The sequence below is a fragment of the Mycetocola sp. Y444 genome, assembly GCF_059445295.1.
Genome location: NZ_JCAIUB010000003.1, coordinates 617,635 through 674,810 on the forward strand (window position 1 = coordinate 617,635; position 57,176 = coordinate 674,810).

General features: G+C 65.2%; 50 protein-coding genes, 1 tRNA gene and 1 pseudogene (2 of these 52 only partly in view). 31 read left to right on the top strand and 21 right to left on the bottom strand.

The window, feature by feature from the left end; translation table 11 throughout:
- Both AC1C2M_RS14455 and AC1C2M_RS14460 read right to left on the bottom strand, forming a co-directional pair.
- Positions 1 to 1,188: the 5' portion of a PKD domain-containing protein gene (locus AC1C2M_RS14455; protein ID WP_495437267.1), read on the bottom strand. Its footprint begins 972 nt before the window's first position; the window shows 1,188 of its 2,160 coding nt (coding positions 1-1,188); it begins with the start codon at positions 1,186 to 1,188; its stop codon lies beyond the left edge, outside the window.
- Positions 1,189 to 1,200: 12 nt separating this feature from the next.
- Positions 1,201 to 2,490 carry a beta/gamma crystallin family protein gene (locus tag AC1C2M_RS14460; RefSeq protein ID WP_495437268.1) on the bottom strand — a complete coding sequence of 430 codons (1,290 nt, stop codon included), beginning with the start codon at positions 2,488 to 2,490 and terminating at the stop codon, positions 1,201 to 1,203.
- A 329-nt stretch (positions 2,491 to 2,819) separates the two neighbouring features.
- On the opposite strand from AC1C2M_RS14460, the gene AC1C2M_RS14465 reads away from it, so the two are divergent.
- Together AC1C2M_RS14465 and AC1C2M_RS14470 are read left to right on the top strand one after the other, a co-directional pair.
- Positions 2,820 to 3,551 carry a helix-turn-helix domain-containing protein gene (locus tag AC1C2M_RS14465; RefSeq protein ID WP_495437269.1) on the top strand — a complete coding sequence of 244 codons (732 nt, stop codon included), beginning with the start codon at positions 2,820 to 2,822 and terminating at the stop codon, positions 3,549 to 3,551.
- A gap of 106 nt (positions 3,552 to 3,657) precedes the next feature.
- Positions 3,658 to 3,855 (top strand): annotated as a pseudogene (locus AC1C2M_RS14470) (AIPR family protein); the annotation flags it as partial.
- Between the two features lie 725 nt (positions 3,856 to 4,580).
- Here AC1C2M_RS14470 and AC1C2M_RS14475 read toward each other — a convergent pair.
- Positions 4,581 to 4,651, bottom strand: a tRNA-Gly gene (locus tag AC1C2M_RS14475).
- A 58-nt stretch (positions 4,652 to 4,709) separates the two neighbouring features.
- On the opposite strand from AC1C2M_RS14475, the gene dcd reads away from it, so the two are divergent.
- Positions 4,710 to 5,315 (top strand): dCTP deaminase, encoded by a 606-nt coding sequence (dcd, locus tag AC1C2M_RS14480; RefSeq protein ID WP_483406146.1) that lies wholly within the window; start codon positions 4,710 to 4,712, stop codon positions 5,313 to 5,315.
- 18 nt (positions 5,316 to 5,333) lie between these two features.
- Complete coding sequence (locus AC1C2M_RS14485; RefSeq protein ID WP_495437270.1) at positions 5,334 to 5,852, top strand: hypothetical protein; 519 nt, start codon at positions 5,334 to 5,336, stop codon at positions 5,850 to 5,852.
- Between the two features lie 90 nt (positions 5,853 to 5,942).
- Here the strand turns inward: AC1C2M_RS14485 and AC1C2M_RS14490 are convergent, their stop codons facing one another.
- Positions 5,943 to 6,740 (bottom strand): isocitrate lyase/PEP mutase family protein, encoded by a 798-nt coding sequence (locus tag AC1C2M_RS14490; protein ID WP_495437272.1) that lies wholly within the window; start codon positions 6,738 to 6,740, stop codon positions 5,943 to 5,945.
- A 237-nt stretch (positions 6,741 to 6,977) separates the two neighbouring features.
- Between AC1C2M_RS14490 and AC1C2M_RS14495 the strand changes: the two genes are divergently transcribed.
- Entirely contained in the window at positions 6,978 to 8,717 is a 1,740-nt protein-coding gene (locus AC1C2M_RS14495) for a MinD/ParA family ATP-binding protein (RefSeq protein ID WP_495437273.1), read from the top strand.
- On the opposite strand, the gene AC1C2M_RS14500 is transcribed toward AC1C2M_RS14495, so the two are convergent.
- Positions 8,714 to 9,247 carry a GNAT family N-acetyltransferase gene (locus tag AC1C2M_RS14500; protein WP_495437275.1) on the bottom strand — a complete coding sequence of 178 codons (534 nt, stop codon included), beginning with the start codon at positions 9,245 to 9,247 and terminating at the stop codon, positions 8,714 to 8,716. The genes AC1C2M_RS14495 and AC1C2M_RS14500 overlap by 4 nt on opposite strands.
- A 128-nt stretch (positions 9,248 to 9,375) precedes the next feature.
- Here AC1C2M_RS14500 and AC1C2M_RS14505 point away from each other — a divergent pair, with 128 nt between their 5' ends.
- Positions 9,376 to 10,209 (top strand): oxidoreductase, encoded by an 834-nt coding sequence (locus AC1C2M_RS14505; RefSeq protein ID WP_495437276.1) that lies wholly within the window; start codon positions 9,376 to 9,378, stop codon positions 10,207 to 10,209.
- A 13-nt stretch (positions 10,210 to 10,222) separates the two neighbouring features.
- Here the strand turns inward: AC1C2M_RS14505 and AC1C2M_RS14510 are convergent, their stop codons facing one another.
- The 4 genes from AC1C2M_RS14510 to AC1C2M_RS14525 form a co-directional block, all read right to left on the bottom strand.
- Positions 10,223 to 11,092, bottom strand: coding sequence for a sugar phosphate isomerase/epimerase family protein (locus AC1C2M_RS14510; protein ID WP_495437278.1), 870 nt, complete (start codon positions 11,090 to 11,092; stop codon positions 10,223 to 10,225).
- 165 nt (positions 11,093 to 11,257) lie between these two features.
- Complete coding sequence (locus AC1C2M_RS14515; RefSeq protein ID WP_495437279.1) at positions 11,258 to 12,205, bottom strand: ribokinase; 948 nt, start codon at positions 12,203 to 12,205, stop codon at positions 11,258 to 11,260.
- 45 nt (positions 12,206 to 12,250) lie between these two features.
- Complete coding sequence (locus AC1C2M_RS14520; RefSeq protein WP_495437281.1) at positions 12,251 to 13,588, bottom strand: MFS transporter; 1,338 nt, start codon at positions 13,586 to 13,588, stop codon at positions 12,251 to 12,253.
- Positions 13,589 to 13,593: 5 nt separating this feature from the next.
- Positions 13,594 to 14,655: a LacI family DNA-binding transcriptional regulator gene (locus AC1C2M_RS14525; protein WP_495437283.1), complete on the bottom strand. Its 1,062-nt coding sequence runs from the start codon at positions 14,653 to 14,655 to the stop codon at positions 13,594 to 13,596.
- A 123-nt stretch (positions 14,656 to 14,778) separates the two neighbouring features.
- Here AC1C2M_RS14525 and AC1C2M_RS14530 point away from each other — a divergent pair, with 123 nt between their 5' ends.
- The 4 genes from AC1C2M_RS14530 (at position 14,779) to AC1C2M_RS14545 (ending at position 21,058) form a co-directional block, all read left to right on the top strand.
- Positions 14,779 to 15,951, top strand: a complete 1,173-nt coding sequence (locus AC1C2M_RS14530) for a carbohydrate ABC transporter permease (RefSeq protein ID WP_495437285.1) — start codon at positions 14,779 to 14,781, stop codon at positions 15,949 to 15,951.
- Between the two features lie 5 nt (positions 15,952 to 15,956).
- Positions 15,957 to 16,841, top strand: coding sequence for a carbohydrate ABC transporter permease (locus AC1C2M_RS14535; protein ID WP_495437286.1), 885 nt, complete (start codon positions 15,957 to 15,959; stop codon positions 16,839 to 16,841).
- A gap of 110 nt (positions 16,842 to 16,951) precedes the next feature.
- Complete coding sequence (locus AC1C2M_RS14540) at positions 16,952 to 18,322, top strand: type 2 periplasmic-binding domain-containing protein (protein WP_495433559.1); 1,371 nt, start codon at positions 16,952 to 16,954, stop codon at positions 18,320 to 18,322.
- 90 nt (positions 18,323 to 18,412) lie between these two features.
- Positions 18,413 to 21,058 (top strand): glycoside hydrolase family 2 protein, encoded by a 2,646-nt coding sequence (locus AC1C2M_RS14545; RefSeq protein ID WP_495437288.1) that lies wholly within the window; start codon positions 18,413 to 18,415, stop codon positions 21,056 to 21,058.
- Between the two features lie 100 nt (positions 21,059 to 21,158).
- Here AC1C2M_RS14545 and AC1C2M_RS14550 read toward each other — a convergent pair whose 3' ends face one another.
- Together AC1C2M_RS14550 and AC1C2M_RS14555 are read right to left on the bottom strand one after the other, a co-directional pair.
- Positions 21,159 to 21,851, bottom strand: a complete 693-nt coding sequence (locus AC1C2M_RS14550) for a LuxR C-terminal-related transcriptional regulator (RefSeq protein ID WP_495437290.1) — start codon at positions 21,849 to 21,851, stop codon at positions 21,159 to 21,161.
- A complete protein-coding gene (locus tag AC1C2M_RS14555) occupies positions 21,838 to 23,055 on the bottom strand; it encodes an ATP-binding protein (protein ID WP_495437292.1) in 1,218 nt (405 codons plus the stop codon). Before AC1C2M_RS14555 ends, AC1C2M_RS14550 begins: the two co-directional genes overlap by 14 nt.
- Before the next feature lie 114 nt (positions 23,056 to 23,169).
- On the opposite strand from AC1C2M_RS14555, the gene AC1C2M_RS14560 reads away from it, so the two are divergent.
- The 8 genes from AC1C2M_RS14560 to AC1C2M_RS14595 all read left to right on the top strand — a co-directional run bounded on the left by AC1C2M_RS14560 (position 23,170) and on the right by AC1C2M_RS14595 (position 31,945).
- On the top strand, positions 23,170 to 24,705 hold the full coding sequence (locus AC1C2M_RS14560; protein WP_495437294.1) for a PspC domain-containing protein: 1,536 nt from the start codon (positions 23,170 to 23,172) through the stop codon (positions 24,703 to 24,705).
- A complete protein-coding gene (locus AC1C2M_RS14565; protein ID WP_495437295.1) occupies positions 24,702 to 25,046 on the top strand; it encodes a hypothetical protein in 345 nt (114 codons plus the stop codon). The genes AC1C2M_RS14560 and AC1C2M_RS14565 overlap by 4 nt, the downstream gene beginning before the upstream one ends.
- 323 nt (positions 25,047 to 25,369) lie before the next feature.
- The gene (dnaK, locus tag AC1C2M_RS14570) at positions 25,370 to 27,235 is read left to right on the top strand and encodes a molecular chaperone DnaK (protein ID WP_495437297.1); all 1,866 of its coding nucleotides are present in this window, start codon (positions 25,370 to 25,372) and stop codon (positions 27,233 to 27,235) included.
- Positions 27,236 to 27,237: 2 nt separating this feature from the next.
- Positions 27,238 to 27,891, top strand: coding sequence for a nucleotide exchange factor GrpE (locus tag AC1C2M_RS14575; RefSeq protein WP_483406126.1), 654 nt, complete (start codon positions 27,238 to 27,240; stop codon positions 27,889 to 27,891).
- A 5-nt stretch (positions 27,892 to 27,896) separates the two neighbouring features.
- Entirely contained in the window at positions 27,897 to 28,886 is a 990-nt protein-coding gene (locus AC1C2M_RS14580) for a DnaJ C-terminal domain-containing protein (RefSeq protein WP_483406125.1), read from the top strand.
- Between the two features lie 3 nt (positions 28,887 to 28,889).
- Positions 28,890 to 29,303: a heat shock protein transcriptional repressor HspR gene (locus tag AC1C2M_RS14585; RefSeq protein ID WP_483406124.1), complete on the top strand. Its 414-nt coding sequence runs from the start codon at positions 28,890 to 28,892 to the stop codon at positions 29,301 to 29,303.
- Between the two features lie 39 nt (positions 29,304 to 29,342).
- A complete protein-coding gene (locus tag AC1C2M_RS14590) occupies positions 29,343 to 30,737 on the top strand; it encodes a DUF2062 domain-containing protein (RefSeq protein WP_495437299.1) in 1,395 nt (464 codons plus the stop codon).
- Positions 30,738 to 30,823: 86 nt separating this feature from the next.
- A complete protein-coding gene (locus AC1C2M_RS14595; RefSeq protein WP_495437301.1) occupies positions 30,824 to 31,945 on the top strand; it encodes a class I SAM-dependent methyltransferase in 1,122 nt (373 codons plus the stop codon).
- 21 nt (positions 31,946 to 31,966) lie between these two features.
- On the opposite strand, the gene lhgO is transcribed toward AC1C2M_RS14595, so the two are convergent.
- Entirely contained in the window at positions 31,967 to 33,166 is a 1,200-nt protein-coding gene (gene lhgO, locus AC1C2M_RS14600) for an L-2-hydroxyglutarate oxidase (protein ID WP_495437302.1), read from the bottom strand.
- Between the two features lie 111 nt (positions 33,167 to 33,277).
- Between lhgO and AC1C2M_RS14605 the strand changes: the two genes are divergently transcribed.
- Positions 33,278 to 34,282, top strand: coding sequence for a DUF817 domain-containing protein (locus tag AC1C2M_RS14605; RefSeq protein WP_495437303.1), 1,005 nt, complete (start codon positions 33,278 to 33,280; stop codon positions 34,280 to 34,282).
- Here the strand turns inward: AC1C2M_RS14605 and fgd are convergent.
- The gene (fgd, locus tag AC1C2M_RS14610; protein ID WP_483406119.1) at positions 34,185 to 35,189 is read right to left on the bottom strand and encodes a glucose-6-phosphate dehydrogenase (coenzyme-F420); all 1,005 of its coding nucleotides are present in this window, start codon (positions 35,187 to 35,189) and stop codon (positions 34,185 to 34,187) included. The genes AC1C2M_RS14605 and fgd overlap by 98 nt on opposite strands.
- A gap of 165 nt (positions 35,190 to 35,354) precedes the next feature.
- Here fgd and clpS point away from each other — a divergent pair, with 165 nt between their 5' ends.
- From clpS to AC1C2M_RS14635, 5 genes are all read left to right on the top strand, one after another.
- The gene (gene clpS / locus AC1C2M_RS14615) at positions 35,355 to 35,639 is read left to right on the top strand and encodes an ATP-dependent Clp protease adapter ClpS (RefSeq protein WP_483406118.1); all 285 of its coding nucleotides are present in this window, start codon (positions 35,355 to 35,357) and stop codon (positions 35,637 to 35,639) included.
- Positions 35,636 to 36,163, top strand: coding sequence for a DUF2017 family protein (locus tag AC1C2M_RS14620; RefSeq protein ID WP_483406117.1), 528 nt, complete (start codon positions 35,636 to 35,638; stop codon positions 36,161 to 36,163). The genes clpS and AC1C2M_RS14620 overlap by 4 nt, the downstream gene beginning before the upstream one ends.
- A 98-nt stretch (positions 36,164 to 36,261) precedes the next feature.
- Positions 36,262 to 37,446, top strand: coding sequence for a glycosyltransferase (locus AC1C2M_RS14625; RefSeq protein WP_495437305.1), 1,185 nt, complete (start codon positions 36,262 to 36,264; stop codon positions 37,444 to 37,446).
- 166 nt (positions 37,447 to 37,612) lie between these two features.
- Positions 37,613 to 38,998, top strand: a complete 1,386-nt coding sequence (locus AC1C2M_RS14630; RefSeq protein ID WP_495437306.1) for an LLM class flavin-dependent oxidoreductase — start codon at positions 37,613 to 37,615, stop codon at positions 38,996 to 38,998.
- Positions 38,999 to 39,302: 304 nt separating this feature from the next.
- On the top strand, positions 39,303 to 39,674 hold the full coding sequence (locus AC1C2M_RS14635; RefSeq protein WP_495437308.1) for a hypothetical protein: 372 nt from the start codon (positions 39,303 to 39,305) through the stop codon (positions 39,672 to 39,674).
- 98 nt (positions 39,675 to 39,772) lie between these two features.
- Here the strand turns inward: AC1C2M_RS14635 and solA are convergent, their stop codons facing one another.
- Positions 39,773 to 40,936, bottom strand: coding sequence for an N-methyl-L-tryptophan oxidase (solA, locus tag AC1C2M_RS14640; protein WP_495437309.1), 1,164 nt, complete (start codon positions 40,934 to 40,936; stop codon positions 39,773 to 39,775).
- Between the two features lie 141 nt (positions 40,937 to 41,077).
- On the opposite strand from solA, the gene AC1C2M_RS14645 reads away from it, so the two are divergent.
- Entirely contained in the window at positions 41,078 to 43,228 is a 2,151-nt protein-coding gene (locus AC1C2M_RS14645) for an ATP-dependent Clp protease ATP-binding subunit (RefSeq protein WP_495433571.1), read from the top strand.
- A 28-nt stretch (positions 43,229 to 43,256) separates the two neighbouring features.
- On the opposite strand, the gene AC1C2M_RS14650 is transcribed toward AC1C2M_RS14645, so the two are convergent.
- The 3 genes from AC1C2M_RS14650 to AC1C2M_RS14660 form a co-directional block, all read right to left on the bottom strand.
- Positions 43,257 to 44,165, bottom strand: a complete 909-nt coding sequence (locus tag AC1C2M_RS14650) for an arginase family protein (RefSeq protein ID WP_495437311.1) — start codon at positions 44,163 to 44,165, stop codon at positions 43,257 to 43,259.
- 62 nt (positions 44,166 to 44,227) lie between these two features.
- The gene (locus AC1C2M_RS14655; protein ID WP_495437313.1) at positions 44,228 to 45,565 is read right to left on the bottom strand and encodes an MFS transporter; all 1,338 of its coding nucleotides are present in this window, start codon (positions 45,563 to 45,565) and stop codon (positions 44,228 to 44,230) included.
- A gap of 10 nt (positions 45,566 to 45,575) precedes the next feature.
- Entirely contained in the window at positions 45,576 to 46,163 is a 588-nt protein-coding gene (locus tag AC1C2M_RS14660) for a winged helix-turn-helix domain-containing protein (RefSeq protein ID WP_483406108.1), read from the bottom strand.
- A 258-nt stretch (positions 46,164 to 46,421) separates the two neighbouring features.
- Here AC1C2M_RS14660 and AC1C2M_RS14665 point away from each other — a divergent pair, with 258 nt between their 5' ends.
- Positions 46,422 to 47,909, top strand: coding sequence for an amino acid permease (locus tag AC1C2M_RS14665; protein ID WP_495437563.1), 1,488 nt, complete (start codon positions 46,422 to 46,424; stop codon positions 47,907 to 47,909).
- A 51-nt stretch (positions 47,910 to 47,960) separates the two neighbouring features.
- Here AC1C2M_RS14665 and AC1C2M_RS14670 read toward each other — a convergent pair whose 3' ends face one another.
- Complete coding sequence (locus AC1C2M_RS14670; protein ID WP_495437315.1) at positions 47,961 to 48,551, bottom strand: nitroreductase family protein; 591 nt, start codon at positions 48,549 to 48,551, stop codon at positions 47,961 to 47,963.
- 210 nt (positions 48,552 to 48,761) lie between these two features.
- On the opposite strand from AC1C2M_RS14670, the gene AC1C2M_RS14675 reads away from it, so the two are divergent.
- The 3 genes from AC1C2M_RS14675 to AC1C2M_RS14685 are packed head-to-tail and all read left to right on the top strand — an operon-like array spanning position 48,762 to position 50,730.
- Positions 48,762 to 49,121 (top strand): GntR family transcriptional regulator, encoded by a 360-nt coding sequence (locus AC1C2M_RS14675; protein ID WP_495433741.1) that lies wholly within the window; start codon positions 48,762 to 48,764, stop codon positions 49,119 to 49,121.
- Positions 49,118 to 50,023, top strand: a complete 906-nt coding sequence (locus tag AC1C2M_RS14680; RefSeq protein ID WP_495437316.1) for an ABC transporter ATP-binding protein — start codon at positions 49,118 to 49,120, stop codon at positions 50,021 to 50,023. The genes AC1C2M_RS14675 and AC1C2M_RS14680 overlap by 4 nt, the downstream gene beginning before the upstream one ends.
- Positions 50,020 to 50,730, top strand: a complete 711-nt coding sequence (locus AC1C2M_RS14685; protein ID WP_495437318.1) for a hypothetical protein — start codon at positions 50,020 to 50,022, stop codon at positions 50,728 to 50,730. The genes AC1C2M_RS14680 and AC1C2M_RS14685 overlap by 4 nt, the downstream gene beginning before the upstream one ends.
- A 100-nt stretch (positions 50,731 to 50,830) precedes the next feature.
- Here the strand turns inward: AC1C2M_RS14685 and AC1C2M_RS14690 are convergent, their stop codons facing one another.
- The 3 genes from AC1C2M_RS14690 to acs form a co-directional block, all read right to left on the bottom strand.
- Positions 50,831 to 51,853: an LLM class F420-dependent oxidoreductase gene (locus AC1C2M_RS14690; protein ID WP_495437320.1), complete on the bottom strand. Its 1,023-nt coding sequence runs from the start codon at positions 51,851 to 51,853 to the stop codon at positions 50,831 to 50,833.
- 93 nt (positions 51,854 to 51,946) lie between these two features.
- The gene (locus AC1C2M_RS14695) at positions 51,947 to 53,884 is read right to left on the bottom strand and encodes an RICIN domain-containing protein (RefSeq protein WP_495437321.1); all 1,938 of its coding nucleotides are present in this window, start codon (positions 53,882 to 53,884) and stop codon (positions 51,947 to 51,949) included.
- 170 nt (positions 53,885 to 54,054) lie between these two features.
- A complete protein-coding gene (gene acs, locus AC1C2M_RS14700) occupies positions 54,055 to 56,109 on the bottom strand; it encodes an acetate--CoA ligase (protein WP_495437323.1) in 2,055 nt (684 codons plus the stop codon).
- A 90-nt stretch (positions 56,110 to 56,199) separates the two neighbouring features.
- Between acs and AC1C2M_RS14705 the strand changes: the two genes are divergently transcribed.
- The gene (locus AC1C2M_RS14705; RefSeq protein WP_495437325.1) at positions 56,200 to 56,580 is read left to right on the top strand and encodes a cupin domain-containing protein; all 381 of its coding nucleotides are present in this window, start codon (positions 56,200 to 56,202) and stop codon (positions 56,578 to 56,580) included.
- A 123-nt stretch (positions 56,581 to 56,703) separates the two neighbouring features.
- Positions 56,704 to 57,176, top strand: the beginning of a protein-coding gene (locus AC1C2M_RS14710; protein ID WP_495437326.1) for an NAD-dependent epimerase/dehydratase family protein. The gene runs 511 nt beyond the window's last position; only the first 473 of its 984 coding nucleotides appear in the window; it begins with the start codon at positions 56,704 to 56,706; its stop codon lies off the right edge, out of view.

The following is a 57,176-nucleotide window of genomic DNA, read 5'->3' on the forward strand; positions in this document are numbered from 1 at the left end:
CGCTACGGCCAGGAATGCGCCCGTCCGCGCGGAGACGATGGAAATCCAGTTGTACCCGGGCGTCAGCTCGCGCACCCGGACTGCGGTTCCACACGCGAAGAGTGGCTCGACGATTACCGGGCTGGGGTTCATCCCGCCGCTTGTACCCTCAACCTCCGCAGCATTGGAGGGCCCGCTCCACACGCCGCACAGCTCCTGACGCGCCACGATGGTGTCGAACGCCTGTAATGAGGGCAGTTGGATCAGCATCGAATCATCCGCAGCCTCGACCGTGCCGACTGTGACGCCATTGATGGAAATCTGCACCTGGGCGCCCGGGATGAGCCCGCTGAGGTTTGCTGCCCGAGAAGCGGTGCACGGCTTGCCGATAATGAAGGGCGGAGGAACTGCTGGGGCGTCGACAACCGTGTCCGTGTCGGCGGCACTCTCTTCCCTGCAGCCGGGGAATGACTGAGCGACCGATACTTCTTCTCCCTCAACCAACGGCTTGTCTAGTTGGAAGTAGAGGCTCGTTGAGTCAAACACAGCGGAGTTCGTGAGGCCGAGCGTCGGCCGGCTCAGAACCACGGTGGCCCCGGGGAGAACCCCTTCAACGGTGACTGTTCGACTGCACGACCATAGCGGTCGGCGGAGCTGCGGCGTTGGCAGTTCGCGGGGAAGGTGCTCGGCCGGCGGGGCTGTTATCTCGAACCCGGGGACACCGCACGCAGTTTGTGACACCGTGAGTTGTTCATGTGCGCTGAGTGCGGGGCTGAACGAGAACCGAGCATCGCCGCGTTCGGCAGAACCTGTGCCACGCACCGGTCCCGTTCCGACCTGAGCAGTGATGACCGCCCCTGGTACCGCACCGGTTATCCACACGACGCCGGCGCACGCGTACATCGGGTTCGTAAACGCGACGGCGCCGATGACAGCTGGACTTCGCTGGACCCAGATTCGTGGGTCCGCCGAGGGCGCGCTCGGCCCTGTCCCGTTATCTTGCGTCGCTGTAACGAGCTCGTCAACGGGCAACGTCACGCCCGCATCCAAGGGGAACGTCTGGCGTGGCCATGAGGCCACACCGCGAGCGACAACCTGCGTGCCAGCGTAAATGACGACGTTCGCGCCTGTCAGTTGCCCTTCAAGTTCGATCGAGGTGCTGCATTCAGACACCGGGCCGAGGACCGTCGGAGCCAAGAGCAAAGTCATTAGATCGTCCTCTCAGCGAACCGCCACAATACTGACGTCATCGCCAGTATTGCCGCGCAACTCGAAACGTCCGGGCAGGTAATAGGTAAAGCGATACGGTCCGGCCAGGTTGGGCAGGACGACGGCGTTTGCAATCAATCTGTTGACCGCTCCGATGGTGCCGGGTATCGCGTTCATGAGCCCCCGCGCTACACGATCGTGAATCATCCCACTTTCGACATGGCATCCGTATTGATCGACGTAACCTTGAATGTCTCCGTTCCGGTCCACGTAAAGATAGATCCAGTACCGAACCTCGGCGTAATAGTCCGCGAACGGCCATGGAGTGTGCACCGTGATCGGCACATTCACGTAAATGTAGGTTCGGTCGGGGCGATTCGGATGAACATCGGTACTGGACACGTTGCCGGTCGGCCACATGTCCCAGCTGAACCGTGCATCGCCTGCCGTGCTGACATCGCCCTGAGCGTTGACGATTTCTGCAATCTGGTCCTGCGGAACCAAGGCAGTGAGCGACAGTGGGCTCGTCTCGTTCGGCCATCGCCGGATGACGAGTGACGACGAGGTGATGTCGTTGAAATCGTTTCCAACGAACCACACATCCTGCTGTCGGCCAGGCACGACGGGAAAGTTGCGGTATCGGCCCCGATATCCGATGTGCTCGAACAGCACAACGCTTCCACCTGTTTCGCTCGTGTGAGCGCTGTACGACAACGATGAGATTCTGTCGTTCATACCGAAACTGCGGTAGTCAGGACGACGCCAATATCCCCAGCCGGGCGTCATATCGTCAAAGATCGAAGCTCCCGAGAAATTGGAGTCCACGTAGTACTTGCACCAGATGTCGTCAGTAGCCGAATCGGGCTCGCCCGCTCGCTCACCGTGAAAGAGCTCCATCGCCCGCTCGACCGCGGTCGATTCTGAGGCGCTTAGCGCCGACGCGGCGGTCACCGCGTTGATGGCCGCCTGCAGCAGGCCGGCGTTCTGAGTCGACCCATCAGATCGGAATCGCTTTTCAATGAAGCGGAGCCCGTCCACGGGGGATTTATCGACCAACTCTGGCAGGAATGACGCCAGTTCGTGCACCGCTGAAATTGCTGATCCGGCCCGGCCCTCCTGCCGATCATCGATGTCAAGCGGCGGCGGCAAATCTGAAGGCCTCTGAACCTCAACACACTCGATTGACGACACTCGATTCTCGGCGCTCCACTCCGGCCTCTGGCTCGCTCTCAGCGACCACAGTTTGAGTTGTTCCAGGGCCTCTGGGTCCAGCAGCATCTTTTCGTGTTCCAAGCGTTCCATTTCGACACCCCTCCTCTGAGGTGGTTCAGCGTTGTGCTGTATCGATCGAAGCGCTGCGTGGTTGCAGGAGTGGGTTTCCGATCGCGGCGGCAACGGTGGCGGGATGGTGCGCCGGTGCTCGTAGGCATTGTGTTTGGCTTCGTCCTGGGCGACAATCCGTTCACACCATCATTCGCACTGCCGGTTCTCGGCGACTAGTAAAAAAGCGACAGGATCGGGGGCCATGGCTGATGCGTACAATTCAGTCCGTCCGCCCCGGCCCAGTGTTGCGCCCGTTTATTCGAGCGTTCGCGCACCGCACCACCTCGGGCGCCCTGGAGTCCCAGGCCATGCCGGCATTCTTGGAAACGGTGATTCATTTCGATTTTGCGGACGTACTCGGCATCCGTTCATCCGACGGCGGCCTCGAAATGGCGCGGCCTCTGGCGCTCGTAGGGCCGCACACGCGGGCGGGAACCAGCTTGCGATTCGACGGCAACATTGATTCTTTTGCAGTCTTTTTGCAGCCCACCGCGCTCTGGTCTCTGTTTGGAGTTCCCACCAGCGCCGTTGTGGAGACGCACTATGACGCCGCAGACGTTTTGGGGGCGCCCATCGCGGAGCTGTGGAACGTGCTCGCGGATCGCCCCGGATTCGACGATCGGATTCGAGCGGTGGAGCGATTTCTGCTTACTCATGCGCGCTTCGAACGCCAGGACACACTGAGCACCGCGGCTGCGTCGATTGTGACTCGTCAAGGCGGCTGCATCAGCGTGAGTGAGTTGGCGGTGCGAATGCACGTCAGCGTGCGGCAGCTTGAGAGAGCATTTCTTCACGAGATGGGAATGTCTCCCAAATATTTCGCCCAGGTCTCACGGTTCCAGACCGCCCTCGACGCTCGGATACAGGCTCCGAAGAGGACCTGGCTCGACATTGCGATCGGCTCCGGTTACCACGACCAGATGCACCTCATCCACGACTTCAAGTCAATGGCGGGTTTTGCACCGGGGCTGACGGTGTCACGGCTCGGCGACTCACGTCCATCTGCCCTCGCAGACTCGCACAGCGACGATCGTCAGTAAACGGAGCTGGAGAACCGCGTCCAATACCTGTGACGTGTGAGGCAGAGTCCAATACCTGTGTCAGTTCTCATCTCAGATGAGACAAGGTTTGTAAGTAAATGGGGCGCAAACCGTAGGCACCATTGGTCAGGTGTTCAAAGAGGACCCCACTTCCGTCTCGGACGCGCGAGTCACGGTTCGGTTCATCTCGCTCGAGAACTGTCCTCCCGGGTTCGCGGCCGACGTAACGCGCGGCACGAATACCCAAAATCATGTGGAGCGGAGAGATTTCGTTTCGCTTGACCCGCAGCAGGAGCGACTTGCTAGTGCACTAACGCTGGACGGAATCAAGAGCGGATCCGAAATTCCTACCCCAGATTCCGGATTTACCGTTCTCGAGGCGACGGTCGCGCTTGCGTGCGCCGACCCCGATCCAGATTTCGCAGTGCAATCGAAACGGGAAGTCGGGCGGCCCTGGTCCGGGGCAGAAGCTCCCCAGCCGGGTAGCCAATATAGGCACCTGTTCAGCGAGAAGTTGTCAGAAACTGCACTCTGGCGATCGGTCCAGCGTCTCCGCCTCGTCGATGAAGCGATCGCGAAGAACCGAAAAGACCTCGACGGCAGGAGCAGACTCATTGGCGTCGATTGATCGCACACACTGTGTTCCAGGTGATGAGGCGCGGTGTGCTTACCGGGGATCAGGACCAACTCGATTTGATGCTCATTGAGTTGCCGGCTATCGCCAAGCGGGTCTACTCGGAAATGCTGAACGTGGTGGAACGCGAATTCGCGGACAACTATCTGGCTGGTCTTTTCAAGAATGCATCGCGGTGCCGTCAGATTGTCGTCAGCGTTCTTGGGGACTCAAGGTCGGTTGAGCCTGTAACGACCCTCGGTCGTAGCTGGCAGCGTCGCTGGTCTCCTTGTCTCAGTTGCAATGAGAACGCTACTTGCACTGAGCCGGACGGTGCTGGCCCTTGTCTCAGCAAGTATGCGAAAAGTCGCTACTAGTTTGAAAACTGACAACCTGCGATGTGTGAGACAGAAGAGAGCGGATGACGGGAATCGAACCCGCGCTATCAGCTTGGGAAGCTGAAGTTCTACCATTGAACTACATCCGCGTGACGCTGTACGGCGACGTTCGCAATCTTAGCAAGACGCGCCAGATAAACTGACCTCGTGCTTCTCTCCGACCGCGACATTAAGGCAGAGCTGGCATCCGGACGCATCGGTCTTGAACCGTCCCACTCCGAGATGATCCAGCCTTCGAGCATCGACGTGCGCCTCGACCGCTACTTCAGGCTGTTCGACAACCACAAGTACCCCTACATCGACCCGGCCGAAGACCAGCCAGAGCTCACCCACCTCATCGAAACGAAGCCAGATGAACCGTTCATCCTGCACCCGGGTGAATTCGTGCTCGGCGCAACGTTCGAACAGGTCTCGCTCGCCGATGACATCGCTGCCCGGCTCGAGGGCAAGAGCTCACTCGGCCGCCTCGGTCTGCTGACGCACTCGACAGCCGGCTTCATCGACCCGGGATTCTCCGGTCACGTCACTCTCGAGCTGTCCAACGTCGCGACCCTCCCGATCAAGCTCTGGCCAGGCATGAAGATCGGCCAGCTCTGCTTCTTCCGGCTGACCTCCCCAGCTGAGAACCCGTACGGCTCAGCTGCGTACAGTTCCCGCTATCAGGGTCAACGCGGCCCGACCGCATCCCGCTCGTTCAAGAACTTCCACCGCACCGACGTCGGCCTCATCGACGCCGGCAGCGCCGGCAGCTAGGCAAGAAAGGCCACCGCCATGAGTGACCCCATCGACCTTTCGTTCGCTGACGCACTCATATCGGATGCGGCCACCGAGAAATACCCGAATCGGATGTTCCGCTTCGGTCGGCTTGTCGGTCGCTGGAACGTGCACTCGCGCCGCATGGATGAGGCCACAGGGAACTGGCATGAGTCGGACTTCGTCTGGGTGGTCGGGTTTATTTTGGACGGGAAGGCCGTTCAGGATGTCGCGCTCACGCCAACAGAGGACGGCTTCGAAACCATCTCAACTGCGGTCCGGGTCTACGACCGCGACATGGGTGCCTGGCGCGTGAGCTACTTCGAGCCGGAGCGCGGCGAATACGCGCACCTCGTCGCCACCGCGCACAAGCGCGACGGCATCCGCCAGGACGGAACGCGGAACGACGGTCTGCTCATCCGCTGGAACTTCTCGAAGATCACCGAGCACTCCTACCGGTGGGAGAGTTTCGTCTCGGAAGACGAGGGAACCACGTGGGTGCTCAACGAGCACAATGAGGGCATGCGCGTCAGCTGACCGCCGCACGTGCCGCGAGAGCATCAGTTGCGGCCGAGAACACCAGTTGCGCCTGATGTTCTCGACCGGAACTGATGCGTTGGGTGCCCGCTACAGCTCGAACCGGAAGCTGAGGTCCTCGGGGTAGTCGCCGAGCGCCGTCAGCGTCGTCGCCGCACGCTGCAGCGCAGCGAGGGTGAGGCCGAGGGTCTGCGGGCCGAAGCTGACGCGGGAGATTCCCAGTTCGGCGAGCCTCTTGAGGGGGATGCCGCCGAGCCCACCGATCGTGGAGATGCGCCCGTTCACCTCGTCGAGCGCGCGCTTCACGCGATCCTCATCGCTCAGCCCGAGGAAGAAGATCACGTCGGCCCCCGCCTCGAGGTACGCGTTCGCCCGCGTGACCGCCTCCTGCCACTCGCCACCACCGGCGAGCGTGTCGACGCGGGCATTGATCACGAGCGGGATGCCCGTCGCGCCACCGGCGCCGCGGGCAGCGGCAACGCGGGCGACCGAGTCGTCGATACTGCGCTGCGGGCCGTTGGCCGCCTCGAGGGAGTCCTCGATGTTGATGCCGACAGCACCGGATTCTTCGATCAGGCGACGAACGTTGTCACCGACGCCGGCGGCATCCGGGGCGTAGCCCTTCTCGAAGTCGACCGAGAGCGGCAGATCGACGGCACCGGCGATGATGCGCGCCGCCTCGATCGCGGCATCGACGGTGGGTCCCTCGTTGTCGGGCACGCCCCGCGCGAAAGAGACCGAGTGTGAGGCGCTCGCGAGGGCACGCACTCCCGGGACCTCGGAAACGATCTTCGCCGTGATGGCATCCCACACGTTCGTCACGATGAGCGGATCACCGGGGGCGTGGAGGCGGTTCAGCAGTTGAGCTTTCTCGAGTTGAGTCGTCATCTCCCCAGTCTGGACAGGTCGGATGCCTCGGCGCCACCCGTTGCGCCACCCATTACTGCACCCATAACTGAACCGCGAACACTGATGCTGCGGCGATGCTGCAGCGCCGCTCAGCGGTGAGGGGGCGGCCCGGATTCGCCCCCCGAATGTGGGTCAGGCGATACTGGTAGTTGGAAACCGGCCGATCTGACGCCCGCACGGGTACTGATCAGCCGCTGATAGAGATGGTGACTTGACGTGTCGAACGAGCCGAACGAGTCCACTGAGCCGAATGAGCCGTGGATAACAGCCGTAGCCCGAGCCGACGGTACAGGCACGATCTCGGTCGACGGCGCACAGTCCGACATTCGCGCAAATGACGTCGCGGAGGTTCGAGCCGCGATCATTGCGCGTGTCACCGACGAGGCGAAGGCGCGCAACCAACGGGTCCTGGTGGCCATCACCGATCTCGACGGCGTTTACCTGCTGTCTGTTCACCCCGACGGCAACGTCGAGTCGGAAGGTCCTGTTGTTCCGGATGCCGCTGCCTCGGCGCGCGATGCGACAGCTGCTGGGTCCAGAAGCGAGTCCGCCCGCGCACAGGAGCCGGCACACGAGACCAGGCCGACCCGCCCATCGTCTCCAGCGGAAGGATCAGTCCGCGGGTCAGCACCGGCACGAGCCGTGCTGAACCCCGCCTTCGGCGAGGCAACCCCGGTGATTCCCCCGCCCCCCTTCGGCATCGATGACCTCATCGACTTCGCCGAGTCCGGATCCGAGCCGACGCCGCACAACGACAGAAGCTTCGAGCCAGCACCGACACGGAGGTCAACCTTCCGGTCCTATTCAGAGGAGAGCGACCTGTCGCACCACAATTCCGGATCCGCCGCGCCAGCCGAGGTCACTCCATTCACGACTGCACGGTCCGCTGCCGGAGAAACCACCGAGGAACCTGACTCGGCGGAGGCGGCAGAGCGTACGTTTGACCAGCTGTTGCCGTCATCGAGCAGACGGGAGAAGGCATCCACTTCGACATCCTCGCCATCGGACGGTGAACCGGGCGTCGCGCCCACCCTCGAGGACTTCCTCCAGTCACGGCCATCGGCGCCGGAGGGTCCGGCGAAACAGGGCTGGCAGGGAGCCGTCCGTCGCGTGACCGGCGGACTGATCTCGCCGCGCCCAGGCAAGGTCGAGCGAGCCCACCGCGATGCGATCCGGCGGGTCCAGCGAAGCCTCAAGGGGCCGCGGACCATCGTCGTGCTCAACCCGAAGGGTGGAGCGCACAAGACGACGGCAACCCTGTTGCTCGCCGCGACCTTCGGTACCCACCGCGGCGGATCAACGCTCGCCTGGGACAACAACGAAACCCGCGGCACCCTCGGCTGGCGGGCCCAGCCCTCGGTGCACTCCAACACCGCGGTCGACCTGCTTCGCGACCTCGGACGGTTCTCCGATGTCGAGTCGGCGCGCGTCGGGTACCTCGACAACTACGTGCGCGGGCAGGGCGATGCCCAGTTCGATGTGCTCGCTTCTGACGAGGATGCCGCCGCGTCATCCACCATCGATGCGGATGCCTTCCGCAGCCTTCACTCGACACTCAGCCGGTTCTATCGCGTACTCGTGATCGACACGGGCAACAACATGCGCGCATCCAACTGGGAAGCGGCCGTCGAAGCAGCCGACCAGCTCGTCGTCGTCACCACGGTGAACGAGGAAACCGCGGCGAGTGCTGCGTGGCTCATCGACGGGCTCAGGCAGAAGGGGCACCAGGACAAGGTCAGCCAGGCCGTGACGGTCCTCTCGTCACCAGGAGACACCGTGCAGCCCGAGCTGTCCCAGCGACTGCACAGCCACTTTTCGGCCCTCACCCGCGTGGTGCTCGAGGTGCCGTACGACCCCGGGTTCCAGGGCGGCGGTCCCCTCAACGTCGACGTGCTCTCTCCGCAGACTCGCGAAGCGTGGCTCCAGGTGACGGCGGCGGTCGCCGACGGACTCTAGGCGGGACTGGCCTCGCCCGGCACCAGGATCTTGACCATCTCGAGTTGGCGCTTACCCGGCTCGAGGTCGTACGGCACGGTCACGCCGGTGGCGCGGTAGCCCTTCTTCGCGTAGTACGCGTGCGCCCGGGCGTTGTCTTCGTGAACGTGCAGGGTGATCCGGTCGGATCGTTCCCTTGACCACTGCTCGACGCCCTCGAGGAGAGCGGAGGTGACGCCGGCCGCTTCACCCCGGAACTCCGGAGTGACGTAGACGCCGACGAGCATCGGCACCGTGCTGCCGTTCGGCGTGTATGTACCCATCGTGCCCACCCAGCGGCCGTCATCCGTGATCGCCACGAGCACGGTTCCACCGTTGCTTATGCCTCGCCTGCCTCGCATCCGCCACTCGGCTTCGCCCACGGCCTGTGCGTGCGCGAGCGTCTCGCCGAAAGCGATCGGAGTGTCCGCGAGCATTTCGAGCCGGAGCCTCCTGACCTCGCGCCAGTCAGCATCGGTGGTGGGGCGGATGGAGAACGTGGCGTCGCGCATCGACCAAATCTACCGGCACAACGAGGGCTCCCGCGGTCCAGTGCAAGCCCTTTCCGTGTCCCGGCGCTCACCACTAGTCTCGGAGCGCGTCGGCCTCTCCCGCCCGGCGCCCGTCGAAAGGAACTCAGATGTCCACCTGGCTCATCACCGGCTGCTCGACAGGCCTCGGTCGCGCGCTCGCGACCGCCGTGCTCGCCCACGGCAACAACGTCGTCGTCACGGCGCGCGACGCGTCGACGGTGCAGGACATCGCCGACACGTCTCCCGACTCCGCCCTCGCGCTCTCGCTGGACGTGACCGACCCGGCGCAGATCGAGTCAGCCGTTCGAGAGGCGGAGCGCCGGTTCGGCGCCGTCGACGTGCTCGTGAACAACGCGGGCTACGGGTATCGGTCCGCCGTGGAGGAAGCCACCCCCGAAGACGTCCAGCGGCTCTTCGACACCAACTTCTTCGGAGCCGTCGCCATGATCAAGGCGGTCCTGCCCGCGATGCGGGAACGCCGCTCCGGCGCCATCGTCAACATTTCCTCTATCGGCGTGCGCCTCACGCCCCCGGGGTCGGGGTACTACGCGGCGTCGAAGGCGGCCCTCGAGGGCATGTCCGGCTCCCTCCGCAAGGAGCTGGAACCGCTCGGAATCGCCGTCACCGTCGTCGAACCGGGCGGCTTCCGCACCGACTTCGCCGGGCGCTCGCTGGCACAGTCTGAGACCGCCATCCCGGACTACGCCGAGACCGCTGGCAAGCGGAGGAAGGAAAACGACACGGTGCACGGCACCCAGCCGGGCAACCCTGCGCTGGCCGCCGAGGCGATCATCACGGCGGTCGAATCGCCGAACGCACCCCTCCTCTTGCTGCTCGGCGCCGACGCCATGGACGGGTTCGAGACGCTGGCCTATCGGGAGCGGCAGGACGCTGACACCTGGCGCGACCTCAGCCTCAGTACCGGTTACCCGGAGGAATAGGCGGCTCTTTCGCCTAGTGCAGCGTGATGGACTCCACGGCACGCAGCTGGGTGCGGATGAAGCGGTTGGCGTGCGCGCCGAGGTCGTCTGAGTCGTCCCACAGGTTGCGCCAGATGCCGAGCATCCTGCTGAGGTCCTCGTTCACCACGGCCGACGAGAACGACTCGAACACGACGGGCCCGTCGTAGCCGATCCGCGCGAGGCCGCGGAAGAACGAGCCGAAGTCCACCGTGCCTGAACCCAGGTAGCCGCGGTGGCTCTCTCCGATGTGCGCGTAACCCAGCCGATCGCCGACGTCGAGGACCGGGGTGTACAGATCCGACTCCTCGATGTTCATGTGGTACGTGTCGAGGTGCACTGAGACGTTGGCGTGCCCCACCTCGTCGAGAAACGCGAGCGCCTGCCTGCCCGTGTTCATCACGTTGGTCTCGTAACGGTTGACGACTTCGAGTGACATACGGATGCCGAGGCCCTCGGCCCGTGACGCCAGCCGGGCGAGTGCGGCGGCGCTCGACGCGCGACCTCCCGGGGTCGCGGGCGTCATGTACTTCTTCATGGCGCTGTAGATCACGCCGCAGAGGTTGGTCCCACCCATCGCGTGCACGATGTCGAGGCACTCCTCGAGCATCCGTTCGCCTCGAGCCACGACATCGGGGTCGTCGCTCGTCAGGTCGGTTGCCTCGCTCAGGCCGAGCGACGCACTGACCGCGAGCTCGTTGTCCTGCAGAAGGCGAGCCGCAAGCATCCGATCGAAATGAAAAGGGTCCATGAGCGGGATTTCGATCAGGTCGAATCCCGCCTGTTTCGTCTTCTCGATCGCGAGGGTCAGCCCCGCGGCGTCGAATGAGCCTGAGAAGACGAGAGCGTGTGCGCCGATGAGCACGATCGTGTCCTTCCACCCCGGTGGCCGCGCCGGTGCGAAGCCCGTTCCGGCAGAGATTACTCCGCGGTGCGGGAGAGGGACAGGCCGTGCGGCCCAATCGTGACCCCGGTATCAGGCCCGACCCTGACCCCGAACCCGACCCAGGGCGCTCAACGCCCGCTGGACTCAGCGGGTACGAGCGAGGAGCGCGTCGACCTCGTCACGGTGGGGGAGGCTCGGGGAAGCGCCCTGTCGCGTCACGGTGAGCGCTCCAGCGGCGATCGCACGCCGGATCGCAGCGGTGAGTCCGAGGCCGTCGGCGAGTGAAGCACCGAGGTAACCGGCGAATGCATCACCGGCTGCCGTTGTGTCGACGGCGGTGACCCGGATGGAGTCGAACCGTTCGACGCTCGTCGCCGTGACCAGAACCGCTCCAGCGGCCGCCATGGTGATGAGTGCGCTGGTCGCGCCGCGGGAGGTGAACCAGCGACCGGCCTCGACCGCCGATGATTCGTCGGTCACCTCGATGCCGGTGAGGATGGCGGCCTCTGTCTCGTTCGGAGTGACGATGTCGACGAGTGGCCAGATCGCGTCGTCGAGGGCCGTGGCCGGCGCTGGGTCGAGAACGACGGTGAGGCCGGCGTCGTGCGCCTTCCTGATCGAGTACTGCGTGAGCGCCCACGGGATCTCGAGCTGGGTGAGCAGAACCCGGCAGCTCGACCCGATGGCCTCGAACGCGTCGTCGATGTGTGACTCGCTGAGTGACGAGTTCGCGAGCGGAACCACCACAATGTCGTTTTCACCCGATGAGTCAACCCGGATGTGCGCTACTCCTGTTGGCCCCGGAACCGAGCGGACGTGGTCGACGTGCACGCCGGCATCCGCCAGCCCGCTGCTCGCTACGTCGGAGAAGAGGTCGGTGCCCACGCAGCCGACCATGTGCGCGTTGCCGCCGGCGAGTCCGGCGGCGACGGCCTGGTTCGCACCCTTGCCGCCGAGCACGAGGGTGAACTCGTCGCCGATGATCGTCTCGCCTCGAGCCGGGAGCCTCGACGAGAAGGTCGTGAGATCGACGTTGATGCTTCCGACGATGAGCACGCCACCGGATGCCGATGCTGAGGTTCGGGAACTCATGGTGTCCTTCTGCTGGGGTGTATCGCTCATCCAGAGGCTTCGCTGCTACGCCAGCTGCTTCTGCTTCGCCTGCACCGGGATCAGCAGGAGAAGTCCGACGAGGATGACGAGGATGATGCCGAGGATTCCCCAGTACTGCTCTCCGCCAATGGTGATGAAGATGGCGAACGCTGTCGGAGCGAGGAACGACACGGCACGACCCGTCGTTGCGTACAGGCCGAATATCTCTCCCTCGCGGCCGGCCGGGATGAGGCGGGCCAGGAACGACCGTGAGGCCGACTGCGCCGGGCCGACGAACAGGCAGAGCGCGAGTCCGAAGATCCAGAACATGAGCGCACCACCGTCGTGGAGGAAGAAGACGGCAAGACCGGCGAGCACGAGCCCGATGAGGGATGCCATGATCACCGGTTTTGCGCCGAGCTTGTCGTCGAGCAGACCGACGGTAATCGTCGAGATACCCGCGACGACGTTCGCGGCGATGGCGAAGATGATGACCTCACCCGGCGAGAAACCGAACCAGCCACCGGCGAGCACACCACCGAATGTGAACACTCCAGCGAGCCCGTCACGGAAGACCGCGCTCGCGATCAGGAAGTACACGGTCTGCCTGCTCTCGTTCCAGAGCTTCTTGATGTCGCCGAAGAGCCGGGGATACGAGGCAAAGAATCCGACTTTGTCGCGCCGCGCGCCGACGCCCTTGTACTCGGGAACAAAGAAGAGCACCGGCAGTGCGAACAGACCGAACCAGATCGCGGAAATCAGAACGGTCACCCGGATGTCCATGCCGTCATCGCCCGTGATTCCGAAGATGCCGACCTCGGGCTGGATCAGGCCGAAGTACACGATGAGCAGCAACACGATTCCACCGATATAGCCGAGGCCCCAGCCAATGCCTGACACCCGTCCGATAGTCGTCGGCGTCGAGACCTGGGCGAGCATCGCGTTGTAGTTCACGCCAGCGAATTCGAAGAAGATATTGCCTGCGGCGACGAGCAGAAGTCCCAGCCACAGGAAGCTTGGGTCGGGCTCGACGAAGAACATGGCCGCGGTGATCCCGACGACGATGTACGTGTTGACGGCGAGCCAGAACTTGCGGCGGCCCGAACTGTCTGAGCGCTGTCCGGTGACCGGGGCGAGGATGGCGATCAACAGACCGGCGGCGCCGAGCGCCCAGCCGAGCTGTGCCGAGACGGCGGCTTCCTCGCCGAAGGCGTCGCTCGTGAGGTAGACGGTGAAGACAAACGTGGTGATCACGGCGTTGAACGACGCGGATCCCCAGTCCCACAAGCCCCACGCCAGTACCTGTTTGGTCGAGGCTTTCGTCGGAGTTTCGGAGAGGGGGGTTGCTGTTATCGCTGCACCATTGCCCGCGTTCGTCGTCATGCTGTTCAGGCTACTGGCACGGGGAGGCTCGCACCCGAATCCTGTCCTGCCGTGTCTTCGGCTCGTGCACCTGAGCTCTCGCGCACGACAAGACGATGCCCGATTTCGATGCTGCGCGGGTTCACCCGCTCCGAGGAGATGGCGTCGACGAGGGTGTCAACCGCTCGGTCGGCGATCGCCTGTTTGTCGGGTGCAACGGACGTCAGTGACGGAATCGAGTAGGTCGACTCCTGCACGTCGTCGATCGAGACGATGGCGACGTCCTCCGGCATCCGCAGGCCCGCGTCTGCGAGCGAGCGCATCGCGCCGAACGCGATGACGTCTGCAAAGCACACGAGGGCATCGAAACGGATGCCTGCGGCGAGCGCGCGGCCGACAGCGTCGTGGCCGGCTGCAGTGCCGAACCGATCCGTGTAGAGCAGCAGCTCGGGGTCGAGGCTGAGCCCCGCGGCCGACACGGCTTCCTGAAAGCCCTGCAGTCGCAACCGCGAACTCCGGTAGTCGTCGGATCGGTACGCTCCCACCGTCGCAATACGGCGTCGTCCCGAGGCGATGAGATGCGCGGTGATCTCCCGTGCAGCACCGACGTTGTCGATCGCGATGGTCGTATAGGACGACGTCGAGATCTGTTCGCCGATGAGTACGGTGGGCACGCTCGGGGGAGCGGAGTAGAGGTCTTCCCTGGTCAGGGACATCGGGCTGAAGATCAGCCCGTCGACGAGGTGCGAGCTGAAACTCTTCAGGGTGCGCAGTTCCCGCTCTTTCGTTCCCTGCGTGTGGGTTGCGATGACCGTGTATCCCCGCCGCTGGGCAGACCGTTCGACGAGTTCGGACAGTTCGGCGAAATACGGCTGGGAGAGCTCGGGCACGGCAAAGCCGAGCATCTTCGTGTTGCCCTGGCGGAGCCGCCTGGCGGAGATGTTCGGCTGGTAGTTGAGCTTGGTGATGGCGTCCTGGACGCGCTGCCTCGTGTCGGCCCTGACGTGCACGTAGTTATTGACGACGTTGGAGACCGTCCGGGGGGACACGCCTGCAAGCTTCGCGACGTCGTGAATGTTGGTTGCCATGTTCCCTCCTCGACCATCTTGGCCTACAAAGTGATGCAGCGGTGAACCGGTTTGTGCAACGTGGCAAAGGTACGCACGACGGCGTTTTGACAAAGTATCGCGGGAGTGAACACAATAGCTCCAGTGCAGTTTTTGCAACGTGGCAAACCGGAAGGCAAGGAATCGATGACGCTGACGCTCGATCAAGCGGCCCAAGCGACCAGGAAGCGCCCACCGCGACTACCCCGCAAACGGCGTTCTCAGGCCGGCCTGAAGTACGGCTTCGCTTTCGTCGCTCCCTTCGCGGTCCTGTACCTCATCTTTGTGCTGTACCCCGTTGTCCAGGCTGCCCAGATGAGCTTCTTCGATTGGGACCTGCTCGGTTCGGTCCGCGAGTTCATCGGCCTCGAAAACTATGAGCGGATGCTCTGGGGCGTCAATATTCAGTGGTCGATCACCAACCTGCTCTGGTGGCGCATCGGCGTGCTCGCCCTCGTTGCTGCACTGCTGGTCGGTCCGATCAAGCGCAGGCACATCAGTGTCTGGAGTGTCGCCGGCGTGCTCGGCCTGCTCGGGGTGTTCGTCGCCCTCGGCTTTGCGCCGGGCAAAGACGGTTACTGGTACGACCCGACATTCTGGATCGCCCTGCAGAACACCCTGCTGTTCACGGCCATCTCCACTCCGATCATCGCCCTGCTCGGACTCGTCATGGCGCTTGCCCTGCAGGGACAGCGACGCGGATCCCGCTGGTACCAGATGGCGTTCTTCCTCCCGTACATCCTCCCGGTCTCCGTCGTCACCCTCATCTGGACGTACTTCCTCTCACCGGGGCAGGGGCTGCTCGCGCAGATCCTCACCCCGCTCGGCATCGACCCGATTCCCTGGCTGAGCGATTCGAACACAGCGCTCACCGCCGTCATCATCACCACGATCTGGTGGACCGTCGGGTTCAACCTCGTCATGTTCGCTGCCGGACTCCAGGATGTCGACAAGTCGCTCTACGAGGCAGCATCACTTGACGGTGCCGGCCCGTGGCGCAAGTTTGTGAGCGTGACGCTTCCCGGCATCCGCCACGTCATCCTGCTCGTCATGGTCATGCAGGCGATTGCATCGTTCCAGGTCTTCGGCCAGGTGAACATCATGACCGGTGGTGGCCCAGGTACCTCGACCGAGGTGCTCATCCGGCACATCTACCAGACCGGTTTCCGCGACTTCGAGCTCGGCTACGCGTCGGCGATGTCGCTCTTCCTCTTCGCACTGATGCTGATCGTCTCCGTCGTCCAGATGCGCTTCCTCGGAAAGGACGACACCAAGTGAACGTCATGAGCCCTCCCTCGACCCGGAAGGCGAGCGCCGCTCAGCCCGGTCTCACCGCATCACGGCACACCGCGACGCGTGCGACCTGGTGGCACCTCGCCATGATCGTCGCCGCGCTGGTCTGGCTTCTTCCCATGCTGTGGATGCTGTCGCTCGCGCTCAGCGACAACGCGACGCTGAGCCAGGGAGTCACCGGGCTCATCCCGCGGGACTTCACGCTCGACAATGTCTTCGGCGTCTTTTCCGTCGGACTCACCAGCCGCTGGTTCCTCAACAGCGCCATCGTGGCCATCCTCACCACGGTCCTGACGGTGCTCCTCTGCGCAATGGCGGGCTATGCCTTCGCGCGGATCGAGTTCCCCGGCCGCACGTTCGTCTACGCCACTGTGCTCGCGGGTCTGATGATCCCCAAGGAGGCGATGTTCATCCCGCTCTTCACGATGGTCGCAGACGTGGAAATGCACAACACCTACGCTGCGCTCGTCCTGCCGCGGATCGCCGCTCCCCTCGGTGTCTTCCTGATGACGCAGTTCTTCTCGAAGATTCCGCTGGAGATGGAGGAAGCGGCGCGCGTCGACGGCGCAGGACCCTGGCGCACGTTCTTCTCGATCATGCTCCCGCTGGCTACCCCCGGCATGTTCGCGCTCGGAATCTTCACCTTCGTCCAGACCTGGAACGACTACCTGTGGCCGCTCGTGTCGGCGACAAAGAGCGAGATGTTCACGATCACCACTGGACTTGCGTCGCTGCAGGGCAACTTCGCCCAGGCCACCGAACTCGGCAGCCTGATGGCGCGCGGGCTCGTTGGCTCGCTGCCGCTGCTGATCATCTTCCTGCTCTTCCAGCGTCATCTCATCCGCGGAATCTCCATGACCTCAGGCGGCAAGTAGGGCATCCGCCCCGCAACCGCATCCCCCTGCATTTGTGCTGCAGGTCCACTCGTAACACCCGTAACAAGAACACCCGTAACAAGCACTCCACTAACAAGACAGGAACAGACATGAACGGAAAACGCATCCCAGCGGTTCTCGCGACGGTCGCGGCAGCATCGATGCTGCTCGCCGGCTGTGGCACTGGAACCGGAACCGGCACAGCCGCCGGAGACGATGACATGACGGCGAAGATCGAAGCGGTCACAGACGAGCAGCTCAAGGGCACCAGCATCACGATGTCGCGGATGTTCGGCGACTGCGAGGAAACCACCAAGGGCGTCACCGACCCCGCCATGGCGGCATCCGAGTGTGAAGCAATCCAGATCCTGACCAACAAGTTCAACGCCGAGAACGAGCACGGCATCTCCGTTGAACGCCTCGGCGGTGCTGACTGGAACTCGTACTACGACGCGTTCAACGCATCGATCGCCGGTGGGGAACCCGCGAACATCGCGAACCTGCACGATTACGCGCTGTCGGACTACGCGCGACGTGCCCAGCTGGTGTCGTTCGACCCCGCAGCACTCGACATCGACATGGATGACGCGACCGAGCAGGCCCAGAACTCGGTCACCTACGACGACAAGACCTTCGCGGTCCCGTTCGACTCGCACGCGATTCTCGCCCACGTGAACACCGATGTCCTCGGCGCTGCCGGCTACATGGACGCGGACGGCCGGCCCGTCATGCCGACCAACGCCGACGAGCTCATGGCCATGGGTCAGGCTGTCAAAGACAAGACCGGCAAGGCTCTGATGTCCGTTGGGTTCGCCAACGACGACATGGCATGGCGGATGTTCTACTCGTTCGTGCGCCAGCAGGGCTCTGACCTCATCGTCGACGGTGAGGCGAACGTCGATTCCGCCGAGGCGAAGGCCGCGATGGAGCTGCTCCAGGAACTCATCGACAACGGCTACATCCACACCACGGCCGACTACTCGGGCTCGATCGAGGAGTGGAAGAACGGCGAGTCCGCCATCCTCGTCAACGGTACGTGGGGCGTCAACGAGTACGCATCGACGGCTACCTTCGGCTACACGGTCACCGACTTCCCGACGATCATGGACGAAGCCGCCGTCTGGGCGTCCTCGCACATGTGGGTGCTGCCCGTGCAGAAGGACAACGACCCGGTGAAGTACCGTGCGTCGCTCGAGTTCGCCTCCTTCCTCTACGAGAACACGAGTGTCTGGGCCACAGCGACCGGGCACATCGCGCCTCGCGTCTCGGTCGTTGAATCCGCCGACTACCAGAACGCTCCCGAGCGGGCGAACTACACAGACACGGCGCTCGAGAACATCAGCTTCGTGCCGCAGGTCGAGAACTGGACGGCGATCAAGTCGCTGATCCACAAGCAGCTCGAAGAGGTCTGGTTCAACGGAAAAGACCTCGACTCAGCATTGACCGAGGCGCAGCAGCGCGTCGGCCAGGAACTGAAGTAGCAGGACTGATTCGCAACACAATCGTGGCCCGCTCCCGTTTTCGGGGCGGGCCACGGCTCTGATCCACTCATTATCAAGAAGGATGGGCACATGAGCCTGCACCCTCGCGAACGACTCTCCCTCGACGGCCGATGGGAGCTCGTACTCCTCGACGGCGACGACGCTGGCGGGCGGCTCGAGGCCGTGACCGTGCCCGGCGCGTGGACCGCTCAGCTGGCCGGACACGGGGACTCGCACGAGAGCGTCCGGTACCGGCGCACGTTCGACTGGACGCCAGGCACCGGGGCTGTGCACCTCGTGTTCAACGGAGTGAACCACTCCGCCGAGGTCAGGCTCAACGGAACCGTGGTCGGAACCCACGTCGGCGCCTGGGAAGCCTTCTCCTTCGACGTGAGCGACGTTGTGACCGCCGGGACGAACTCACTCGATGTGGTTGTTGCCTATCCGCCGCGCGCTGACACCGACACTGAGCCCGGCTACCTCGAGATCCCGCACGGCAAACAGTCCTGGTACGGCACCTCGGCGGGCATCTGGCAGTCGGTCTTCATCGAGTCGAGGCCGCTGCACCACATCGCCGAGATCGAGGTACGGGCGGATGCCCCGACGGGCACCATCGATGTTCGCGCCATTGCCTCGCTCCCCGGGGCGCGGGCCGAGGTGACGGTCAGCCGTGGCGACGAGGTCGTCGCTCGAGCCGACCTGGAAGAACAGGACGGCCAGTACAACGGGACTGTCACAGTGCCGGATGTGCAGCTGTGGGGCATCGACCAGCCCACGCTCTACACGGTGACGCTCAGGCTGGAGGCGACAGACGGCACAGCCGATGTCGTCTCGCGGAACACGGGTTTCCGCACGATCGAGGCACGCGACGGTGCGTTCTTCCTCAACGGCCACGAGCTCGAGGTACGTGCGGTTCTCGACCAGGACTACCACCCCTCTTCGGCACCGATCCCCGAGAGCACCGAGGAGTGGGAAGAGCTGCTGCACGAGACTCGTGCGCTCGGCTTCAACATGCTCCGCGTGCACATCAAGCGTCCCGATCCGCGTTACTACGAGATCGCCGACCGGATGGGAATGCTGGTCTGGACCGAACTTCCGAGCTGGATGGTCTGGACCCAAAGCGGCGCAGACGAGGGACTCGCGATGCTCGAGCGGTTCATCGCCGCAGACCAGCATCACCCGAGCATCGTGATGTGGACGATCATCAACGAGTCCTGGGGGCTCGACATGACGAGCGGACGCCAGCGGCGCTGGCTCGCCGACGCGTTCCACCGGATCAAGGCTGTTGCTCGCGGCTCGCTCGTCGTCGACAACTCCGCGTGCTTCCCCAACTTCCACATGGTTTCGGATGTCGATGATTATCACGTCTACCGTGGCATCCCCGAGTCGCGTCGGGAATGGGACGAGAAGATCGAGGAGTTCGCCGCCCGTCCCGACTGGACGTACTCCGCGTACGGCGACGCGGAACGCTCCGGAACCGAGCCCCTCATGCTCTCCGAGTTCGGAAACTGGGCGCTGCCGGTCGTGCGCGACCAGTACACCGACGGGGCGGAACCGTGGTGGTTCGGCCTCGGCGCCAACTGGGCCTACGGCGCTGCAGAAGGCACCCGCCTGATGGAACGATTCGGTGAACTCGGTCTCGACCGCGTCTTCGGCACGTGGGAGGGCCTCGTCGCCCAGCTGCACCACGCGCAACTCGTGGCGAACCGCTACCAGACCACATCCATCCGGATGCAGCCGAGCATCAGCGGATACGTGCTGACGCAGCTGAGCGATGTGCAGTGGGAGGCCAACGGGCTGTTCGACATGAACCGCACGCCGAAGGCGGGTACCGCGGCTTTTGCCCTCGCCAACGGCGACCGGGCAATCGCCCTCCGGCCGGACGCATACAGCGCCGTCACCGGTGACAGTCTGGCGCTGAGCATCACGACGGTGCCCGCTCGCACCGGATCGGCATCTTCTCCTGTTGCGGGTACCGTCCGGGTGTTGCTCGATGGCGTCGAGATCTCCACGATCCCGGACGACGCCGAGCGCTGGACGACCGCGCGCGTGTCAGTGCCCGTGCCGGGCGAGCCCGGCCAGTACGAGCTCGCCGCAGAACTTGTCGTGAACGGTGAGGTGGCTGCTCGCGACGCCGCCGACCTCGTGGTCGTCGCACCCGTCGGTGCGGATGCCGGGGGCGCGGTTGTTGCCGCAGACAGCGGCATCGCCGACTGGGCACGGTCCATCGGGCTTGGCTGCGATGCCGAGCTGAAACCGGATTCACTCCTGGTCACGACCGTTTTCGACGCCGCTGCCCGCGCACACGCCAGTGACGGCGGCCGCGTGCTCGTGCTGGTCGAAGAGCCGGGTGCCCTCGACGGGGCATTCGACCTGCTCACCGCCGGTCGGGTCGGCCCGCGCTCTGGTGACGGCGACTGGGTGCCGCGCAGCGAATGGCTTGACCGCTCGGGTCCGTTCGCAAACGTGCCTGGAAGTACTCTCCTCGGCATCGCATTCGAGGATCTGCTCGGCGAGCACGTGCTCACCGGCATTCCGAACGCCATCCGTTCCGCCAGGGTCTACTCGGGGATCTTCTCCGGCTGGTTGCGCGGAGCTGCGACGACGACAGCCACCGTGCGCTGGAGTGAGGGCAGCGTGACACTCACGACGCTGCGCTTGCGGCACGCGCAGCCCATATCGCCTGTCGCGGCGACCCTCGCGCGAGCGGTCGTCGATGCCGCGCGGCTCGGCTAGATCTGCCCACTCCGGGTAAACCGCCAGGCGGTGGATGCAGCACGATCGCATCCGCCGCCGGGGGACGGGGTGCACGTAGAGACGTTCGTACGTGCGGGGCTCAGAGCAGCTTGCGGGCAAGCGCCCATGCGGTGAGCTCGTGCCGCGACGACAGCTGCAACTTCCGCAGCACACTGGAGACGTGGGTTTCCACGGTCTTCACCGAGATGAAGAGGGATGCCGCTACCTCCTTATACGAGTAGCCCCTCGCGATCAGGCGCATCACCTCCTGCTCTCGCGCAGAGAGGCGATCGAGCTCATCCGAGGCCTCCGCGATTTCTCCCGCGACCGCGCCGAACGCGTCAAGGACGAACCCGGCGAGCCGGGGCGAGAACACGGCATCTCCGTCGCGAACGCGCCGCGCGGCATCCGACACGTCAGCACCCGATGCGCTCTTTGTGATGTAACCGCGGGCCCCCGCCCTGATGACCGTCACGACATCATCGGCGGCATCGGAGACGCTGAGCGCGAGGAACCGTGTGTTCGGGGCCTGCGGCGCTGCCCGCCGGATGACCTCGGCACCCCCACCCCCCGTACCGCCGGGGAGGTGAACGTCGAGCAGAACGACCTGCGGCTGGGTCGCGAGAACGAGGTCGATGGCGTCCTCGACCGTCGCCGCTTCGCCCAGGACCCGGATGCTGTCGGCGAGGTCGGCACGAAGACCGGAGCGGAAGATCGAATGGTCATCGACGATGACCACGGTGAGGTCCGGGCCGCTCGAGGCCTCGGGGTGGTTCGATTCAGCTGTCGGCATGGTCGGCTCCAGTGGTCAGGGGCAGAAGAAGGCGGACCTCGGTGCCCGTGCCGCCCGGTCCGGTTGTCAGCTCGGCTGTGCCGCCGATGCGTTGCATGCGACCGAGGATCGATTCGCGGATCCCCATCCTGTCGAAGGAGATCTCGTCGAGGTTCAGCCCCGGCCCGCGGTCGGTGATTGTGACCTCGATGGCGGTCGGCGACGACTCCAGGTAGACGGACACGGTGCCACCCGCGTGCCGTGCCGCGTTGAGCATCGCCTCGCGAGCGGCGCCGAGGAGCGCGTCAGGGACAGAGGTCTGGCTTTGGCCGACGGCGACGACCTCGATGAGGGCGGCATAATCCTGCTCGATCACCCCGGCGATTCGGCGGAGTTCATCGGCGAACTCGACCGAGGATCCGGGGGAGCCGGCGAACAGCCAGTCCCTCAGCTCACGCTCCTGCGCTCGCGCGAGCCGGGATGCTTCACTCGCCGGCCCGGCCTTCTGCTGGATGAGCGCAAGGGTCTGCAGCACGGAGTCGTGGAGGTGCGCCGCGATCTCCGCCCGGTCGGCCTCGCGCACGCGCGCTGCCCGCTCGTCGGCGAGGTCACGGGTGAGTCGGACCAGCCAGGGCGCGACCACGATCGCGACTCCGAACAGCACAGCGATCGCGGCGACGAACACGGTCCAGACGTTGGGCTCGTCGCCGGTGAGGAAGAACAGGAGGATTCCGACCGCGACGAGAATGAGCGCCCCGAGCGCCCGGACGAGCAGCGCCGATGACGAGGAGGACCGCTGGCGCCTGAGATCGTCGAACTGGCGCCAGGCCAGTCCGGCTCCGCCAAGCACGACGATGGCCGGGATGACAAAGGAGAGCGGAACATCGACGCCGAGTCGGGAGGCGACGAGAGCCGCGGCAGCGGCGAGCAGCGCGAGGCCGAGCAGCACCTCGGTGACCGGTGCCCGTCGTTCCGGCGGTGACGACGGGTCGTCTTCGTCGTGGGGTTTGGTGAGCGCGCGCTTCACCGGGTCGGCGGTCTCGATCGCGACCGGTGTCGTCGCCCACAACCAGGCGTAGAGGAGCATCCCCGCTCCGCCGCACAGGGCGAGTATCACCGCAGACGTCCGCACGAGGGGGAGGGGCAGACCGGTGTGCTCGGCAAAACCAGCGCACACCCCGCCAACGAGTCGGACGCGGGGGCGGGTCATCAGCGCTGCGTCCATGCTGCAATCCAAGCACCCCTGATCCTCACCGAGGGACCGAAATCCGAAATCTCAGGGTCCGATCCGGGGGATCCCTCATGGCAGCGGCGTGCCGGTGAGCGCCACACTCGGAGTATGAATGAAGCACCGTCAACACCAGACGCCCCACCGGCACCGGACAGCCACACGCCGCCTGTGCCACAGGTCACCTTCTTCGACTGGATCCGGGGAACGGGTATTGGTCGTTCAGACGACGCCTGGCTCGGCGGAGTCGCCGGTGGCATCGCCCGGCACACCGGCCTTGACCCGCTGATCGTGCGCGGCGTCATCCTCGTCGTCGCCCTGCTCGGTGGCCCCGCACTGTTCCTTTACGCGATCGCGTGGGCGTTGCTGCCCGACAGCTCTGGCCGCATATACGCCGAACGGGCCCTCAAGGGGATTTTCGACCCGGCCATGATTGCCATCATCATTCTTGTCACCCTTGCCTTTCTCCCCTTCATGCAGGGCATCTGGTGGCGGGGTGCCCCCGACGCGTGGAATATGCCCGGGTGGCTCGAGTCGACGCTCAGCACGGGCTGGACACTCGCCCTCATCGCCGGGCTCATCTGGCTCACCGTCGTCATCGCACGGCGGGTGCCGTCCGCACGAGCACAGGCCCCCGGCCAGCCCGAGCCCCGCTCGCACGCCGATTTCTGGACCAGCCCGGTGCAGGCAGCACCGAACCAGGCGCAGGCACCTCACGAGCGTCCGTCGACCGGCGTCGGCACTGATTCGACACCGGATGCCGGGGCGGGCGCGCAATACGGGTTCGGTCCTGCTCCCGCAGCCACCCCGGCCGGCGCTGAGCCCTGGTTCGCAACGGCTGAAGCAGCTCACTCCGCCCCAGACCAGGGAACCCGGGTGTACGGCGCGGTCTGGAACCCGCCGCAGCGGCCAGGCGCGGCCGAGCGGGATGCCGAGCGCAGGCGTCGCGCGGCCATTCACGCTGAGCAACGGCGTGAGCACGAGGAGCGCTACCGTTCCCGCCAGCCCGGAGCCGCCTTCGTCTCGATCTCGCTCGGTCTGGCGGTGCTCACTGGCGTTTTCGTCGCCATTGCCCTCGGGTACACCACGATGTCAGACACCGCGGTGGTGATCGGCACAGGATCCGCACTCGGAGTGCTGGCGCTCGCCACCGTCATTGCCGGCATCCGCGGTCGTGAGAGTGGCTGGCTCGGCTTCTTTGCCGTCGTCGCGGTTCTCGCACTGCTCTTCGTGGGAGTGTTCCCGCGCGGAACAGCGCTCTCCGTCTTCGGCAACACGACCTGGCAGGTGACCGATGCTCCGTCAGAATCCACGTCGGGATTCGCCATGGCGGCTGGATCGCCGACGCTTGATCTCTCGGCGCTGGATGATCGCGGTGCTCAGACCGGCGGGACCGTTGACCTGTGGCTTGCAGCGGGAACCGTCGACCTGATTCTCCCGCAGGACGTCCCCGTCATCCTCGAGGTCGCCGGCGGTGTCGCCGGTATCAGCGACGTCGATAACGGTGAGCGGCGGGAGAGGGGAGCGGCGCTGTACCGGCAGGTGCTTCGCTTCGGTAACACCTCGGAGGGTGACACCACGACGGTCCGGATCTGGATCGGTGCGGGAAGCGTCGACCTTGAGAACAACGCGAGGAGTGCACGATGAACGGCAACGGCAATCTCACAGCCGGGGCAGCCGGCTCGGCAACCGACCCGGCAACCAACCCGTCAACCGACCCGTCAACCGACGCCACCGGTGCCCTGTTCTCTGGACTCGAGGATCGCACGGGTGACCGGGCGGCATCCCGTGATTCTGAACGGCGGCACGCTCGATTCGGCACCATCCTGTGGGGCGTGATCCTGCTCGTCTTCGCCGCTTTCATGGTGACCAACGCGCTCGTTCCCTTCAGCCTGGATGCGGGCACCTGGCTGATCGTGGCTCTCGTCGCCGGGGGAGTTGTCCTCGTCATCGCGGGGATCGCTGCGGCGCTTCGGCGCACCGACTGAGGACTCCCGGATGCCGGCTTCGGGCGGTGCAGGGGCGCACCAGAGGCACGCCAGAGGCGGCCATTTCGATGGTCGCCTCTGGCGTGTCATCCGGTCGTCGTGTACACCCGAGGTTGGGCGGTTCCGGTTGTCAATCGCGCCCGGAAACTTGAGTCGACCTGGCTCAAGATTTGCCGACAAAAGTTGACAGCCGTCGGCGGTTCGGTAAACTTGAGTCATCGGCGCTCAACTATGAGCGACCATCACACACTTCGAATTGCGGGCCAACATACCCGGCCAACATCGAATCAGACCGTTCGCGGTCTCAAAGGAGAAATAGACACATGGCACGTGCAGTAGGAATCGACCTCGGAACCACCAACTCTTGTGTGGCCGTACTTGAAGGTGGCGAGCCCACCGTCATCGCAAATGCTGAGGGGCTCCGCACCACCCCGTCTGTGGTTGCATACACGAAGGACGGCGAGGTCCTCGTCGGTGAAACCGCGAAGCGCCAGGCAGTCACCAACGTCGACCGCACCATCGCGTCGGTCAAGCGCCACATGGGAACCGACTGGACCTTCGCCGTAGACGCGAAGAAGTACACGCCCCAGGAGATCTCGGCGCGCATCCTCGCCAAGCTCAAGCGCGACGCTGAGCAGTACCTCGGTGACACGGTGACGGATGCCGTCATCACGGTCCCCGCATACTTCAACGACGCTGAGCGTCAGGCCACGAAGGAAGCCGGTGAGATCGCCGGACTCAACGTCCTCCGCATCATCAACGAGCCCACCGCCGCAGCGCTCGCGTACGGCCTCGACAAGGGCAAGGAAGACGAGCTCATCCTCGTCTTCGACCTCGGTGGAGGAACGTTCGACGTCTCCCTGCTCGAAGTGGGCAAGGACGACGACTTCTCGACCATCCAGGTTCGCGCGACCGCCGGTGACAACCGCCTCGGTGGGGACGACTGGGACCAGCGCATCGTTGAGTACCTCATCAAGCGCTTCAAGGAGACCACAGGCGTCGACGTCTCGAACGACAAGATCGCCAAGCAGCGTCTCAAGGAAGCCGCAGAGCAGGCCAAGAAGGAACTGTCGTCGAGCATGTCGACGTCGATCCAGCTGCCGTACCTCTCCCTCACGGAGAACGGCCCGGTCAACCTCGACGAGACCCTGACCCGCGCGCAGTTCGAGCAGATGACCTCTGACCTCCTCGACCGCACCAAGAAGCCCTTCCAGGACGTCATCCGTGAGGCCGGCATCAAGGTGGGCGACATCGCCCACGTCGTACTCGTCGGTGGATCGACCCGCATGCCCGCCGTTTCGGCACTCGTCAAGCAGGAGACCGGCGGCAAGGAGCCCAACAAGGGCGTCAACCCGGATGAGGTCGTCGCTGTCGGCGCCGCACTCCAGGCCGGTGTGCTGAAGGGTGAGCGCAAGGACGTTCTACTCATCGACGTCACCCCGCTGTCTCTCGGTATCGAGACCAAGGGCGGCATCATGACCAAGCTCATCGAGCGCAACACGGCCATCCCGACGAAGCGAAGCGAAACCTTCACGACGGCAGACGACAACCAGCCGTCCGTTGCGATCCAGGTGTTCCAGGGTGAGCGCGAGTTCACCCGCGACAACAAGAACCTCGGAACCTTCGAGCTGACCGGTATCGCTCCGGCGCCGCGCGGAGTCCCGCAGGTTGAGGTCACCTTCGACATCGACGCCAACGGCATCGTGCACGTGTCCGCCAAGGACAAGGGCACGGGCAAGGAGCAGTCGATGACCATCACCGGTGGATCGTCCCTCGCTAAGGAAGACATCGAGCGCATGGTCCGCGAGGCGGAAGAGCACGCTGCTGAGGACAAGGCCCGCCGTGAGTCGGCCGAGACCCGCAACACCGCAGAGCAGCTCGCCTACTCGATCGAGAAGCTCATCAAGGAAAACGACGACAAGCTGCCCGAAGACGTCAAGAGCGAGGTGCAGGGCGACGTTGACGCACTCAAGTCAGCGCTCGCTGGCGACGACGACGCAGCCGTGAAGACCGCCTTCGATAAGCTCAACGAAAGCCAGACGAAGCTCGGCGAGGCCATCTACGCCCAGTCCCAGCAGGCCGACGCAGCAGCGGGAGCAGCGGGAACCGAGCAGCCGGCTGAGACAGCATCCGATGAGGATGTTGTTGACGCTGAAGTAGTCGACGACGAGGAAAGCGACAAGAAATAACAATGACTGACACGAACCCGACTCCAGAAAACGGTGACGAGGTTCAGCCAGTGAACGAAGGGTCGGAAGCTACGGCTTCCGGCCCTCGGTCGCAGGTGGACCCCGAAGTATCCGAGACCGACGTCCCCGAGGCCGAACTGCCCGAAGATGGCGACCACGAGCTGACCGTTCAGGACATCCTCGACGCGGTCCAGACCGAGGACGCCGAGAACGAGGCGGCGCGTGCTGCAGACGCAGACCCCGAGCACGAGCACCTGGTCGACCTCAAGCGGCTGAGCGCCGAGTACGCCAACTACCGCAAGCGCACGGAGGCGAACCGCGAGGTTGACCGTGAGCGGATGACCGGTGACGTCGTCAAATCCCTCCTTCCCGTGCTCGACGACCTCGACCGTGCCGAGAAGCACGGCGACCTCGAGGGCGATACCCCGTTCACGGCGATCGCCGCGAAGCTCCGCACGAGCGTCACCAAACTGGGCCTTGTCCCGTTTGGCGCGAAGGGTGAACCGTTCGACCACAACATCCACGAGGCGATTTTCCAGCAGCCGAGCCCCGACGTTGAGATCGCAACAATTCTCGATGTCGTTGAGACGGGCTACATGGTCGGCTCGACCCTCCTCCGCGCGGCGAAGGTCGTCGTCGCTGTTCCCGCCGAGTAGGAACGATGGCAAGTCAGGATTGGTTCGACAAGGACTTCTACAAGGTTCTTGGCGTGAAGAAGGATGTCACGCCGGCTGAACTGAAGAAGACCTACCGCAAGCTTGCGCGGAAATACCATCCGGACTCGAACGCGGGCGACCCGAAGGCCGAAGCAAAGTTCAAGGAGCTCAGCGAGGCCTACTCGGTCCTCAACGACCCGGAACAGCGCAAGGAGTACGACGCGGTTCGCGCCATGGGATCCGGTGCACGGTTCACCGCTCCCGGTGGCGGCGGACAGGCCGGCGGTTTTGACGATGTCTTCGGCGGCATGTTCGGTGGGGGTGCTCGTGGCACGAGCACCAGCTACCAGCAGGCGGACTTCGAGGACATCCTCGGTGGCGTCTTCGGCCGGGGCGGTGGCTTCGGCCAGCCCTCCGGTGGCTACCGTGGGTTCGGTGGCCCGACGCCGGGACGTGACGTCACGGCATCCACCACTATCGACTTCCTCACCGCGGTCAAGGGTGACACCATCACCCTGCAGACCGCGGAGGGGCGGACGATCAAGGTCAAGATCCCCGCGGGTGTCGCCGACGGGCAGAAGATCAAGCTGCGCGGAAAGGGCCACCAGTCTCCGGACGGAGGGCCAGCGGGTGACCTCGTGCTGTCGGTATCCGTGCGCAAGCACCCGGTGTTCGAGCGCGACGGACTCAACCTGCGCGTCAACGTCCCCGTGACGTTCGTCGAGGCAACGCTCGGCGCGACGATCGAGGTGCCGACACTCGGCGGGGAACCCGTGCGGCTGCGAGTCGCACCGGGAACGCCGTCCGGTCGTGTGCTCCGGGTCAAGGGCAGGGGCGTCGCTACCTCGAAGGGCACCGGCGACCTGCTCGCGGTTGTCCAGGTAGCCGTGCCGTCGCACCTGAGCGCTGAGGCACGCGAGGCCCTCGAGCGATTCCACGAGGTGGAACCCCGAGAAAACCCTCGCGAAGACCTGATCGCACGCGCGAGGGGATAGAGCGTGGACGAGAATTCGCCGATCTTCGCGATCGCGATAGCGGCCGAGCTGGCCGGACTGCACCCGCAGACACTGCGGCAGTACGACCGGCTCGGCCTCGTCTCGCCAACCCGAACGGCCGGCAAGTCCCGCCGGTACTCGATGAGGGATGTCGTGCAGTTGCGCGAGGTCGCCAAACTGAGTGCCGAGGGCGTCAGCCTCGAGGGCATCGGCCGCATTCTCGCCCTCGAGAACGAGGTCGCTTCGCTGTCATCGCGTGTTCGCGAGCTTGAACACGCGCTCGCTGATGAGATGCTCAAATCACCCGGCCGGCGGGTCTTCGCCGCCGGTTCGCAGGGCGACGTCGTGCCGCTCAAGAGCGGCACGAGGGCACAGCGCCGGACCGAGCTCGTCGTCTGGAGACCGTTCCAGCGTTAGTCCCTTTCGGCCCGGGAGGTCCCGGTCTATGCTGACCGCATGAGCGAGCAGAAGCCGCCGGCGGGCAGGAAAAGCAAACCACGCGCTGAAGCCAAGACACCGCCACCGACGGGCTCGAACGCCGCCGGTGGCCCACCACCAGGATCGCCCCAGGCGCCACCTCCCGGAAGCCCGCCCCCTCCTCCTCCCGATGCGAGTCAGGCGCCGGCTCACCAGATGCCGGGCCAGCAGATAAGCGGCCAGCAGGTGCCGGGCCAGCAGGCCGGAACCTCGCCCACGATCAACCAGGGTCAGCCCCAGTCCGGTTACCCGCAGCAGCATGCGGGTTACCCGTCGCAGCAGCACGCCGGTTACCCCCAGGCCGGTTACCCCCAGCAGGCTGGCTCCCCCCAGCAGGGTGGATACCCGCCACAACCGGGTGGTTATCCGCAGCAACAGGGCGGTTATCCGCCCCAGCAGGGTGGTCAACCCTACCCGCCGGGCTACCCGCCGCAGCCGGGGTACCCGCCTCGTCCGGGTGGTCCCCAGCCGCCGAGAAACTATGTTCCCCGCGCTGCCGGTCCGGTCACCCCGCCGCGGCCGCCGCTTGCTCCTCGCCAGCGCCGCGGGGCCATGATCGCCGGTGCCGTCGGGTTTACGCTGATGACTCTCGGCTTCACCATGATCGCCATCCCGCTCGTCATCGCTCTGCTCGGCGCCTTCCTCGGCACGATTATCGGCTGGGCCGCCCGAAACGATCCCGATGACTTCTCTCCCAACGGAGGACCACAGCCCCAGGAGATCGAGAGCTTCATCGGAGAGGCATGGTCGACCCTGCTTCCGTGGCTCATCGGTGCCCTGATACTCGGCATCATCATCTGGCTCCTCGGCTACTTCTCCAGCCTGTGGATCCTGCGCAGCCACTCGGTCAACAGACCGGTTGCCGTGACCTGGAGCGGACTCGGAATCGCCGTCGTCGGGAACTTCTTCCTCAGCGCGCTCAGCTCGCCGATCACCGGTCTCTTCAATGTGTGGGACCCGGACTTCAACGATCCTGACGACTTCCGCAACTTCGGAGACCCGGGCCAGATGCAGTGGATGGACAGCGTCAACTTTGCACCGACAGCGCTCGGTCTTGCCCTGCTCTTCCTGCTCATCAGTCTCGTCGTGAATGCGGCTATCGGTCTGCTCAGCTGGTGGTGGATGGCTCACGTCTTCAGGGAACAGGCGCCAGCAGACCACCGGGTGTCCGCCGGTGGTGAGCACGGCGTCGGTGCGAACACCCCAGTCGGCACCACACACGGAGGTACCCCGAACGCCGGAACGACGCACGCCGGACAGGCACCGGGGGCACAGGCACCGGGAGTATCGAACCCGGGGACGCCGACCCCGGCTGAACCGGCTCGAGGGCGCACAGATCCGTCCGACGGGGAACCGAAGAACCGCCAGGGCTGACCGCAGACCGAGCTCGCCCGGTCCGGGGATGCCGGACCGGGGCGAACCAGGCGAATCGGTGTGAGCCGGGGAGATACCCTGAACAGGTGACTGACTTCGCCTTCGACCGGCTCCGCCGCTGGCCAGACATCGAAGCCGACAATCTCTTCGCGTTTGACGCCAGCGACAGGCTCATCCTCGAAACAGCGGCTGACGCACTCCGCGCAGCGGGCAGCGGAGAGACCGTTGTCGTCGGCGACCGGTACGGCGCACTCACCCTCGCTGCGGCGCACGACGGGGCCACAGGCATCCGTACGCATCAGGATGAGTTGTCCGGCGAACGTGCACTCGACGCCAATGCCAGGGCGCTGTCGATGACGGATGCCGTGCGCCACTTTCCGCTGGACGCCACCCTTTTTCGAGGTGCACGGGTGGTGCTGCTGCAGTTGCCCCGCTCGCTCGACGCCCTCGCCGAGATCGCCGAACTGATCGCGAGGCATGCCGAGCCGGACGTGACGGTGTATGCCGGCGGGCGGGTCAAACACATGACCCGAGCGATGAACGACGTGCTCGCGCGGTACTTCGGCACCGTGACCGCGTCGCTCGCTCAGCAGAAATCCCGAGTGCTCATTGCCCGCGACCCAGTGAGTGTCAGTGGTGAACCGGCGTGGCCGGCGCGCGAGTTCCACCCCGACCTCGGCTTGTGGGTCGTGGCGCACGGTGCTGCATTCGCCGGTACGAAGATCGACATCGGTACGCGGTTCCTGCTCGAGGTCCTCGACGCGGTTCCCGATGCCGCTGATGCCATCGACCTCGGCTGCGGCACCGGTGTGCTCGCTACAGCCCTCGCTCGCGCCCGGCCCGCCATGCGCGTGACCGCGACTGACCAATCGGCGGCCGCCGTGGCATCCGCCCGTGAGACCGCGCTCGCGAACGGCGTCGCCGATCGCGTCTCGGTTGTGCGCGACGACGGGTTGTCGATGCAGCCGGACGCATCGTCGTCGCTGATCCTGCTCAACCCGCCGTTCCACGTCGGCGCCACCGTGCACGCCGGCATCGCGCACAAGCTCTTCGCGGAGGCCGCACGCGTGTTGAGGCCAGGCGGCGAACTGTGGGCTGTGTGGAATTCCCACCTTGGTTACCGGTCAGCGCTTGAGCGCGAGATCGGCCCGACCCGTCAGATCGGACGCAACGCCAAGTTCACGGTGACGGCGTCGACCAGGAGCTGACTCCGGGACGTGCGCTGGCGCTCAGCGGCCCGCGAAGACATGGGTGTCGAGAAGGTAGTCGGCTATCGCCATCGATGACGTTGCGGCGGGCGACGGCGCGTTGCGGAGAATCGTGACAGCGCCCACCTGATCCACGGCGAAGTCGTCGAGGAGGGCCCCGCTGGAATCCCACGCCTGCGCACGCACTCCTGCCGCCGTTTTCGTGGTCAGGTCCTTCATCTCGAGGTCGGGTACGAACCGCCTTGCCTCGGCGAAATAGACCTGTTTGATCAGGGACGCCGCCACCTCTTTCGCCCCCATCCGCCAGTGTTGGCGGGCCAGGGCGCCGGCGCCGGGCCAGGTCAGCGATCCCCAGGTGTCGCGCATCGATACCCGTCCCCAGCTGTACCCCTCGCGGGCGAGCGCCGGTACCGCGTTAGGCCCGACATGGACGTCGTCGTAGACGCCACGGGTGAAGTGGACGCCGAGAAACGGGAACCGCGGATCGGGGACCGGGTAGATCATGCCCCGCACGAGGTACTGCCTCGCCGGGGCCATGGCCCAGTACTCTCCGCGGAACGGCAGGATCCGGGGCGAGGGAGGTGCGCCCACGAACGCGGCGACGACGTCGGATTGCAAGCCGGCGCAGACAATCAGCCGGTCGAAGTGCAGGTCGGCGGTCGCGGTGATCACGCGAACGCCGCCTGGTTCCCTGCGGATGTCGATCACCTCCGTGCCGAGGAGGATGCGGCCGCCGCCCTGCCGCACGTCATCCGCCATCGCCTCGGTGATCGCCGCATAGTCAACGGCGGCGGTGTGTGGAGAGTGCAATGCGGCGACACCGGCGGCGTGCGGCTCGATCTCGCGGAGCTCGTTGCCGTCGACGCGGCGTAACCCGGGAACGCCGTTGGTGCGAGCGCGGGCCTCGATGCTCGACAGGGCCGCGCGTTCGGCATCCGTCACCGCCACAACCAGCTTTCCGACCTCGCGATACGGGAGGTTCTTCTCGGCACAAAACTCTCGCGTGCGTTCGCGGCCCAGCGCGCACAGCCGCGCCTTGAGGGAACCGGGGGCATAGTAGATACCCGCGTGGACGACGCCGGAGTTGCGTCCGGTCTGATGGACGGCGAGCCTGCGCTCCTTTTCCAGTACGGTTACCTCGCCCTGTCCGCGGCTGGTGAGGGCGCGGGCCACCGCGATGCCGACGATGCCGCCGCCGACGACTCCGATTCGTTCGGTCATGAACTCGAGCGCCTTTCGCGGACTTCCAAGGTGAGCTTTTCTCACCTGCCCAGCCTAGGGTGAACGGCGCGGTCCGATCAGTCCCGCGTCCGGGGGCTGTAGCGTGGGCGAATGCCTCGCCGCTTCACGCCCGTCGAAGAGCTCATCGACGCTCGCGCACACGCTCTACTGGATGGCGCGCCGACCGACGGCATCCGTTCGAAGCTGATCGAGTTCCTCGTCTTTGGTGCAAAGCAGGCCTGGGCCTGCGTGTTCGGTGCCGCGCTGCTCGCGGTGCTTCTCGTCGCACGGCTCTGGTACCCGGACGACGCGGCGCTCGCCAGGAACGACGCCCTGACCCTCGCGGCCATCGCGATTCAGATCGTCATGGTCGTCGCGAAACTCGAAACCCTGCGCGAGTTGCGGGTGATCATCCTGTTCCACATCGTCGGAACGGCGATGGAGCTGTTCAAGACCGACGTCGGTTCGTGGAGCTACGAGGCCGAGGGCATCCTGCGGATCGGAAGTGTGCCGCTGTTCAGCGGGTTCATGTATGCCGCGGTGGGCTCGTACCTGGTTCGGGTCTATCGGCTCTTCGACCTGCGCTTCACCCGGTATCCGAAGCGCTGGATCACGGCGATCGTGGCCGGCGCGATCTACGTCAACTTCTTTGCGCACCACTTTGTCCTGGACTTCCGCTGGGTGCTGCTCGCCGCTGTGATCGCGATCTATGCCCGAACGGTGATGCACTTCCGCGTCTTCCGACGCACATTCCGGATGCCGTTACTCCTGGCATTCTCGCTCGTCGCGTTCTTTATCTGGCTGGCCGAGAACATCGCGACCTGGGCAGGGGCGTGGGCCTACCCCGACCAGGTCGATGGCTGGCAGATCGTGTCGATGTCGAAACTCGTGTCGTGGTTCCTGCTGATGATCATCTCGGTGGTGCTTGTCACCTGGGTGTACCCGCCGCGGTCGCCGGACGACGGCGGTGAACCGGAGGAATCAGTGAGGGACCGCGTCACCGACAGCGTGCAGGTCTCTAGCCGAGCGCGCGGAGTCTGGGTGCGAGGTCGCGCTCGAACAGCTCGAGGAACCGCTCCTGGTCGTGACCGGGAGCGTGGAACACGAGGTGGTTGAGGCCTGCGTCGATGTACGGCTTGATGAGCGACACCGCCTCGTCCGGGTCGTTCGACACGATCCAGCGCTTTGCGACCTGTTCGATCGGCAACGCGTCGGCGGCCGCTTCCATCTCGATCGGGTCGTCGATGGAGTGCTTCTGCTCGGGGGTCAGTGACAGCGGCGCCCAGAAGCGCGTGTTCTCGAGGGCCGCGTCCTTATCGGTGTCGTAGGAGATCTTGATCTCGATCATCCTGTCGATCGCCGCGGCATCCCGACCCGCTTTTGCTGCGCCCTCGGCCACGGCGGGAAGCAGCTTGTCGGTGTAGAGCTCCATGCCCTTGCCCGACGTGCAGATGAAACCATCGCCGGCACGGCCCGCGTAGCGCGCAACCACCGGACCACCGGCCGCCACGTACACGGGGATGCCGCCCTCGGGTACGTCGTAGATCGATGCGCCCTGGGTCCTGTAGTACTCACCGTCGAAGTCGACGCGGTCGCCGACCCAGAGTTGCCGCATCAGGTCGACCGACTCGCGCAGGCGGGCGAAACGCTCCTTGAACTCGGGCCATTCGCCCTGGAAGCCTGTGGCGATCTCGTTGAGTGCCTCACCGGTGCCGACGCCGAGGAAGATGCGGTTGGGGTACAGGCAGCCCATCGTGGCGAACGCCTGAGCGACGACGGCGGGGTTGTACCGGAAAGTCGGTGTCATCACGCTCGTGCCGATGGTGATCCGCTCGGTCCGCTCGCCGACAGCGGTCATCCAGGCGAGGGAGAACGGGGCGTGTCCTCCGTTGTGCCGCCACGGCTGGAAATGGTCACTCACCGTGACGCTGTCGAAGCCGTGCCGCTCCGCTGCGACGCCGAGCTCGACGAGGTCACGAGGACCGAACTGCTCAGCCGATGCCTTCAAACCCAGTTTCAACAACAGTGCCTCCCGTGGCCTCGACGGCACGCGCCGTCTCGTTCGAGACTATCCGGCAATCCGCACGCGGTGTCCACTCGGATCGGTTTGGTACTGCACTTTGCGGCAGGACGCTACAGCCTGAAGGCCGGGCTGTGCTTTGTCGCCCGTCAGTGCAAAGCTGGTCGTGTGCCCAAGTTAGATGAGCTGCGCGACCTCGACGAGCAATTGACGCTCGGCGAGCCCTGGAACGCGGTCGTGTGGGACGACCCGATCAACCTCATGACGTATGTCTCCTGGGTCTTCCGCAGCTACTTCGGCTTCAGCCAGGCACGCGCAGACGAACTCATGCTGCAGGTGCATCACCACGGACGCGCCACTGTCGCAACGGGCACCCGCGAAGAGATGGAGAGGCACGTCGTCGCGATGCACGGGTATGGCCTCCTCGCGAGCCTCACCCGGAGCGAGCGATGAGGGCATTCGGTGTTGCCTCCGGGGGCGAAATCCTCGCGGAGTTCGAGTCCCAGGAGGTGATGATGTTCACCGACCTGGTGCAGCAGATCATCTCGCTTCTCGTTCGCGTGAAGGAGGGTGAAGCCGACATCGATGGCGCCGTACTGTCCCGGTTGTTTCCGGATGCCTACACCGACGACCCCGAGGCATCCGACGAATTCCGGCGGTTCACCATCGACGACCTCATCGACCGGAAGATCGAGAACGCGCAGGGCGTGCTCGAGTCGTTCGACAAGGCCGGTGTGCGCACCACCGTCGATGGCGACGTCACGCTTGTCCGGCTGGACCGTGAGTACTCGATGTACTGGCTCGGCACCCTCACCGACCTGCGTCTCGTGCTTGCCACCAACCTCGGCATCGGCACCGAAGCTCCAGCGGTCGACGGCGCAGACACCGAGTACGTGCAGAGCCTCTACGAGTGGTTCGGCTTCACCCAGGGCTCGTTGATCGAGGCCCTCGAAGAGGTCGAGGGCATCAGCGGCTGACCGCTGTGTTGCCGGCCGATGTTCCGGCGCGGTCGAGCGGATGCCGGTGCGCCGGCCTGCGGGAACGTCCGGCACGTCACCGGTAGCCTGAGAGCACCATGCACATACTGATGTTCAGCGACCAGCACGCCGATTCCCTCGGCGGAGTGCAGGTCTCCATCCGACTGCAGAAACGGTTCCTCGAGCTCGCCGGGCACCGGGTGACCGTGGTTGCCCCGAAGATGCATCGGGAGCACGCGGGCAGCGCCGACTACATCGACACGCCGTCCGTTCCGATCACCCTCGACCGCGAGTACTCGCTGACGGTGCCGAGTCGCCGCGCGGACCGGTTGCTCGATGCGGCGCTGGCCACCCGCCCGCCGGTGGATATCGTGCACGTGCAGGCCGACTACTGGGGTGCGATGCTCGGGTATCGGTTCGCCGCGCGCCACGGCATCCGTTCGGTGCATACCTTCCACAACCACATGGAGTTCGGACTCGAGCAGGTGGTGCCGTTTCCGAAGCTCGTGATCCGCGCGCTGCTCTGGTGGGAGCACCGTGTGCTGAAGCCGCGGCTGTCGGCGCTCCGTCCGAGTGCGTGGAGCTACCTCGATGAGTTCGCCGAGCGGGTCGCTGCGTCGGTGGCGCCAAGCGGTCATTTCGCCCGGTTGCTCGAATCGAACGGGGTCGGCAGCGATATCGACGTGATCTGGACCGGGGCGGACGATGCCCTCGTCGACGAGGTGCTCGCCGCGCCCACCGCCGCCGACCGCGGTCGGCCGCTCTTCGTCTGGATGGGTCGGATGAGCGCCGAGAAACGCATCATGGAGTACCTCGACGCGATTCGGCTCGCGGATGTCGACGCGGAGTTCCGGCTCTACGGCGCCGGGCTGCTGCTCAAGAAAGCGCAGGCGTTCGTGCGTGAGCACGGGCTCGAGAACCGGGTGGTCTTTGCCGGCAAGGTGCCGTACCGCGATGCGCTCGCCGCGATTGCCTCCGCCGATGCGCTCGTCCAGACCTCGATCGGCTTCGAGACCCAGGGCATGACGGTGTTCGAGGCCGCGGCGCTCGGTACCCCGTCGATCGTGAGCGACCCGAATATCGCGGGTGAGCTGCCCGATGGGATCTACTGGCAGCCCACCGACGGCAGTGTGCGTGCGCTCGCGGATGCCATTCGGCACGTGGCAGCGGACGTAACGTCGGGGGCGCGGCTCGTCGTGGCGCCGCAGGAGAGCGTCGAGTTCCGGCAGAGTCACCAGACCGCGCGGATGATCGCCGTGTACGAGCGGGTGCTCAGGGGGTAGGTCCACGCCGGTTACGGGCGGTGCGCCGAGAACATCACTTCCGGTCCAAAGCATCAGTTGCGCCGGATGTTCTCGACCGGAACTGATGGTCTCGGCCGGCAGCACAGTGTGACGTCGTGTTGCGGTGCCACGTGACCTCACGGATGACGTGACCGACCATGGAAACATGGCTCGTCACATCCGTTTCAATGCGTTCGACATGAATTGCGTCGCCCACCAGTCACCCGGGCTCTGGCGTCATCCCGATGACCAGTCACAGCGGTACACCGACCTCAGCTACTGGACGGAGCTCGCGAAACTGCTCGAGCGGGGCAAGTTCGATGGCCTGTTCATCGCCGACGTGCTCGGTACTTACGACGTGTACGCCGGCAGCAACGAGGCTGCGCTCCGCAACGGTGCGCAGGTCCCGGTGGGTGACCCGCTGCTGCTCGTCTCGGCGATGGCCGCCGTGACCGAGGACCTCGGCTTTGGCATCACCGCCGGCACCGCGTACGAGCACCCGTATCCGTTTGCCCGACGGTTGTCGACGCTCGATCACCTCACGAAGGGTCGGGTCGGCTGGAACGTGGTCACCGGCTACCTGCCGAGCGCCGCGCGCAACATGGGCCACGACGACCAGGTCGAACACGACGAGCGCTACAACATCGCGGACGAGTACCTCGAGGTGCTCTACAAGCTGTGGGAGGGCTCGTGGGAAGACGACGCCGTCGTGCGCGACAGGGAGACCGGCGTCTTCACCGACCCGACCAAGGTGCACGAGATCGGCCACTCCGGCAAGAACTTCACGGTGCCGGGCATCCACCTCGCCGAGCCATCGCCGCAGCGCACGCCGGTGATCTTCCAGGCCGGTGCGTCCGGTCGTGGTGTGCAGTTCGCCGCCGAGAACGCCGAGGCGATCTTCGTGGGTTCGCCGACGAAGGCGGTACTGAAGGCGACGGTGTCCAAGATCCGGGATGCCCTCGAAGCGGCAGGTCGCGACAGGTACAGCGCGAAGATCTACCAGTTGGTCACCGTGATCACGGATGAGACGCCCGAAAAGGCGCGGGCCAAGCACGAGGACTACCAGCAGTACGCGAGTGTGGAGGGCGCTCTCGTCTTCATGTCGGGGTGGATGGGTGTCGACCTGTCACAGTACGACCTCGACGCTCCGATCGGCGAGGTGAAGAGCAACGCCATCCAGTCGGCGGTCGCGAACTTCCAGGCGGCGTCTGAGGACGGCAGTGAGTGGACCGTGCGCGACATCGCCGCGTGGGCAGGCATCGGCGGGCTCGGTACCCGCATCGTGGGGTCGGGCAGCGAGGTTGCCGATCAGCTGCAGTCCTGGGTCGAAGAGACCGACGTCGACGGCTTCAACCTCGCGTACGCGATCACGCCGGGTTCGTTCGAGGACATCGTCGAGTTCGTCATCCCCGAGCTGCAGAAGCGGGACGCCTACCCGAGCGACTACACGCCGGGCACGCTCCGCAACAAGCTGCACGGGCGGGGCGACCGGCTGCCCGCCGAGCACCGCGGAGCGTCGTTCAGTTACCGTGAGCGGGTCGCGTCGGCCTGACGCTGCCTGCCCTCGCCCGCCGAGAGCATCCGTTTCGGTCGAGAGCATCAGTTGCGCGTGATGTTCTCGACCGGAACTGATGCTTGCGCGGTCGGGCGTGCTCGCCCGTTCGCCGGTGAGCCCGCCCGGCCTCCCGGGGTGCGCGCTGAGCCAGCGCTCCCGACCGCTACACATCCATGCCCACGCTACAGAAGCATCTGCAGCGCGGGCACGGACCTGCAGCGCTCGGCGCGAGAGTCGCCTGAATTTCCCCAGCTACTGTCAAGGGCTTGGCTGGGCGGTCGCCCGAGCGTAGGTTCGGGTCATGAGTGACGAACGCAAAATCGAAGACCAGCTGAAGATCACGGATGCCGACGGAGAAGTCAGCCCCGCAGATCGCACGGAAGCCGGAGCAAACACCGGTTCTGATTCCGCCGCCGACCGGGAAGCCAACGTCGGCGTCCTGGGCGACGTCGCCCACCCCTTCGACCAGACCAACGGCATCGTCGATCAATTCGACGAGCACACCGCGCAGCGTGCCGACGCCGTCACAACACCCGGTGGACCGGACGCACGCACGGAGCGGGCAACGGATGCTGTCGCTGGCGACAGCGACGACGCACCCGGCCGCCACGCAACACCGATTCCCAGCGACGACTTCGTCGGCCGGGACTCGGGAAGCGGCGCCCCCCGCTGAGTGAGTTGCCGACCGCTGTACATCCATGCCCGCGCTGCAGACACTTCCGTAGCGCGGGCATGGAACTGTAGCGCTGGGTGCGGATGCCGCCGCGCGGGCTACCGCCGCAGCGCCTCCCGGTCGAGTGAGAACAGGTCGATCGGGAGGTCGGTGCGTCCACGCGTCGACAGGTCGGCCACGATATCACCGACGACGGGAACGAACTTGAAGCCGTGCCCGCCGAATCCCGTGGCGACGGTGACCTGGGAGTGCTCGGGGTGCAGTCCGATCATGAAGTGGTCATCCGGCGAGCTCGGGTAGAGGCACGTGCTTGACGCAAGCACCCTGCCCGTGAGGTGCGGGAACAGCTCGAGCGCTCGCGCCTGCATCTCAGCGACCTCGAACGGCAGGACCTCACGATTGACGGCATCCGGATCGGTGGGGGTGAGGTCGTTGAAGAAGCCGATCTTGATGCCGCCGAGGGGGCCGTCGACGATCGGGAACCCGTAAACCAGTCGATTGCCGTCGGTGCGCTCGATGAAGACGGGCTGCGTGCCAACGGCGTAGTCGCTGTGTCCGGGGTGGCCCGGCGAGACATCGGGGGTGAACCAGTAGACGACCTGGCGCTCCGCCGTGACGGGCGCGCCGACCTCGCCGAGCAATTGCTGCGACCACGCGCCCGGCGCGACAACGAGTCGATCGGCGCCGTACCTGGCCCGCGTCGTCACCACCTCGACTCCACCGCCGGGTGTTGCCGTCCAGGAGAGAACCGTCTCGCCGAAGTGCAGTTCGGCACCGTGCATCGTGGCGACCTGGATGTTGGCTGCCGTCGTGCCCTCGGGGTCGACGAAGCCCGCGTTCTGCTCGAAGAGGCCCATCGCGTGCGGTGCGGGTCGCATCGCCGGGAACCGCGCGGCGATCTCATCACTCGTGAGCACTTCGTGCGGCAGGTCCCAGTGGCGGGCAGCGGCGAGCGCGCCGGTGAAGGTCTGCTCCTCGGGGTCACCGATGTAGATGCCGCCGCTGAGTGTCATGAGCGACCGGCCCGATTGCTCCTCCAGTTCACGCCAGCCCGCATAGGCTCGGCGCAGAAGAGGCACGTATTCGATGCCCTCGATGTATGACTGGCGGATGATCCGGGTGCCGCCATGTGCGGACCCACGGTCATGGCTCGGCCAGAACCGCTCGATGCCGAGCACGCTGTGACCGCGCTGGGCAAGGGCACTCGCCGCTGCACCACCCATTGAACCGAGTCCGATCACGATGACGTCGACTTTGTTCACTGGTGTCCTTCTTCGGGGGGATGTAGCGTGCCCATGATCTGTGCTCCGGGCGCACGGCGCCTCCCAGCATAGAAGGTGGTCACACGAGTGCACACTTGCTAAACTTGAGTCTTCACGACTCAACTCTGAGGGGTAACGACAATGCAGCCTGGACAGCAGCCGCAGGAAGAGCAGAAAAGCGCTCTTGAACAGTACGGGGTCAACCTCACCGACGTTGCGCGTACCGGCAAGCTCGACCCTGTGATCGGCCGTGACGCCGAGATCCGCCGGATCAGCCAGGTGCTCACCCGCCGGACGAAGAATAACCCCGTGCTCATCGGTGAACCCGGCGTTGGTAAGACCGCGGTGGTCGAGGGTCTCGCCCAGCGCATCGTCCAGGGTGACGTTGCCGATTCGCTGAAGGACAAGCAGCTGGTTTCGCTCGACCTCGCCGCACTCGTCGCCGGTGCGAAATACCGCGGTGAGTTCGAGGAGCGCCTCAAGGCGGTACTGCAGGAGATCAAGGACGCCGAGGGTGGGATCATCACCTTCATCGACGAGCTTCACACGCTCATGGGCGCCGGCGCCGGCGAGGGAAGTGTCGCCGCATCGAACATGCTCAAGCCGATGCTCGCCCGTGGTGAGCTGCGCATGATCGGCGCAACCACGCTCAACGAATACCGCGAGTACATCGAGAAGGATGCCGCCATGGAGCGGCGATTCCAGCAGGTGTACGTGGGCGAACCGAGTGTCGAAGACACCATTGCGATTCTCCGCGGACTCAAGGAGCGGTACGAAGCCCACCACAAGGTGACGATCGCCGATTCGGCCCTCGTCGCAGCGGCATCCCTCTCGAATCGGTACATTCCTGCCCGCCAGCTCCCGGACAAGGCGATCGACCTCATCGACGAGGCCGCCTCCCGGCTGCGGATGGAAATCGACTCGTCGCCCGTCGAGATCGACGAGTTGCGTCGTGCGGTCGACCGGCTGAAGCTCGAGGAGCTCGCCCTCAAGAAGGAGAAGGACGACGCGTCGAAGGAGCGACTCGCGAAGCTGCGCGAAGACCTCACGGAGCGCCAGGCAACACTCGCAGAGCTGCAGGCCCGCTGGGATCGTGAGCGCGCCAACCTCAACCGGGTCGGCGAGCTCAAGGAACGACTCGACGCCGCACGCGTTTCCGCCGAGCGTGCGCAGCGTGAGGGCGACCTCGAAAAGGCGTCGCGCCTGCTCTACGGCGAAATCCCCGTGATGGAGCGCGAACTGCGCGAGGCCGAGCAGGCCGAGAGCGAGGGGCCGCTCATGGTCAACGACCAGGTCACCGCCGATGACATCGCCGCGGTGATCGCCGCGTGGACCGGCATCCCCGTCGGCCGCCTGCTCCAGGGCGAGACCGAAAAACTGCTGCACCTCGAAACCGAGCTCGGCAAGCGGCTCGTCGGCCAGCACCGCGCCGTTCGTGCGGTGTCGGATGCCGTTCGGCGTACGCGAGCGGGCATCTCGGACCCCGACCGGCCTACTGGCTCGTTCATGTTCCTCGGCCCAACCGGCGTCGGCAAGACGGAACTCGCGAAAGCGCTCGCCGAGTTCCTCTTCGACGACGAGAAGGCGATGGTTCGCATCGACATGTCGGAGTACGGCGAGAAGTTCTCCGTCTCCCGGCTCGTCGGTGCCCCTCCCGGCTATGTCGGTTACGAGCAGGGTGGCCAGCTGACCGAGGCCGTTCGTCGCCGCCCGTACTCGGTGGTGCTGCTCGACGAGGTCGAGAAGGCCCACCCCGAGGTCTTCGACGTGCTGCTGCAGGTGCTCGACGACGGTCGACTGACCGACGGCCAGGGCCGAACCGTCGACTTCCGCAACGTGATTCTCATCCTCACGTCGAACCTCGGCTCGCACTTCCTCGTCGACCCGACGCTGTCGTGGACCGAGAAGGAAGAGGCCGTCCAGCAGATGGTACGCCAGGCCTTCAAGCCCGAGTTCATCAACCGGCTCGATGACATCGTCGTGTTCTCGGCCCTGAGCCAGGATGACCTGAGCCAGATCGTCGAGCTCTACATCGATCGACTGCAGCGCCGGTTGAACGAACGTCGCCTCGAGCTTGCGGTGACCCCGGATGCCCGCAGCTGGCTTGCCGAGAGAGGGTACGACCCGATTTACGGGGCACGTCCGCTGCGCCGGCTCATGCAGACCGAAATCGACGACCGCCTCGCGATGGCGCTGCTCAGTGGCGAGGTCCGGGACGGCGACATGGTGCGGGTGGATCTCGATCCCCACGCCGACGCTCTGACCGTCGGTTCTGTCCCGGTACCTGTCTAGAGCGCGGGCGGGTGCGCGGGGGCGGGTCTCAGCCGCCGTGCGCCCTCGAGCCGAGCTCTCCGAGCCCGTCCCTGAGGATTCCCGCGAGCACTAGCGCGTAGCGGCCGTCCGGGTCGAGGTCGGGGTCGAACACGGTGAGAGACGCACCAACGGCACCGGGGGCCAGGGCACGGAGCAGCCGCACGAGTTCATCGGGGTCGAGACCGCCCGGGTCTGGACTGTCGACAGCGGGCATCCACCGTGGATCGAGAACGTCGACGTCGAGTTGAAGCCAATAACCCGAGCCGCCGGCAACAGCGACCGCCGCCGCCGCTGTCTCGGCCATGCCCCTCTCCATCGCGACACTCGCTTGCACAACGAGACCGAGGCGAGCGGATGCCTCCGCCAGTTCCGCGTCGTCGTCACGGCATCCGATGTGGGCTGCGTTCCCGGGGGCGAAGTACGGGCCGAGCCCATCGATATCGGCAATCGCGGGCCAGTGCAGCCCCATCGCCGCCGCCAGGTCTTCGCCGGCGACGCTCGCGCACTCGTCGCTGTTGCCGGGGTGGCGAAAGTCCGTGTGCCCATCGATGTGAATGAGACCAGGCGCTGGTCGGTCAGCGAGGGCGAGTCCGGCGCCAAGAAGCACGCTGCAATCACCGCCGAGGACGAGTGGCGCGTGGCCACGCTCGATGAGGGTGCTGATGCGCGCGCCAAGCCGTCGAGCGTGGTCCACGATGGCTTCTTCATTCCGAACCCGGCCTCTCGGGCGGGTCTGGTCGTCGTCGACGTATCGGCCGGGGAGCACGACGCCGGCGTCCAGCGCACCGGCCGACTGGAATGCGCCGTAGAGGCCAGCCTCACGCAATGCCTCCGGCGCCTTTGCTGTGCCGGGGGCGCCGCCGGGTTCGGGGGGCCGCAGGCCGAGGTTGGTCGGCGCGGACAGGAGTGCGATCACGGCATCCACTGTGGCAGCAGAGCACACGCCGCCGCCACATCGGAGCACGGATTCACGAGGGTCTACCGCCTCACGGATGCTCTGCCCGCGCGTTCGGTCTCGGTGTTCCCGCTCGACACGGACGATGAATCCTCTCGCCGTTCCATCTCTCGCCATGCGCCGCCCGTCAGCGGGCTCAGTGTGACGAGAACGTAGGCGACGGCGATGATCCCGAAGGCGAGCGCGAGCCCGATCGTGTCAGCGGCGATGCCGCCGAGCAATGCGCCAAACGGAACGCCGGCCCAGGCGCCGGCGTTAATCAGGCCGAACACCCGACCGCGCATGTGTTCGGGAACCCGTTCGAGCTCGACGGCGCCGAGGATGGGGTTGATTGACCCCGCGGCCAGTCCGGAGAGCGCGGTCACGGCGACGAGCACGGGCAGTGGCGCTCCGAACGCGAACGCGGCGCTCGACGGGCCGCCAGCCAGGGCGAAGCACACGGCAAAGGTCACCCGTCGCGGAACCCGGTGGGCGACGAGTCCGAACGCGACGTTGCCGACGAGGGCGCACCCGCCCATCACGGCGACGAGCAGGCCAAGCGCCGCGGCCCCGCCGAGGTGATCGTTGGCGTACAGCGGCATCAGAGAAGCGCTGCGCGCAGCGTCGAACAGGTTGGTGACCACGACGAGTCCGACGATCAGTCGCATCAGCTTGTCGTGGACGACGAATCGGAAACCTTCAGCCAGGTCACTCCAATAGGAGGGGCCCTGCCTGCCTGCGGCGCTGCCGTCGCCCTGTCGAGAGGCCGGGTGCGCGATCGGCACGACGGGCACGAAGAGCCAGGTCAGCAGCGCTGACACCGCGAACGTCGCTGCGTTCACGAAGAGGGCGGGGATCGGGCCGACGAGAGCGACGAGAAGTCCGGCGATCGACGCGCCGATGAGCCTGGCGAAACGCTCGGAACCGTCGAGAAGTCCGACGCTCTGCTCAATACGCACCCCGGCTCGCACCGTCAGCGCCGGCAGCATCACCCGGCGCGCGGTCTGTCCCGGTGTGTCGAGCAGCCCCGCAACGAAGACGAGCGCGAGCAGCGCCCAGAACGGGAGGCCGACCGTCAGGGCCAGGACCGGGATGGCCAGGACGGCGATGCCGCTCACCACATCCGCAACGATCGCTGCCCGCCGATAACCGACCCGGTCGATAACGACTCCGCCGAGCGGGCCGCCGATCACGATCGGCACTGTCGCGAAGAAGGCGGCGATGCCCACTTCGAGGCCGGAGCCGCCGATCGCGAGGACGTAGAACGGGACGGCGAATGCCGTCACAACGTTGCCCGTTTGTGAGATCGAGTGGGCGGCGAGGAGCGCGGTGAGTGAGCCGATGGCGCGGCGATCGCGTCCCGGGGTCTCGACGGAGGTCACGGGTTTCTGCCTAGGGGCGCCGGTAGGCCTGGTAGACGAGCACGACGGGCTCGGCGCCGTCGTCTGCAGCCGGGTCGTGTGAGGCGCTCGCCTCGAGCCATCGCTCGGTCAGTTCCTCCAGCTCGGCCCGCATCCTCGTGAGCTCGTCGGCGGTGAGGCGCAGCGTTCGGTCGCTGCTCGCGCCGGCCGCCACCCATTCCCTGGGCAGCGTCGGCATGGCGTCTACGTACTCGGCGTATCGGGACGCGTATGCCTGCCCGATCGTCTTCTGCAGCACCGACGACGCCATGAGCTTCTCCGGGTCATCGAGCAGTTCGGATGGCTCCCAGCTGGTGAGGGCGGAGGTCGCCTGCCACCAGCGCTCGCGGCGATCGGTGCTCCCCGCTTCCGCAGGCTCGATGAGGTCGATCGAGGCGAGCTTGCCGAGGTGGTAGCTCACGGTGCCGGGTGCCTCGTCGACGATGTCGCCGAGCTGGGCGGCGGTTTGCGGGCCACGTTCGCGGAGCAGGCCGAGCAGTCGGAGACGGGTTGGATGCGCGAGTACGCGCATCGACGTCGCTGAAACCAGGGTGCTGCGGGAAGCCTCGATCGGGGTCATGGAAGCAGCGTATAAGCACAACAAGTATTGCGCAATAGTTCTTGTGCTTTTTATCCCCGTGTCGGGCTGGGTGGTTCGAGGCGGCACAATTCCTCTCGTTCGTCCCTTGTGCCCGACCCACTGGGCAGGTCTAGGCTCAGAGTCTTTTATTGGGACGGCGAGGGGAGCACGGTCATGCAGCACGAACACCACTACGAGCCGCCGGACCACGACCCGGCGCCCGATCTCGAGAACCCGCGGGAGCGTCTCGGCGACGAGATGATGGCGGTGCAGGACTTCTCCGGCGAACAGGAGGGGTACCACAAGACACTCAAGCCTCGTCAGTTGCAGATGATTGCCATCGGTGGCGCCATCGGAACCGGTCTGTTCCTCGGGGCAGGCGGCCGACTGGCATCCGCTGGCCCCTCTCTCGTCTTCGTGTACGCGATCTGCGGTTTCTTTGCGTTCCTGATCCTGCGTGCCCTCGGTGAACTCGTTCTGCACCGACCGTCGTCCGGCTCGTTCGTGTCGTACGCGCGGGAGTTCCTCGGTGAGAAGGCGGCGTTCGTCGCCGGGTGGATGTACTTCCTCAACTGGGCCATGACCGCCATCGTCGATGTCACCGCAGTGGCTATTTACGTCAAGTTCTGGTCGGCGTTCACCGACGTGCCGCAGTGGATCCTCGCGTTGATCGCCCTCACCGTGGTGCTGTCCCTCAACCTGGTTTCGGTTAAGGTCTTCGGCGAAATGGAGTTCTGGTTTGCCATCATCAAGGTGGTGGCGCTCGTCGCCTTCCTGCTGATCGGCGCAGCCTTCCTGGCCTTCCGCTTGCCGACGGATGTGGGAACACCCGGGTTGTCACTGCTCGCTGACAATGGCGGGTTCCTGCCGAACGGGCTCCTGCCCGCCGTGCTCGTTGTGCAGGGGGTCGTGTTCGCCTATGCCGCCATTGAGCTCGTCGGCACAGCGGCGGGGGAGACCACTGATCCCAAACGGATCATGCCCAAGGCGGTGAACACGGTCATCATCCGGATTGCCGTCTTCTACGTCGGCAGTGTCCTGCTGCTCTCGCTGTTGCTTCCGTACACCGAATACAGCAAGGATGAGAGCCCCTTCGTCACGTTCTTCTCCAGCATCGGCAGCCCGGCCGTTGCGGCGACCGCTGGCAACATCATGAACTTCGTCGTGCTGACGGCCGCGCTCTCCAGCCTCAACGCCGGGCTGTACTCCACCGGCCGGATCCTCCGCTCGATGTCGGTCAACGGCGCAGCTCCGCGGTTCACCGGATTGATGAACAAGAGCGGGGTGCCGTATGGAGGCATCCTTCTGACCGGTGTGATCACCCTCCTCGGCGTCGGTCTCAACGCCGTTGTGCCTGACGACGCCTTCGAGATCGTCCTCAATATTTCCGCGCTGGGCATCGTCACCGGCTGGGGAATGATCATCCTGTGTCAGATGCAGCTTCAGCGCTGGGCGAAGCAAGGCAAGATGGAGCGTCCGTCCTTCCGGCTCTTCGGCGCACCGTTCACCGCCTGGCTCACCCTGGCGTTCCTCGTCACGGTGCTCGTGCTCATGGCGCTTGACTACCCGGTGGGCACGTTCACCATCGGATCGCTCGTCATCGTCATCCCCTTGCTCATCCTCGGCTGGTTCGCCGCGCGTCGCGGGATTCTTGAGATAGCGCAGGAGCGCCAGGGATTCACTGGTTCATTCCCCGTGATCCCCGAACGCCCCGGGATCGATAACCGCACCCGCAAGGACGACTGAACACCGGCATCCCCTCCGCCAGGGGATGCCGCTGTCCGGCGCGGCTCTCGCTTACGCGCTGGCGAGGATGAGTTCGTCGAGCGGGCGGCGGCTGCGGGGAGCGATCTCGCGCTCGCGCAGGACCTCGCTCGTCAGTGATTCGGGAGTCCCGAGCACTCCGAGTGCGGTGACGGAGATCGGTTCAAGGTCAGGCGCGATGTCGAACGCGGCACGCAGTCCATCGACCTCGATGCCGCCCATCTGGTGTACGTGGAGACCGTCGTGATGCGCCTGCACCGAGAGGAGAGCAACCGCCTGGCCGAGGTCGTACTGCGCCCAGCGGAGCGGGGTCCCGTCGTCGGTCGTCATCGTCGCGATGTTGACGATGAGTACGGCGGCGGATGAGGCCCACTCGCGGTTGAAGCCCATCAGGTTTTCGACGATCGTGGCGTGTTCGGTCGTGCCGCGGCGGGCAACGATGAAACGCCAGGGCTGCGTGTTTGAAGCGGATGCCGACCAGCGGGCAGCCTCGAGGGCGGCCGTGATCTTCTCGGTGGGAACCTCGATCGTGGGGTCGAAGGAGCGGGGGCTCCAGCGGCCGGCGAGGACTTCGTGGATGGGAGCGCTGGTGATGGCGGCGCGGTCGGATGCTGCGATGGTCATGGGACCCTTCTCTGGTTGAAACGGAAGTCGCCATTGACCTATTCACATGAAAGGAACGGGCAGCGTGGGAAATTCCACCCGACCGTCCTCTCTCACTGTACTGACGGCATCCGTTCGATGGCGGATTGGCATGGATGCCGTCAGAAGGTTGACAACACCGGTCCAGCTCCCTAGGTTAACTAGTGAACTATAGAACCTAAGGTCGTGACAATGTTCACTGGGGAAGCCCCGATCTACCAGCAGCTCGCTGATCGCGTTGCCGAAGACATCCTGGCCGGAACGTATCCGGAGGAATCCAGCGTGCCCTCAACCAACGAGTACGCGGTTTTCTACCAGATCAGTCCCATCACGGCCGCCAAGGGAGTGAACCTGCTCGTCGAACAGGGAGTGCTCTACAAGAAGCGGGGCGTCGGAATGTTCGTGTCGACGGGGGCGCAGGAGAAACTGCGGGCCAAACGGCGCGCAGAATTCGCGGAACGGCACATCGCTCCGCTCGTGCGCGAAGCCCGTCTGCTTCACATCGACAGAACAGAACTCAACGACTTGATCAACCAGGAGGACAGCAAATGACGAACGCCATCGAGATCGACTCCGTCAGCCGACATTTTGGTCGTGTGCACGCGCTCGACAACGTCAGCTTCGCCGTTCCGGAGCACTCGATCGTCGGGCTTCTCGGCCGCAACGGGGCGGGCAAGACGACAGTGATGTCGATCATGGCCGGACAGGATCGACCAACGTCCGGTCGCGTCCAGGTTGCCGGTCACGACCCGTTCGAGCACGCCGAGACGCTGGCTCAGATCAGTTATGTTCGGGACAACCAGCGCTATCCCGACGACTACCGGCTGCACCACGTGCTGCGCATCGCCCCGGACTTCGCGCCGAACTGGAGCGCGGAAGTCGCCGCCGAACTCGTCGATGGGTTCCGCATTCCGGCAAAGACGCCGATCAAGAAGCTCTCCCGCGGGCAGCTCTCATCGGTGGCGATTGTGCTCGGCCTGGCATCGCGGGCCCCCGTCACCCTCCTCGATGAGCCGTACCTCGGCCTCGACGTCACCGCGCGGGCGTTCTTCCACCGCATCCTGTTGCGGGACTACACGGAGCACCCACGCACTGTCGTCTTCTCCACCCACCTGATCGACGAAAGTGCGTCGCTCTTCGATCGGGTCGTGATCATGGACGCGGGGCGCGTGGTCCTCAACGCCGACAGCGACGAAGCGAGCGAATCAGCGTGGGTGATGAGCGGAACGACCGTCGCGGTCAGCCAGCTCACGACCGCGGCGAATGTCCTGTCGACGAGCGTCGTCGGCGGGCTGATGTCAGCAACCGGCTCCGGCGTTCTCGACAGCGGCACCCGCGCGCTTGCCGAAGACCTGCGGGTACAGATCACGCGCGCGTCCCTTCAGCAACTCGTCGCCGCCTACGGAGCCGACGAAACAGCATCCGACACCATGAACGAGGTACGACGAGCATGAGCACACTGATCCCGACCACGAAGCTGCACCTCAACAAGCGGGAGGTCACCTTCGTCGTTCCGCTCTACATCACGGCGGTGGTCGCTGTGATTTCGGTCCTGATCTCGTTCCTCTTCTGGCGCTCCGGCAGCATCCCGGGCACTCCGGACTGGATCTCGGGCTCACAGTCGAACCCCGGAATTCTCTACGCGCTCGCGGGCTTCCTCGTCTATCTGGGCGTGCAGTCCGTCGCGACGACGTTTCCCTTCGCGCTGACACTGGGTGCCACCCGCCGCGGATTCGCCGGTGGAACAGTGCTCTGGGCTGTTCTGGTTTCTGCCTACCTCGCGGTGGTGTTCGCCGTGCTGACGACGATCGAGATCGCGACGGGCCACTGGTTCTCCGACTTCTACGTCTTCGATATCTACGTGCTTGGTGCGGGTGACCTCGGTCGGCTCCTGCCGATCGTCTTCCTCGGTGCGCTGACGATGCTCACGATCGGCGGGGTCTTCGGCGCGGCCTGGTTGCGATTCGCCGCTCGCGGCCCCCAGCTGATCGGTGTCGGCATCGGTCTCGTGCTTGTCCTCGCGCTGATCGTGCTCATCCCGTCGGCCGCAGACATTCTCACCGCGTTTGAACTGTGGTGGCTCGCCGTTGCGGCCGTGATCGTGATCGCGTTGAGTTCGATTGGCACGTGGCGGCTGCTGCGCACCGCGATCGTTCGGTAGAAGAACACGACAAAGCGGGTGCCGTGGAGGAGTCCACGGCACCCGCTTTGTTCACGTGGGTGACGGCATCCGTTCGTTCACGGATGTTCAGATGCCAGCGTCAGGCGGCGGTCGGCTCGGTCCGCGAGGGCTGAGCCAGCTCTGGCAGAACCTCACGCTCGAACAACTCGATGCCTGAGCGGTCATATGCCGCCTCGGGGAAATAGGTGATCGCGTAGGCGAGTCCCTGGTCCTGCATGGACGAGAGGCGCTCGGCGATCTGCTCCGGAGTACCGACACCGAGCGCCGCGCCGCTGCGGTACTCGGCCATGAAGTCGGCGGCCTTTGCTTCGCCGAGGTATGGCGTAACCCTCGCCTCGATGGCCTTGAGCCGGTCGGCGACTTCAGCTTCGGTATCGGCGATGACGACGTTGTAGTTGGCGCTGCGCACGATGTCGTTGAAGTCGCGGCCGATGCGGTCGCAGTGCCCGCGGAGGATGTCGCTCTTGTGGGCGAAGCCCTCGGGCGAACCGTCGAAGTTCGTGTACTGGGCGTACTGCGCGGCGATGCGGAGGGTGACCTTCTCGCCGCCGCCGGCGATCCAGAACGGGATGCCGTTCTCCTGGATGGGGAGTGGACGCACGATGGCACCGTCGACCTGGTAGTGCTTGCCGTCGAGGGTCGCTGTGCCGGTTTCCCAGGCCTGCTTCATGATCTGGACGCCCTCGTCGAGGCGACCGAGCCGGTCACCCGCGCTCGGGAACCCGTAGCCGTATGCGCGCCACTCGTGCTCGTACCAGCCACCGCCGATGCCCATCTCGACGCGGCCGCCCGAAATGTTGTCGATGGTCGCGGCGACCTTCGCGAGGTACGCGGGGTTGCGGTAGCTCATGCACGTGCACATCTGGCCGAGGCGAACGCGCTTCGTCGTGGCGGCGAACGCGGACATCAGCGTCCATGCTTCGTGGGTTGCCTCTTCACTCGGCACCGGCACCGTGTGGAAGTGGTCGTATACCCAGATCGACTCCCAGTCGCCGGAATCGGCGTGGGCTGCGAGGCCGCTCATCGTGTCCCACTGCGCTGCGGGGTCGATTCCAACTAGGTCGTGGCGCCATCCCTGTGGCACAAATATTCCAAATCTCATGGAGGTCAGCCTATTGGTGAGGTCGCTCCATTATTCAGGGATTGACACAACAAACGTTTTAACTGGTGCGCTGTCGGGCCGTCCCGCTGAGAGCTACACGCAGTACGCGCGCTTGTTATTCCACTGATCAACAGCGAGACGTACCGCGCCCGTCGCAACGATACGTTCTTGCCCGTTGACCAGTTTCTGTTTCAGGACCACGGGCACAGTAGTAGATGGGACCGACGCCTTCTGGTGGACCGTCTCGTTTGACACCCCGAGGGCGTCTGCCCACCTGTTCCCAGTTGGTTCGACCGGTAGACCGTTGATGTAGAGCTGGTAGCTGTTAATGGACGCGTCATCCTTCATGGTGTTGGTCCACGAGTAGTTGAGCCAATAGCCGGGGGCGCTCGGGTCTGGGTAAGAACACCTCAGCGCTTGAGGGGTGGTCACTGAAACGGAGGTGGAGGGAGCTGACATGTTGCTAGCGGCATCTATGGCGCGAACCGAATACGAGTACGTGACGTTCGCTGCGGCGGCGGAGTCCGTAAATGTCCTCTGCGACGGCGAAGTTGTACCGATTTGCACTCCATTGCGGTACACCACGTATCCGCTAACGCCGACATTGTCTGAAGCCGCGGCCCAATTGAGCGTTACCGAAGTATTTGTGGAAGCAGCCGCCGTGAGGTTCGTCGGGGCGGTCGGGGCCTGCACATCCGCGACCGCCATGGCTCGCAAGCTGAAGGTCTGCGCAGGGTCGCTCGCGTTGCACGTGACCTGTTCGAACCCCGCGTTCGTTGCCATGGAACCACCGATGACCCCCAGGCACTTCCCGCTGTTGCGGGCGACGAACTGATATTTATCGGGTCCGACTGCAATGACGCTCCACTGCTGGTTTGTCCCCGAGTTCGGACCGTAGAGGATGATCTTCGCTGCGTCGTTGTTCGACGCCAACTCGACGTCCCAAACGATGGAAGCTGAGTGGCGCGGCACAACGGTGTAGTAACCGGCCGCGTTGGGGCCGGAGAATGACCACTGCTGATTTGTCGCGGCGGGGTTGCTGCAGGTCCACTGCACAAGGGGTGTGAAGTTTGTCGTACCGCGACCTGACGCATCAATACACATCTGGCTCTTCGTGTTGACGAGCTGGAACCATCCGCTGGGCGCGTTGATGGCAAGAGTTCTCACGTTGGCAATGGGTGAGCTGGCCGAGAGATGCCCAGCTCCGTCCCTGGCCTTAACCGTGAAGCTGTAGGAGGTGCCGGCGGTGAGGCCGGTGACGACGAGGGATGTCGCTCCCGTGGTGGTTCCCGCCAGGGAGGAGCCCCGGTACACGTCGTACCCTGTAACGCCAACGTCATCGGCTGACGGGGTCCAGTTCAGCGTGGTGGACGCCGACGTTGTTCCGCTGAACGTCAGGTTGGTGGGTGCTGCCGGTACGGCGTCGACGAACGTCTGGGTGGCCGTCGACGACGCCGTGCTCGTCCAGTTGCTGCGGGAGAGCGTTGTGGAGAAGACAGCTGTCACGGCCGTGTTCGACGGATGGCCGACCGGGGTGTCGAGAGTGCTCTTCACGCAGTAGAACTGCGATCCACCCGGAACCAGAGTTCCTGACAGCGCTGGGAACGATGCCCAGCTGCCCCTGATCGCATTGACCGCGGGAGTGGCGCACCCGGCGGCGGCCGTCGATGGCCACATCGAGACTTTGACACCACTCACGAGTAGTGCAGCACCGGTTGCGGCCGTGATCGTTCGGTAGGTGGCGTCAACGGTCCCGGTGTTCGTGATGATCAGGGCACCGGTCTTTTCCATCACCCCTGCGGAATACTGAACCGTCAGCGGGGACGCGAGAGTGCTGACGGCCTGGATCGATGCGGCCTGCGCCGTCAGCAACTCACCGCTTGTGGTGTCCCGGAGTGACGCGGCGGAGGGCCCGATGCTGCCTACGGTGAAGAGAGTCAGAAGAACTGCAAGAACCGCGGTTGCGATCAGAGGCCGTGAGCGAATTCGTCCGTGCGCGCTCGTGCGTGTCGCAGAGGGTTGGTTGGGCATCGCTCACCGGGTTCAGGGTCGTGTAGTTATTCTCATCCTATGTTCATGGCTGAACGCATCCGTGAAGCTCGGCCAAGCCGACAGCTCGCTGACGGCTGCACATCCATGCTCGGGCTGCAGATACTTCTGTAGCGCGGGCATGGGAATGCAGCGCTCGGCAAACGGAGGGGTCAGAGGGCGAGGACGCGCCCCGCCCGCACGATCTGCTCGATGCGCGCCGGTGCCGTCTCGTCCTGCAGGCTCGTCACATCACCGAGGGGTCGCGAGTCCGAGATATCGCCGAGGAGGCGGCGCATGATCTTGCCCGACCTGGTTTTGGGCAGATCCGGTACGAGGATGACGTCGCGTGGCTTCGCGATCGGCCCGATCTGGGCCGCAACGTGCGCGCGCAGGATGCCCGTGAGTTCGTCCCGCAAACCCAGCCAGTAGGCGGGGTCCTCGGACTCCGCACCCCACGACCGAGCGGCGGGAATAACGTACGCCGCAATGGCCTGACCGGTAAGGGCATCCGTCACCCCGACAACACCGGCCTCGCCGACGGCGGGATGCGCGACGAGTGACGACTCGATCTCGATGGTCGACAGCCGGTGCCCCGACACGTTGATGACGTCGTCGACCCGGCCGAGCACCCAGATGTCGCCGTCGTCGTCCCACTTCGCGCCGTCGCCGGAGAAGAAGTAGCCCTGCTTCCAGAACCGTGCCCAGTACGAGTCGCGGTAGCGCTCGGGGTTGCCCCACACGGTGCGGGCGAGACCGGGCCCTGGGCGGTCGACAACGAGGTAGCCGCCCTCACCGAATGGCACTGCGTTGCCGTCGTCGTCGACCACGAGCGTCGACAGTCCGGGCAGAGCGCGGTTCGCTGAACCGGGCTTGAGGGTCGAGATGCCCGGCATCGGTGCCATCACCGACGCTCCCGTCTCCGACTGCCACCAGGTATCGACGATTGGCGTTTCGCCGCGGCCAAGATGGGTGTGGAACCAGACCCACGCCTCCGGGTTGATCGCCTCGCCGACGGTGCCGAGCAGGCGCAGCGACGTGAGGTCGTATTCGGCAGGCGCCCCGTCGGGGAACCAGGTCATGAGCGTGCGAATAAGCGTCGGCGCCGTGTAGTAGGTGGTCACCCCGTAGCGCTCGATGATCTCGAAGTGCCGCGCGTTGTGCGGGGTGCTCGGCGTGCCCTCGTAGATCACCTGGGTCAGCCCGTTCGACAGCGGTCCGTAGATCTCGTAGGTGTGCGCCGTCACCCAGGCAAGGTCGGCGGTGCACCAGTGCACGTCATCAGCCTTCGCGTCGAAAATCGCCCAGTGGCTCCACGACGCCTGGGTGAGATAGCCGCCCGAGGTGTGCACGAGACCCTTGGGCTTCCCGGTCGTCCCCGACGTGTAGATGATGAACAACGGGGTCTCCGCGTCAAACGCTTCGGGAACATGAACGTCGGATGCCACGTCGACGGTGTCGTGCCACCAGACGTCGCGCCCGGCCGTCCAGGCGATGCCCGGGGTCGCATCGCCGGTGCGGCGCACGACGAGCACGTGCTCGATGCTCTCGACACCGTCCACCGCGGCATCGGCGTTGTCCTTCACGGCGACGGCCGCCCCTCGGCGGTATTGTCCGTCGGTGGTGATCAGCAGTTTCGCCCCGGTGTCTTCAACCCGGAACCTCAGCGCCTCGGCGCTGAACCCGCCGAACACGAGCGAGTGGATCGCGCCGATCCGGGCCACCGCAAGGGTCGCGATGATGGTCTCGGGAATGACCGGAAGGTAGATGACCACCCGGTCGCCCCTGGTGATGCCGAGCGCGGTGAGTGCGTTCGCCGCCTTCGACACCTCACGCTGCAGCTCGGCGTAGCTGATCGCCCGCCGGTCACCCGGCTCACCCTCGAAGAACAGCGCGATCTTGTCGCCATTGCCCGCCGTGACGTGCCGGTCGACACAGTTCACGGCAACGTTGAGCTTCCCGCCAGCGAACCACTCGGCTTTCGGCACGGTCAGTTCGCCGTCCGCGCCCTCGGCCACCGGCTCCCAACTGTGCGTCGTGTGCCACGGCTCCGCCCAGTCGAGCCGGGAAGCGGCATCCGCCCAGAACGCGACAGGGTCGGCATCCGCTCTCTCCCACTCGGCGGCGCCGAAGTTCGCCTGCTCCGTGAACGCCTCTGGCGCCGGGTACCGTCGAGTCTCCGCGAGCAGATTTGAGATCGTGGGGGCGGATGTCTCGGGCGCGGTCATTCTTCGACGTTACGTGCGGCGGGTGTTCGGCTCTCAATCAGAGCGCAACAGGAGGTAACCTTCCCGCCCGCTCCGCCATAGGCTGAGGTTATGGATCTTCTCGAGCCGACCCGTATCCGCGAGCACCTCGATCAGGTTTCACAGTATTGGACGCCGCGCGTCGTCGGTCGCGTCAACGACCAGTACATCAAGGTTGCCAAGCTGCTCGGCGAGCTGGTGTGGCACGCGCACGACGATGAAGACGAAATGTTTCTCGTCGTCTACGGAAATCTGCGCATCGAACTCGAGGGCGGCCGTGAGGTGGCGCTCGCGGCAGGCGAGTTCTTCGTCGTGCCGAAGGGGGTTCAGCACAACCCGGTTGCGGCTGAGGAGGTCGGCATCGTGCTCATTGAGACGGTGACAACCGCACACACCGGTGGCGTCCTGGTCGAGGGAACCGTGGCGATCGAACGGCAGCTCACCGCGGAGTGATCGTCAGGCTTCGCTCCGGCCACGGACTCCGCACGCGCTGGACTTTTACGGGGTGGTTCCGGTGCAGCGCAACCCTTTCGAGAATCTGACCAGTCGGGCACCGACCCTGACAGACTGAGCGACATGTCTGCACAGAGCGTCCTCGTCCTCGGTGGTACCGGAATCATCAGCAGCGCGTCAGTGGCGCTCGCCGCAGAACGCGGCTGGGAAGTGACCGTCGTCAACCGTGGCAGATCGAGCGACCGACCACTCGGCGCGGAGATCGAAACGCTCGAAGCGGACATCCGCGATCCTGAGTCCCTCGCGAGCGCGATCGGCGATCGCAGCTTCGACGTCGTCGCCGACTTCCTCAGCTTCACCCCTGACCATCTGCACCTCGACACGTTCCGCGATCGCACCGGGCAGTACCTGTTCATCAGTTCGGCGTCTGCCTACCAGACGCCGCCATCGCGCATGCCGGTCACGGAATCCACGCCGCTGCGTAATCCGTTCTGGGAATACTCGCGCAACAAGATCGCCTGCGAAGACGTCCTCGTTGCCGAGTACCGGGCATCCGGGTACCCCGTGACGATTGTCCGACCGTCGCACACATACGA

Excerpts from the sequence above, each read along its gene's own strand:
- AC1C2M_RS14635 (WP_495437308.1), top strand. The coding sequence starts at position 39,303 with ATGAGTGACGAACGCAAAATCGAAGACCAGCTGAAGATCACGGATGCC.
- AC1C2M_RS14690 (WP_495437320.1), bottom strand. The coding sequence starts at position 51,853 with ATGAGATTTGGAATATTTGTGCCACAGGGATGGCGCCACGACCTAGTT.
- AC1C2M_RS14630 (WP_495437306.1), top strand. The coding sequence starts at position 37,613 with ATGGCTCGTCACATCCGTTTCAATGCGTTCGACATGAATTGCGTCGCC.
- AC1C2M_RS14555 (WP_495437292.1), bottom strand. The coding sequence starts at position 23,055 with ATGGACGCAGCGCTGATGACCCGCCCCCGCGTCCGACTCGTTGGCGGG.
- AC1C2M_RS14565 (WP_495437295.1), top strand. The coding sequence starts at position 24,702 with ATGAACGGCAACGGCAATCTCACAGCCGGGGCAGCCGGCTCGGCAACC.
- AC1C2M_RS14605 (WP_495437303.1), top strand. The coding sequence starts at position 33,278 with ATGCCTCGCCGCTTCACGCCCGTCGAAGAGCTCATCGACGCTCGCGCA.
- AC1C2M_RS14620 (WP_483406117.1), top strand. The coding sequence starts at position 35,636 with ATGAGGGCATTCGGTGTTGCCTCCGGGGGCGAAATCCTCGCGGAGTTC.
- AC1C2M_RS14505 (WP_495437276.1), top strand. The coding sequence starts at position 9,376 with ATGTCCACCTGGCTCATCACCGGCTGCTCGACAGGCCTCGGTCGCGCG.
- acs (WP_495437323.1), bottom strand. The coding sequence starts at position 56,109 with ATGACCGCGCCCGAGACATCCGCCCCCACGATCTCAAATCTGCTCGCG.
- AC1C2M_RS14560 (WP_495437294.1), top strand. The coding sequence starts at position 23,170 with ATGAATGAAGCACCGTCAACACCAGACGCCCCACCGGCACCGGACAGC.
- AC1C2M_RS14645 (WP_495433571.1), top strand. The coding sequence starts at position 41,078 with ATGCAGCCTGGACAGCAGCCGCAGGAAGAGCAGAAAAGCGCTCTTGAA.
- AC1C2M_RS14550 (WP_495437290.1), bottom strand. The coding sequence starts at position 21,851 with ATGCCGACAGCTGAATCGAACCACCCCGAGGCCTCGAGCGGCCCGGAC.
- AC1C2M_RS14580 (WP_483406125.1), top strand. The coding sequence starts at position 27,897 with ATGGCAAGTCAGGATTGGTTCGACAAGGACTTCTACAAGGTTCTTGGC.
- AC1C2M_RS14685 (WP_495437318.1), top strand. The coding sequence starts at position 50,020 with ATGAGCACACTGATCCCGACCACGAAGCTGCACCTCAACAAGCGGGAG.
- AC1C2M_RS14695 (WP_495437321.1), bottom strand. The coding sequence starts at position 53,884 with ATGCCCAACCAACCCTCTGCGACACGCACGAGCGCGCACGGACGAATT.
- AC1C2M_RS14535 (WP_495437286.1), top strand. The coding sequence starts at position 15,957 with ATGAGCCCTCCCTCGACCCGGAAGGCGAGCGCCGCTCAGCCCGGTCTC.
- AC1C2M_RS14665 (WP_495437563.1), top strand. The coding sequence starts at position 46,422 with ATGATGGCGGTGCAGGACTTCTCCGGCGAACAGGAGGGGTACCACAAG.
- AC1C2M_RS14515 (WP_495437279.1), bottom strand. The coding sequence starts at position 12,205 with ATGAGTTCCCGAACCTCAGCATCGGCATCCGGTGGCGTGCTCATCGTC.
- AC1C2M_RS14705 (WP_495437325.1), top strand. The coding sequence starts at position 56,200 with ATGGATCTTCTCGAGCCGACCCGTATCCGCGAGCACCTCGATCAGGTT.
- AC1C2M_RS14545 (WP_495437288.1), top strand. The coding sequence starts at position 18,413 with ATGAGCCTGCACCCTCGCGAACGACTCTCCCTCGACGGCCGATGGGAG.
- lhgO (WP_495437302.1), bottom strand. The coding sequence starts at position 33,166 with ATGACCGAACGAATCGGAGTCGTCGGCGGCGGCATCGTCGGCATCGCG.
- AC1C2M_RS14660 (WP_483406108.1), bottom strand. The coding sequence starts at position 46,163 with ATGACCCCGATCGAGGCTTCCCGCAGCACCCTGGTTTCAGCGACGTCG.
- AC1C2M_RS14525 (WP_495437283.1), bottom strand. The coding sequence starts at position 14,655 with ATGGCAACCAACATTCACGACGTCGCGAAGCTTGCAGGCGTGTCCCCC.
- AC1C2M_RS14590 (WP_495437299.1), top strand. The coding sequence starts at position 29,343 with ATGAGCGAGCAGAAGCCGCCGGCGGGCAGGAAAAGCAAACCACGCGCT.
- AC1C2M_RS14680 (WP_495437316.1), top strand. The coding sequence starts at position 49,118 with ATGACGAACGCCATCGAGATCGACTCCGTCAGCCGACATTTTGGTCGT.
- AC1C2M_RS14675 (WP_495433741.1), top strand. The coding sequence starts at position 48,762 with ATGTTCACTGGGGAAGCCCCGATCTACCAGCAGCTCGCTGATCGCGTT.
- AC1C2M_RS14500 (WP_495437275.1), bottom strand. The coding sequence starts at position 9,247 with ATGCGCGACGCCACGTTCTCCATCCGCCCCACCACCGATGCTGACTGG.
- AC1C2M_RS14485 (WP_495437270.1), top strand. The coding sequence starts at position 5,334 with ATGAGTGACCCCATCGACCTTTCGTTCGCTGACGCACTCATATCGGAT.
- AC1C2M_RS14465 (WP_495437269.1), top strand. The coding sequence starts at position 2,820 with ATGCCGGCATTCTTGGAAACGGTGATTCATTTCGATTTTGCGGACGTA.
- AC1C2M_RS14625 (WP_495437305.1), top strand. The coding sequence starts at position 36,262 with ATGCACATACTGATGTTCAGCGACCAGCACGCCGATTCCCTCGGCGGA.
- AC1C2M_RS14460 (WP_495437268.1), bottom strand. The coding sequence starts at position 2,490 with ATGGAACGCTTGGAACACGAAAAGATGCTGCTGGACCCAGAGGCCCTG.
- AC1C2M_RS14490 (WP_495437272.1), bottom strand. The coding sequence starts at position 6,740 with ATGACGACTCAACTCGAGAAAGCTCAACTGCTGAACCGCCTCCACGCC.
- AC1C2M_RS14670 (WP_495437315.1), bottom strand. The coding sequence starts at position 48,551 with ATGACCATCGCAGCATCCGACCGCGCCGCCATCACCAGCGCTCCCATC.
- dnaK (WP_495437297.1), top strand. The coding sequence starts at position 25,370 with ATGGCACGTGCAGTAGGAATCGACCTCGGAACCACCAACTCTTGTGTG.
- AC1C2M_RS14575 (WP_483406126.1), top strand. The coding sequence starts at position 27,238 with ATGACTGACACGAACCCGACTCCAGAAAACGGTGACGAGGTTCAGCCA.
- AC1C2M_RS14520 (WP_495437281.1), bottom strand. The coding sequence starts at position 13,588 with ATGACGACGAACGCGGGCAATGGTGCAGCGATAACAGCAACCCCCCTC.
- AC1C2M_RS14540 (WP_495433559.1), top strand. The coding sequence starts at position 16,952 with ATGAACGGAAAACGCATCCCAGCGGTTCTCGCGACGGTCGCGGCAGCA.